Origin of the sequence: Pseudomonas sp. CFBP 13602, assembly GCF_014842725.1 — a bacterium.
GTDB lineage: Bacteria > Pseudomonadota > Gammaproteobacteria > Pseudomonadales > Pseudomonadaceae > Aquipseudomonas > Aquipseudomonas baltica.
On record NZ_JACYVT010000006.1, the window covers coordinates 56490 to 113115 of the forward strand.

At 63.6% G+C, this 56626-nt stretch carries 50 protein-coding genes (1 of these 50 running past the window's edge); 15 read left to right on the forward strand and 35 right to left on the reverse strand.

Annotated elements, in window-relative coordinates:
* On the forward strand, positions 1–233 hold the final stretch of the coding sequence (poxB, locus tag IFU31_RS13630) for a ubiquinone-dependent pyruvate dehydrogenase (RefSeq protein ID WP_185793029.1). Its footprint begins 1486 nt before the window's first position; the window shows 233 of its 1719 coding nt (coding positions 1487–1719); its start codon lies beyond the left edge, outside the window; its stop codon occupies positions 231–233.
* Between the two features lie 168 nt (positions 234–401).
* Complete coding sequence (gene hpxO, locus IFU31_RS13635; protein ID WP_192103260.1) at positions 402–1559, forward strand: FAD-dependent urate hydroxylase HpxO; 1158 nt, start codon at positions 402–404, stop codon at positions 1557–1559.
* A gap of 16 nt (positions 1560–1575) precedes the next feature.
* Here the strand turns inward: hpxO and IFU31_RS13640 are convergent, their stop codons facing one another.
* Complete coding sequence (locus tag IFU31_RS13640; RefSeq protein WP_192059865.1) at positions 1576–2583, reverse strand: sensor histidine kinase; 1008 nt, start codon at positions 2581–2583, stop codon at positions 1576–1578.
* Positions 2576–3016 (reverse strand): response regulator, encoded by a 441-nt coding sequence (locus IFU31_RS13645; RefSeq protein ID WP_122477343.1) that lies wholly within the window; start codon positions 3014–3016, stop codon positions 2576–2578. Before IFU31_RS13645 ends, IFU31_RS13640 begins: the two co-directional genes overlap by 8 nt.
* A gap of 227 nt (positions 3017–3243) precedes the next feature.
* Between IFU31_RS13645 and glgX the strand changes: the two genes are divergently transcribed.
* Complete coding sequence (gene glgX / locus IFU31_RS13650) at positions 3244–5418, forward strand: glycogen debranching protein GlgX (protein WP_244657677.1); 2175 nt, start codon at positions 3244–3246, stop codon at positions 5416–5418.
* A gap of 260 nt (positions 5419–5678) precedes the next feature.
* Complete coding sequence (locus IFU31_RS13655; RefSeq protein ID WP_192103262.1) at positions 5679–7259, forward strand: GGDEF domain-containing protein; 1581 nt, start codon at positions 5679–5681, stop codon at positions 7257–7259.
* 99 nt (positions 7260–7358) lie between these two features.
* On the opposite strand, the gene IFU31_RS21900 is transcribed toward IFU31_RS13655, so the two are convergent.
* The 4 genes from IFU31_RS21900 to IFU31_RS13670 form a co-directional block, all read right to left on the reverse strand.
* Positions 7359–7457, reverse strand: coding sequence for a hypothetical protein (locus IFU31_RS21900; protein WP_446730936.1), 99 nt, complete (start codon positions 7455–7457; stop codon positions 7359–7361).
* A gap of 128 nt (positions 7458–7585) precedes the next feature.
* Positions 7586–8812 (reverse strand): zinc-dependent alcohol dehydrogenase, encoded by a 1227-nt coding sequence (locus IFU31_RS13660; RefSeq protein ID WP_122477348.1) that lies wholly within the window; start codon positions 8810–8812, stop codon positions 7586–7588.
* 231 nt (positions 8813–9043) lie between these two features.
* Complete coding sequence (locus IFU31_RS13665; RefSeq protein WP_122477350.1) at positions 9044–9310, reverse strand: DUF6555 family protein; 267 nt, start codon at positions 9308–9310, stop codon at positions 9044–9046.
* Between the two features lie 106 nt (positions 9311–9416).
* A complete protein-coding gene (locus tag IFU31_RS13670) occupies positions 9417–9677 on the reverse strand; it encodes a hypothetical protein (RefSeq protein ID WP_163007545.1) in 261 nt (86 codons plus the stop codon).
* 248 nt (positions 9678–9925) lie between these two features.
* Here IFU31_RS13670 and IFU31_RS13675 point away from each other — a divergent pair, with 248 nt between their 5' ends.
* From IFU31_RS13675 to IFU31_RS13685, 3 genes are all read left to right on the forward strand, one after another.
* Positions 9926–10135, forward strand: coding sequence for a hypothetical protein (locus tag IFU31_RS13675; protein ID WP_122477353.1), 210 nt, complete (start codon positions 9926–9928; stop codon positions 10133–10135).
* A gap of 142 nt (positions 10136–10277) precedes the next feature.
* Positions 10278–12473 carry a TonB-dependent receptor family protein gene (locus IFU31_RS13680; protein ID WP_192103264.1) on the forward strand — a complete coding sequence of 732 codons (2196 nt, stop codon included), beginning with the start codon at positions 10278–10280 and terminating at the stop codon, positions 12471–12473.
* 77 nt (positions 12474–12550) lie between these two features.
* Positions 12551–13087 carry a sterol desaturase family protein gene (locus IFU31_RS13685; RefSeq protein ID WP_122477356.1) on the forward strand — a complete coding sequence of 179 codons (537 nt, stop codon included), beginning with the start codon at positions 12551–12553 and terminating at the stop codon, positions 13085–13087.
* On the opposite strand, the gene IFU31_RS13690 is transcribed toward IFU31_RS13685, so the two are convergent.
* From IFU31_RS13690 to fni, 5 genes are read right to left on the reverse strand one after another with little or no spacing between them, the layout of a single operon-like run.
* On the reverse strand, positions 12969–13967 hold the full coding sequence (locus IFU31_RS13690) for a phytoene/squalene synthase family protein (RefSeq protein ID WP_192103265.1): 999 nt from the start codon (positions 13965–13967) through the stop codon (positions 12969–12971). The two genes, IFU31_RS13685 and IFU31_RS13690, sit on opposite strands and share 119 nt — an antisense overlap.
* Positions 13964–15454: a phytoene desaturase gene (locus tag IFU31_RS13695; protein WP_192103267.1), complete on the reverse strand. Its 1491-nt coding sequence runs from the start codon at positions 15452–15454 to the stop codon at positions 13964–13966. The genes IFU31_RS13690 and IFU31_RS13695 overlap by 4 nt, the downstream gene beginning before the upstream one ends.
* Positions 15441–16616, reverse strand: a complete 1176-nt coding sequence (gene crtY, locus IFU31_RS13700; protein WP_192103269.1) for a lycopene beta-cyclase CrtY — start codon at positions 16614–16616, stop codon at positions 15441–15443. Before crtY ends, IFU31_RS13695 begins: the two co-directional genes overlap by 14 nt.
* Positions 16613–17887: a glycosyltransferase gene (locus IFU31_RS13705; RefSeq protein WP_192103272.1), complete on the reverse strand. Its 1275-nt coding sequence runs from the start codon at positions 17885–17887 to the stop codon at positions 16613–16615. The genes crtY and IFU31_RS13705 overlap by 4 nt, the downstream gene beginning before the upstream one ends.
* Positions 17884–18930 (reverse strand): type 2 isopentenyl-diphosphate Delta-isomerase, encoded by a 1047-nt coding sequence (gene fni / locus IFU31_RS13710; RefSeq protein WP_192103274.1) that lies wholly within the window; start codon positions 18928–18930, stop codon positions 17884–17886. The genes IFU31_RS13705 and fni overlap by 4 nt, the downstream gene beginning before the upstream one ends.
* A gap of 223 nt (positions 18931–19153) precedes the next feature.
* Between fni and IFU31_RS13715 the strand changes: the two genes are divergently transcribed.
* Positions 19154–20059, forward strand: coding sequence for a polyprenyl synthetase family protein (locus IFU31_RS13715; protein ID WP_185793039.1), 906 nt, complete (start codon positions 19154–19156; stop codon positions 20057–20059).
* Between the two features lie 115 nt (positions 20060–20174).
* Here the strand turns inward: IFU31_RS13715 and IFU31_RS13720 are convergent, their stop codons facing one another.
* The gene (locus IFU31_RS13720; RefSeq protein WP_122477368.1) at positions 20175–20447 is read right to left on the reverse strand and encodes a hypothetical protein; all 273 of its coding nucleotides are present in this window, start codon (positions 20445–20447) and stop codon (positions 20175–20177) included.
* Between the two features lie 226 nt (positions 20448–20673).
* Here IFU31_RS13720 and IFU31_RS13725 point away from each other — a divergent pair, with 226 nt between their 5' ends.
* Entirely contained in the window at positions 20674–21531 is an 858-nt protein-coding gene (locus IFU31_RS13725; protein WP_122477369.1) for an SDR family oxidoreductase, read from the forward strand.
* A gap of 158 nt (positions 21532–21689) precedes the next feature.
* Here IFU31_RS13725 and IFU31_RS13730 read toward each other — a convergent pair whose 3' ends face one another.
* The 4 genes from IFU31_RS13730 to IFU31_RS13745 form a co-directional block, all read right to left on the reverse strand.
* Positions 21690–22403 (reverse strand): ABC transporter ATP-binding protein, encoded by a 714-nt coding sequence (locus tag IFU31_RS13730; RefSeq protein ID WP_192103276.1) that lies wholly within the window; start codon positions 22401–22403, stop codon positions 21690–21692.
* Complete coding sequence (locus IFU31_RS13735) at positions 22400–23239, reverse strand: ABC transporter permease (RefSeq protein ID WP_192103278.1); 840 nt, start codon at positions 23237–23239, stop codon at positions 22400–22402. The genes IFU31_RS13730 and IFU31_RS13735 overlap by 4 nt, the downstream gene beginning before the upstream one ends.
* Positions 23240–23243: 4 nt before the next feature.
* Complete coding sequence (locus IFU31_RS13740; protein ID WP_192103280.1) at positions 23244–24221, reverse strand: aliphatic sulfonate ABC transporter substrate-binding protein; 978 nt, start codon at positions 24219–24221, stop codon at positions 23244–23246.
* Positions 24222–24355: 134 nt separating this feature from the next.
* Positions 24356–25651: an MFS transporter gene (locus IFU31_RS13745; RefSeq protein ID WP_122477376.1), complete on the reverse strand. Its 1296-nt coding sequence runs from the start codon at positions 25649–25651 to the stop codon at positions 24356–24358.
* A gap of 577 nt (positions 25652–26228) precedes the next feature.
* On the opposite strand from IFU31_RS13745, the gene phnN reads away from it, so the two are divergent.
* Both phnN and IFU31_RS13755 read left to right on the forward strand, forming a co-directional pair.
* Positions 26229–28022, forward strand: a complete 1794-nt coding sequence (gene phnN, locus IFU31_RS13750; protein WP_192103282.1) for a phosphonate metabolism protein/1,5-bisphosphokinase (PRPP-forming) PhnN — start codon at positions 26229–26231, stop codon at positions 28020–28022.
* A 163-nt stretch (positions 28023–28185) separates the two neighbouring features.
* Positions 28186–28602, forward strand: a complete 417-nt coding sequence (locus IFU31_RS13755; protein WP_122477379.1) for a response regulator — start codon at positions 28186–28188, stop codon at positions 28600–28602.
* Here the strand turns inward: IFU31_RS13755 and IFU31_RS13760 are convergent.
* Genes IFU31_RS13760 through IFU31_RS13775 form a run of 4 tightly spaced genes read right to left on the reverse strand, consistent with a single transcriptional unit; the run spans position 28595 to position 32091 of the window.
* Positions 28595–29197 carry a PqiC family protein gene (locus tag IFU31_RS13760; protein ID WP_185793046.1) on the reverse strand — a complete coding sequence of 201 codons (603 nt, stop codon included), beginning with the start codon at positions 29195–29197 and terminating at the stop codon, positions 28595–28597. The two genes, IFU31_RS13755 and IFU31_RS13760, sit on opposite strands and share 8 nt — an antisense overlap.
* Positions 29194–30876, reverse strand: a complete 1683-nt coding sequence (locus tag IFU31_RS13765) for a PqiB family protein (protein WP_192103284.1) — start codon at positions 30874–30876, stop codon at positions 29194–29196. Before IFU31_RS13765 ends, IFU31_RS13760 begins: the two co-directional genes overlap by 4 nt.
* Positions 30869–31483 (reverse strand): paraquat-inducible protein A, encoded by a 615-nt coding sequence (locus IFU31_RS13770; protein ID WP_122477384.1) that lies wholly within the window; start codon positions 31481–31483, stop codon positions 30869–30871. The genes IFU31_RS13765 and IFU31_RS13770 overlap by 8 nt, the downstream gene beginning before the upstream one ends.
* The gene (locus IFU31_RS13775) at positions 31480–32091 is read right to left on the reverse strand and encodes a paraquat-inducible protein A (protein WP_192059840.1); all 612 of its coding nucleotides are present in this window, start codon (positions 32089–32091) and stop codon (positions 31480–31482) included. Before IFU31_RS13775 ends, IFU31_RS13770 begins: the two co-directional genes overlap by 4 nt.
* A gap of 282 nt (positions 32092–32373) precedes the next feature.
* Here IFU31_RS13775 and IFU31_RS13780 point away from each other — a divergent pair, with 282 nt between their 5' ends.
* Complete coding sequence (locus IFU31_RS13780) at positions 32374–33570, forward strand: aminotransferase-like domain-containing protein (RefSeq protein WP_185793048.1); 1197 nt, start codon at positions 32374–32376, stop codon at positions 33568–33570.
* Between the two features lie 110 nt (positions 33571–33680).
* Here IFU31_RS13780 and IFU31_RS13785 read toward each other — a convergent pair whose 3' ends face one another.
* From IFU31_RS13785 to puuE, 4 genes are all read right to left on the reverse strand, one after another.
* Positions 33681–34184, reverse strand: a complete 504-nt coding sequence (locus tag IFU31_RS13785) for an ureidoglycolate lyase (protein WP_192103286.1) — start codon at positions 34182–34184, stop codon at positions 33681–33683.
* A gap of 73 nt (positions 34185–34257) precedes the next feature.
* Positions 34258–35253, reverse strand: a complete 996-nt coding sequence (alc, locus tag IFU31_RS13790) for an allantoicase (RefSeq protein ID WP_192103288.1) — start codon at positions 35251–35253, stop codon at positions 34258–34260.
* Between the two features lie 69 nt (positions 35254–35322).
* Positions 35323–35838: a 2-oxo-4-hydroxy-4-carboxy-5-ureidoimidazoline decarboxylase gene (gene uraD / locus IFU31_RS13795; RefSeq protein ID WP_192103290.1), complete on the reverse strand. Its 516-nt coding sequence runs from the start codon at positions 35836–35838 to the stop codon at positions 35323–35325.
* Complete coding sequence (gene puuE, locus IFU31_RS13800; RefSeq protein WP_192055561.1) at positions 35835–36764, reverse strand: allantoinase PuuE; 930 nt, start codon at positions 36762–36764, stop codon at positions 35835–35837. The genes uraD and puuE overlap by 4 nt, the downstream gene beginning before the upstream one ends.
* A gap of 328 nt (positions 36765–37092) precedes the next feature.
* On the opposite strand from puuE, the gene uraH reads away from it, so the two are divergent.
* The gene (gene uraH / locus IFU31_RS13805; RefSeq protein ID WP_122477396.1) at positions 37093–37446 is read left to right on the forward strand and encodes a hydroxyisourate hydrolase; all 354 of its coding nucleotides are present in this window, start codon (positions 37093–37095) and stop codon (positions 37444–37446) included.
* A 28-nt stretch (positions 37447–37474) separates the two neighbouring features.
* Here uraH and ligD read toward each other — a convergent pair whose 3' ends face one another.
* On the reverse strand, positions 37475–40063 hold the full coding sequence (ligD, locus tag IFU31_RS13810) for a DNA ligase D (RefSeq protein ID WP_192103292.1): 2589 nt from the start codon (positions 40061–40063) through the stop codon (positions 37475–37477).
* 33 nt (positions 40064–40096) lie between these two features.
* Positions 40097–42244, reverse strand: coding sequence for an ergothioneine biosynthesis protein EgtB (gene egtB / locus IFU31_RS13815; RefSeq protein ID WP_192103294.1), 2148 nt, complete (start codon positions 42242–42244; stop codon positions 40097–40099).
* Positions 42245–42773: 529 nt separating this feature from the next.
* On the opposite strand from egtB, the gene IFU31_RS13820 reads away from it, so the two are divergent.
* Positions 42774–43658 carry a LysR family transcriptional regulator gene (locus IFU31_RS13820; protein ID WP_192103297.1) on the forward strand — a complete coding sequence of 295 codons (885 nt, stop codon included), beginning with the start codon at positions 42774–42776 and terminating at the stop codon, positions 43656–43658.
* Positions 43659–43864: 206 nt separating this feature from the next.
* Here the strand turns inward: IFU31_RS13820 and IFU31_RS13825 are convergent, their stop codons facing one another.
* The 4 genes from IFU31_RS13825 to mexE all read right to left on the reverse strand — a co-directional run bounded on the left by IFU31_RS13825 (position 43865) and on the right by mexE (position 50411).
* Positions 43865–44434, reverse strand: coding sequence for a GNAT family N-acetyltransferase (locus tag IFU31_RS13825; protein ID WP_192103299.1), 570 nt, complete (start codon positions 44432–44434; stop codon positions 43865–43867).
* 146 nt (positions 44435–44580) lie between these two features.
* Entirely contained in the window at positions 44581–45993 is a 1413-nt protein-coding gene (locus tag IFU31_RS13830; protein WP_122477405.1) for an efflux transporter outer membrane subunit, read from the reverse strand.
* Complete coding sequence (locus tag IFU31_RS13835) at positions 45990–49169, reverse strand: efflux RND transporter permease subunit (protein WP_122477407.1); 3180 nt, start codon at positions 49167–49169, stop codon at positions 45990–45992. Before IFU31_RS13835 ends, IFU31_RS13830 begins: the two co-directional genes overlap by 4 nt.
* A gap of 12 nt (positions 49170–49181) precedes the next feature.
* Positions 49182–50411, reverse strand: coding sequence for a multidrug efflux RND transporter periplasmic adaptor subunit MexE (gene mexE / locus IFU31_RS13840; protein ID WP_122478236.1), 1230 nt, complete (start codon positions 50409–50411; stop codon positions 49182–49184).
* A gap of 371 nt (positions 50412–50782) precedes the next feature.
* Here mexE and IFU31_RS13845 point away from each other — a divergent pair, with 371 nt between their 5' ends.
* Positions 50783–52339: a TerC family protein gene (locus IFU31_RS13845; protein WP_122477408.1), complete on the forward strand. Its 1557-nt coding sequence runs from the start codon at positions 50783–50785 to the stop codon at positions 52337–52339.
* 15 nt (positions 52340–52354) lie between these two features.
* On the opposite strand, the gene rarD is transcribed toward IFU31_RS13845, so the two are convergent.
* From rarD to IFU31_RS13870, 5 genes are all read right to left on the reverse strand, one after another.
* A complete protein-coding gene (gene rarD, locus IFU31_RS13850) occupies positions 52355–53239 on the reverse strand; it encodes an EamA family transporter RarD (protein ID WP_122478238.1) in 885 nt (294 codons plus the stop codon).
* A 76-nt stretch (positions 53240–53315) separates the two neighbouring features.
* The gene (locus tag IFU31_RS13855; protein WP_192103301.1) at positions 53316–54851 is read right to left on the reverse strand and encodes an EAL domain-containing protein; all 1536 of its coding nucleotides are present in this window, start codon (positions 54849–54851) and stop codon (positions 53316–53318) included.
* 87 nt (positions 54852–54938) lie between these two features.
* Complete coding sequence (locus tag IFU31_RS13860; protein ID WP_163007546.1) at positions 54939–55091, reverse strand: hypothetical protein; 153 nt, start codon at positions 55089–55091, stop codon at positions 54939–54941.
* A 102-nt stretch (positions 55092–55193) separates the two neighbouring features.
* Positions 55194–56309 (reverse strand): 3-deoxy-7-phosphoheptulonate synthase, encoded by a 1116-nt coding sequence (locus IFU31_RS13865; RefSeq protein WP_192103302.1) that lies wholly within the window; start codon positions 56307–56309, stop codon positions 55194–55196.
* 50 nt (positions 56310–56359) lie between these two features.
* A complete protein-coding gene (locus IFU31_RS13870; RefSeq protein WP_185793061.1) occupies positions 56360–56509 on the reverse strand; it encodes a hypothetical protein in 150 nt (49 codons plus the stop codon).
* Positions 56510–56626 lie beyond the last annotated feature (117 nt).

Genomic DNA, 56626 nt, shown 5'->3' on the forward strand with positions numbered 1-56626 from the left:
TCAAGGGCATCCGTGTGGAGAAACCGCAGGATCTGCGTGCCGCCCTGATCGAGGCGTTCGAGCATGATGGGCCGGTTTTAGTGGATGTGGTCAGCGAGCGTCAGGAATTGATCATGCCGCCGGAAATCACGGCAGCCAACGTCAAGGGCTTCGGCTTGTTCATGATGCGTGCGGTACTCGACGGGCGAGCCAAGGAACTGGTCAGTCTGGCCAAGAACAACCTCCTGCGCTGAGTCCCGACGCTGCAAACCGGTGCGCACGCGGCAGCGACGCACCGGTTTGACGCCAGCCCTCACTGGGCACACCTGGCTAGTCGGCGTAATCTCGGCTGATAGCGGTTCCTGATCACTTGGACAGCTTTTTGCACGGTCTCGGATCGAACCGATCTCAGTGGAGAAGCCATGAAAGCCTTGAATATCGTCATTGCCGGTGCCGGCATGGGTGGCCTCAGCGCCGCCGTGGCCCTGCGTCAGGCTGGCCACCGGGTGCACGTCTATGAACGTGCGGCAGAGCTGGCCCCGGTCGGCGCAGCCATTTCCATCTGGCCGAATGGTGTGCGGGTGATGGACGCGCTGGGCCTGGGTGGGTCCATCGAGCAAGCGGGCGGCCATATGCAGACCATGAGTTACAGCGACCACCAAGGCCGCCTGCTCACCCGTTTCGATCTGCAACCCTTGTACAGCCACGCCCGGCGTCGAGCCTTTCCAATCGCCCGTGCGCGTCTGCAGAGCATTCTGCTCGAGGCGGTGGAGATGCAGAATGTGAGCCTTGGAGTTGCTTGCCTGGACTATGAGGCAAGCGAGAAGCATGTACAGGTCATGTTGTCGACGGGTGAAACGGTGACAGCCGACCTGCTGATAGCGGCAAACGGCACCCACTCGCTGTTGCGCGACAAGATTGCCGGCCGACCGATTCCGCGGCGCTATTGCGGCTACGTCAATTGGAATGGTCGCATCCAGTCGGCACCCGACCTGGCACCCGCCGATGAATGGGTGCAGTACGTGGGTGACCACAAGCGGGTGTCGTTGATGCCCATGGGGAACGGTGAGTTGTATTTCTTCTTCGACGTACCGTTGCCGGCAGGAACGGCCAACGTCCGTGAAGGCTATCGCGCCGAACTCGAGCAGCAATTCGCCGGCTGGCCCGACCCGGTGCAGCGTCTTCTGCAACGGCTGGATCCGGCCAGCGTTGCGCGAGTGGAAATCCATGACACCGAGCGAGTCCCCCATTTGGTCGGCACGAGGGTTGCGCTGCTGGGCGACGCGGCCCATGCAATGACCCCCAACATAGGGCAGGGCGGTTGCCAGGCCATGGAGGATGCCTGGGTGCTGGCCCGCTGCATCGAACGCGAGCTGACTCCGGCAGCCGCGTTGGCGGCCTATGAGGCTGCACGCGCGGAGCGGGTCGCCGGTCTGGTAGTGAAGGCGCGCCAGCGGGCGGCGATCATCCACGGCGAAGTGCCGGAAGAAACCCGGCAATGGTACGCAACGCTGGCAGGCAGCGATGGCAGCGACATTCTGGGTGGCTTGATCAAGACCGACGAGGGCAGCCCGCTGTAGCGCGCAACTGCACTGTCTAGGGGTGCGGCAAGGTCAAGGTAACCACGGCGCCCTCTGCGTTGCTGCGGTTGAGAACCGCACCGCAACGCTTGGCCAGCGCGCCGATCAACCCCTGGCCACTGAGCTTGGACCCCGACGTGCCTGCATTCGACAATTGCGCCGGGGAGAAGCCTGGTCCGCGATCGCTCACCGTCAACTGCAGGTCACCTGTACCGAGACGCTTGAGTGCAAAGTGGATATGGGTGGTGCGCTGGTTGCCGTGATGGATGGCGTTGGCCACCAGCTCGTTGACGATCAAGCCCAGGTCCGAAGCCAGCTTGAACGGGGCGTGGGCAGTTTCGGTATCGACGGTCAGGTGAATGCTGTCGTCGCGCTCGGCCTGGATCGATGCCCGTACCAGGTGAGGAAGGTAATGCGCCAGATCCACGGTGCCCGACGCACTGCGATACAGCTCGGCCTGGACCGTACCCACGCCCTGGATACGCGCGATGGCCGATTCGAGCAGTTGCCGCGCTTCGTCGCCCTGGGCGCGCAGCTTGGACATCTGCAGGAAAGCGATGATCAGCTGCAGGTTGTTCTTGACCCGATGATTGAGCTCGGAAACCAGAACGTCCTGATGCGCCTCGAGCTCTTTCTGTGCGGTAATATCGGTGCAGCTGCCGAAGTAGCCGGCGAACACCCCCTGGCGATAGAACGGCGCGCCGTGGTCGAGAAACCATCGGTAGCTGCCGTCGTGGCGACGCAGGCGATACGGGGTAGTGAAGGACTCGCGGGCGTCGAAGGCCTGTTCGTAATTGCGCGTGCACATCTCCAGGTCATCGGGGTGCACGTCGTCGCCCCAGCCATAGCCGCAGAGCTGGTCCTGAGTCTTGCCGGTGAAATCGAGCCAAGGCTTGTTGAACCAATCGCACTGTTTGTCGGTACCCGCGCGCCAGATCAATACCGGCGCGTTGTCAGCCAACTCGCGAAACTCGGTTTCACCAAGTCCTGGTCCCATGCCCGGGAGATCTGTGGGTTCACTCATGCTTCTTTCCATATAGGCCGCGCGATTCTGTGAAAAGCTTCAAGGGCACTGGCAGCGGTCGATTCAAGGGTAGTTCACCTTTGACCAGCGAATGCACGATGTGTGCGCTGCGCGACAGGTCATTGGGGCTGTAGGGCTTGGACAGCAAACCCAACGCGTAGCCGCTGTTGGCCTTGGCCACATCAATCTGGCCACTGACGAACAGCGAGTGGATTTTGAATTGCTCGTAGAGCGTCTGCGCCAGGCCTACGCCTTCGTCGTGTCCATCCAGATTGATGTCGACGAATGCAACGTCGATGACATGCTCGTGCGCCAGTGACAGCGCTCCGGCGACGTCATACGCAGGACCGATGATCTCATGGCCATCTTCCTCCAGAGCTATCTCGGCCAGTAGCGCCAGGATTGGATCGTCTTCTATCAGCAGGATACGCATTGAGTTAACTCATTCTCTTCAAGGGCGCTTGCGCTCTTCTTGCAAAGCTTGTTTTAAGAGCGTCAATAAACCAGTGCGTTCAATCTCGCGTTGTCGGCTGCTAACCACATCTTGATTCCACGCTGAAAAATATCCTGAACTGTTCGGCTGCGCGCGCTTCTATCAGTAGACCGTTTTGGTCGTCTACCTCAGAGCTCAGGCTCAACCTATTTCCGGAGTGTTTGATCATGTCTGATCAATCAATGAATGACAGTGCGTCAAGCCAGGAACGTCCCGCCAGCCGTGTCAGCGAGGGCTTGCCGTACCCATTGGGCGCGACCTGGGATGGGTCGGGCGTCAATTTTGCAATCTTTTCCGCCAACGCCACCAAGGTTGAGTTGTGCCTGTTCGATGCCGACGGCGTCGAAGAGATCGAACGCATCGCCTTGCCTGAATTCACCAACGAGATCTGGCACGGTTACCTGCCCGATGCGCGCCCGGGCACATTGTACGGTTACCGCGTGCACGGTCCATACGACCCTGCCAACGGCCACCGTTTCAACGCCAACAAACTGTTGATCGACCCCTACGCCAAGCAGATCTCGGGCGAATTGAAGTGGGACGACGCGCTGTTCGGCTACACCGTGGGCCATGAAGACGGCGACCTGTCGTTCGACGAGCGTGACAGTGCACCGTTCATGCCACGCTGCCGTGTGATCGATCCGGCCTTCACCTGGGGCAACACAGCCAAGCCGAACGTGCCGTGGGAAAAGACCATTTTCTACGAAACCCACGTGCGCGGCTTCACCATGCGCCACCCTTCGGTGCGTGAGTCCGAGCGCGGTACCTTCGCCGCCTTCCACGAGAACGACGTGGTCGAATACATCCGTTCGCTCGGCGTCACGTCGGTAGAGCTGATGCCGGTTCACTATTTCCTTGATGACAATCATCTGCTGGAAAAAGGCCTGCACAACTTCTGGGGCTACAACACCCTGGGCTTCTTCGCGCCGCATGCCCGCTTCATGGCCGGCTCGTCGATCGCCGAATTCAAGGTCATGGTTTCGCGCTTCCACAAGGCCGGCCTGGAAGTGATTCTCGACGTGGTCTACAACCACACTGCCGAAGGCAACGAGATGGGCCCGACCCTGTCGCTCAAGGGTATCGACAACGCCAACTACTACCGTCTGATGCCAGACGATGCGCGTTACTACATCAATGACACCGGCACCGGCAACACCCTGAACATGAGCCACCCCTGCGTATTGCAGATGGTCACCGACTCCCTGCGTTACTGGAGTTCGGAAATGGGCGTGGACGGCTTCCGCTTCGACCTCGCGACCATTCTGGGTCGTGAAGCCCATGGCTTCAGCGAAGGCGGTGGTTTCCTCGACGCCTGCCGCCAGGATCCGGTGCTGGCCAAGGTCAAGCTGGTCGCCGAGCCGTGGGACTGCGGCCCGGGCGGCTATCAGGTGGGCAACTTCCCGCCGGGCTGGATGGAATGGAACGACAAGTTCCGCGACATCTCCCGTGCGTTCTGGAAGGGCGACGACGAGATGCTCGGCGATTTCGCGAAAATCTTCCTGGGCTCGGGCGACCAGTTCAACCGTCGTGGTCGCAAGCCGGCGTCTTCGGTCAACTTCATCACCGCGCACGATGGCTTCACCTTGAACGACCTGGTGTCGTACAACGAGAAGCACAACGAAGCCAACGGTGAAGACAACCGCGACGGCCACTCCGACAACCGCTCGTGGAACTGCGGCGTCGAAGGTCCGACCGACGATCCGGAAATCGTCGCGCTGCGCTACCGGCAGATGCGCAACCTGCTGGCGACGCTGTTTTTTGCCCAGGGCACGCCGATGCTGCTGGCGGGCGATGAGTTCGCTCGTACCCAGGGCGGCAGCAACAACGCCTACTGCCAGGACAGCGAAATCGGCTGGGTTGACTGGAACATCAGCGAGCAGAGCAGCGAGCTGCAGGACTTCGTCAAGTACCTGATCGAGCTGCGCAATCGCTACCCGCTGCTGCGCCGCAATCGCTTCTTCACCGGTGCCTACGACGAAAGCCTGGGCATCAAGGATGTCAGCTGGATCCAGCCCAACGGCAGCGAGATGGGCGTCGAGCAGTGGCAGGACGGCAGCAACCGCTGCATGGGCATCCTGCTCGATGGCCGCACCCAGTCCAGTGGTATCCGCCGCGCCGGGGTCGACCATTCGTTGTTGATCGTGGTCAACGCGCACCATGACGTGGTTGGCTTCACCTTGCCGGAAGTGCCGGAAGGCAAGCGCTGGATCCTGCAACTGGACACCAACCAGACCGACTTCGAAGCCGGTGAGTCGTTCGACTTCGGCACCGAGTACGCCGTCACCGGACGTTCGGTACTGATGTTCGAACTGGCCAAGCCAGTGAGCAAGAAGCGTCGCTGATACCGCTGTAACTCGATGCCCCACGTTGGCCAGTCCTGGCCAACGTGGGGCATCTGTCCTTCCACGATAGCGACGAGACGCTGTAGACGCTGAGATGGCAATTTGCTAGCTTGCTCTGCAGGCGCCGGTCAACCCCGTGACTGGCGGCCATGTGTACCGTCGAACTCATCCTTTGCTGCCCTTACGCAGCCACACATGACGACCTTCGACGACCCCGAAACTTGCTGCCCGTGCACGCCCGTGCGTTGGATATTGCCACGATGTTGATCAGACGCCGCCCATCGCTCGCAGGTTTTATCGGCCTGGCGCTCGGCTTGATCGTGTTTTCGGCGTTCTCGCTGTTGCGGTCCGAAATCCAGCGGCAGGAAACCCGCTTCTCCGAGTATGTACAGAGCATCGCCGGCACCGTACGCAATCAGCTCGACACCAACGATGCCGTACTGGCAGGTTTTGCGGCATTCCTGCAGGCGGTCAAGCAGAGCGATACCGATGCGGCAGCCCGCTACGGCGCGGCCGTGCTGGCGGCGTACCCGCACATCTACATGCTGGAAGTGGCGCGCAGCGTCCCGGTGGACGAGCAATTCGATTTCACGGCATTGCTGCGGCGCACCTGGCTGCCCGATTTCGAGTTGAAGAATTTCGAGGTCAAAGACGCGCACATGAAGGGCGTAGCGCCAGCCGAGCCTGGGGTCGGCGGGTCGCGAGCCATGGCGGAAGCGACCTGGCCCATCCTGTTCATGTCGCCGCAGCTGCCGCAGGCCAGCGTCATCTATGGCGTGCGCCTGGAAACCGTGCCGTACCTGGCCAACGCCCTGGCGCGTATTCGTCAGAACCCGCTGCCAGTGGTGTCGCCGGTGTTCGCCCTGCACGAAGGCGGCAACGCCTACATTCTCATGAAGTCGGTGTCGCGCCCCGATGAGGATACCCAGCACACCTTGCCGAATTTCTTCGGCAGCACCATGGTGGCCATGCTGCTGATCAAGACCGATGCACTGCTCGGTGCCATCGTGCGCCACAACAGCGACTCGCGTGTGGCAGTGAGTGCTCAGTTGCACAGCCCTGACAGCCCCAGCCAGGTGGTCGCCATGGAGCCGGTGGCGGGGCGTTGGTGGGACGAACTTGCCTTGCCGCGGCTGACCGATAGTGTGTACGTGGACAGTCCTACGCAACCTGTTTCCCTCAGCTTTCAACGGCAACTACGCCTGATGGACGTGCTGGGTCCGGGAAATCTGTTGATTCTGGCAATCTTGATGGCGAGCCTGGTGGTGGTGCCGATGGTGCTGGTCAGGCATTTCTCGGCCATCGAGGCCGCCGAACTGGAGCATGAGCGCTCGGCATTCCTGGCCACCCACGACGTCCTGACCCAGTTGCCCAACCGTTACCTGCTGGCAGACCGCTTCACCCAGGCACTGCAGCAATGGACCGAGCAAGGCGTCCCATTCGCGGTCATGCTGATCGACCTCGACCATTTCAAGCAGATCAACGATGAGCACGGCCACGCGGTGGGCGACCAGGTGCTGCAGGCATTGGCCAAACGCATGCGCGAGACAGTGCGCCATTACGACACGGTCGCGCGTTACGGTGGCGATGAATTCGTCGCGCTGGTCTCCGATCTGACCAATCCGGACAGCGTGATCCTCAAGGCGCAGCAGCTGCTGGATGCGATCGAGTTGCCAATCGGCACCAGCGTCGGTGCGCTGTCACTGTCGGGCAGCGTCGGGATCTCGCTGTGCCCCGTACACGGTGAAGACCTGGACACCTTGCTCAAGGCGGCCGATCAGGCAATGTATCAGGTCAAGCTGGAAGGTCGGCAAGGGGTGGCGATGGCGGGCGCCGTTTGACAGGCAGTGGCGGGAAAGGCGGCTGACATTCTGGAGATAGCGGCGAGTGCACAGCGGCCCAGGCAGGGCAGGGGCACTCGATGAGTGCCCCGACAGGGTTCAGAAGACCAGCTTGAACAGGCCGATGACCACGACCAGGCCGATCAGGAAGATGATACCGACGGTACTGCCAAGAAACTTCAACATGGGATGACTCACATCAATGGGTGTTACTGCTCTAGACAGCGGCCCTCGGCGCTCGTTTCATCCCATGTCGATCGGTTATCCCGGTCCGTTGCTTTGCAGTGGCCAAGGCCGGGCACTGCCCAGCCTTGTTGTGGGGTACCTCAAAGCGCCGGAATGACGCCTGCGGTAGGCTCGACAACCGGGGCTTCGATGGTCGGCTCGCCAGGCGTGAGAATGACCTTGCGGCAGTCCTCCTGTTTCTTGTCGAAGATCTTGTAGCCTTCGGCAGCCTGTTCCAGCGACATGCGGTGGGTGATGATGGTTTCAGGCGTCAGGCGGCCTGCTTCGATGTGCTCGAGCAACTCCGGCAGATAGCGCTGCACGTGGGTCTGGCCCATGCGGAAGGTCAGGCCCTTGTCGAATGCATCGCCGAACAGGAAGCCGTGGATGAACCCTGCGTATACACCGGGCACGCTGACCACGCCCCCGCGACGCACGGCCGCGATGCACTGGCGCAGCGCCTTGCCGCTGCTGCCTTCCAGCTTCAATGCCGCCAGCACGGTTTCGGTGGTGCTGCCCTTGGCTTCGAAGCCCACCGCATCCACCACGCCGTCGACACCGCGCGAGCCCGGAGTCTGGCGAATGATGGTGTCGGCAGGGTCATCGTCTTCATCGAAGTTGATCGGAATCACGCCGTAGGCCTGTTGTGCATACGCCAGGCGGTAGGGGTGGTGATCGACCATGAAGATACGCTCGGCGCCGAGCATCCGCGCCACGGCGGCGCACAGCAGCCCGACGGGACCGGCGCCGTAGATGGCAATGCTTGAGCCCTGGCCGATCTCGGTGTTCTTCACCGCTTGGAAAGCGGTTGGCAGAATGTCGGAAAGAAACAGCACCTTCTCGTCGGCAAGTGTGCCTGGCACCTTGAACGGACCGGTGTTGGCTTTCGGCACCCGCACGTATTCGGCTTGCCCCCCGGGCACGCCGCCGTAGAGGTGGCTGAAACCGAACAATGCCGCCCCTGGTGGAATCGACTTCTTGTTCAGAATCGCCCCGCGGCCCGTATTGGTCGTCTCGCAGGCTGCGAACTGGTCGAGATTGCAGAAAAAACAGCTGCCACAGGCAATCACGAAAGGGATGACGACGCGGTCGCCGGGACTGACGGCGGTGACGCCGGTACCGACTTCCTCGACCACACCCATGAACTCGTGGCCGAAGATGTCGCCGTGTTCCACCGTGGGTATCTTGCCGCGGTACAGGTGCAGGTCGGAGCCGCAGATGGCGGTGGCCGTCACGCGCAGAATGATGTCGTCGGCATCCTGCAGCTGGGGGTCGGGAACGGTGTCGACCTTGACGTCGTGAGCGCCGTGGTAGGTAAGTGCTCTCATGTTCTTCAGCCTCTTGATCAGGGATGGTTATCAGCAGAGGGATACCAAAACCGGGAAGTTCAAGCGGATATGCTCAGCGGAATCAGGAATCATTCCGATGTTCGATGAGTGAGCGAGGGTGCGGCGAGGGGGATTGCGGATTGGCTGCGGGGGTTGCGTGGGCAACCCCCGGCATGGTCCTGCCACAGCGGATGATACCAAGGCGATGAAGCGAAGCGCAGATCGGACGGCTCAATGAGCCGTTTCGATTCCCAGTTCTTCACGTGCCTGCTGGCCGGACGGCCTCCAGCGCACATCGGTAATCCCATACTGCTCGGCCTTGGGCTTGCTGACTTTCTGCACCCGTTCGCGGCCGAACTTGGGGATGACACCGACCCCTGCATCACAACTTGCCCAATGCCAGGCATCGGCATTGTTCAGGGTCGGTAGACGGATGATGAACGACTTTTCCGCTCCATGGAGCCGGTAGTCAATGATGAACAGTGTTGGGTTCGGCATGGTGATCTCCTGCGTTGACTCATCATTGAGTTGTGATACGCAGGAAAGATTCAGAAAATGTGTGGCACAGCGACGAGTTGTCGCTTGCCTGGCGAGCCCTCTGCAATCAGGTGTGCGAGTCCCACTCGACGGCGGGCATCACTTCCAGTGGCGCATGGGAACCCTTGCCACGGATTTCGTTGACCGCATACAGCACCAGCAGGCGAAACGTGGTGCTGTCCTTGTATTCATGGGGCGACAGGCTGCGCATCACTTGCGCGGGGACATTGGGGTCGATCAGGGTCAGGTTGAGCAGCCCTTCTTCCATGTGGGTTTCATGTTTGAGGGGCGGGTCGAGCCCTGCTAGTACCGCTTCGATGGAAGCCATGGAGTCACCCTTGACGGTCGATGATGAGAAGGCAGGGGAATAAACCGGCTGAAATTGCCCGGGGCTGTAAAAGCTATAGCTGATGTTGGCCGAAACCGCCTCCCTGCTGCCATTGGTTTTTCCACGGCTCGGCCGCAGCCGCCACTTCCATGCTCGGGATCCTCCGGCATGCTTTTTCCTGTGCCCTGGTCGATGCTTTTGAGTAAGCTGGCGGCACGTGCAATGGATGCAACGGAGGCTGGCTAGCGATGACGGAAGACCAGGCTAACTACAAGCGGCTGCTGACGCTGATAGAGAGCGCCCAATGGCAGGCATTCGGCAGCGAGGACGGTTTCGCCCTGCGCGCGTTGCTGCTGGTCGGTTACGTGGTTACCACGGTCACCCCAGATAGCCGGACGCGGCTGGCCCTCACCGTGCGCGGCACCCGCTATCTCGAGGAACTGCGCAGCGAAGTCTGACCGCTGCGGGGCATTTCACCCACCAATGTGCTCATTGGGCCATCACGAGCGTCAATCCTCCCCAACGGGCCCGAGGCTGGGGCCGCGCCGCTTGCCAGACCCGGACCGTTCTCGGGTATACCGCTCTTCAAGGATCCGTTCCATGCCGCAACCCTCTGCGCCCCGTCTTCATGTCGGGGGCCGTCCCCACTGCCTGTCTTCGATTGCCCTGTCACGCTCGCCCCGATGGCCTGCCTTGGGCTTGGCTGCCGTGTTCGGCGCACCTTCGTGTGCCCTCGCGGCACAGGTCATGGAGTTGCCGGCTGTCGAGGTCAGCGAGGCCCGCGTGAGCGAGCTGGACGAGGCAGGTCTGGCATTGCACTCGGTCCCGGGCGGTACCAATCTGATCGACGCCGAAGCGAGTGAGCGCGGGCGGCTGGCGGGCAATGAAGACTTGTTCAGGAATCAGGCAGGCATCTATGCCCGCGCTGCCAACAACGAAGGTGCGAAAATCTCCATCCGTGGTTCGGGCATCAACCGCGGTCCCGGCGCGCATTCTTCGGGGCTGTACCAGATGTTCGACGGCCTGCCGCTGACCGGCCCTGGTGGCACGCCTTATGAGTTGCTCGAACCGCTGTGGCTGAGCCGTGTCGAGGTGCTGCGCGGAGCCAATGGCTTCGACCGTGGCGCGCTGGCCCTGGGCGGCGCCATCAACTATGTCACGCGTACCGGCTACGACGCCGCCAGATTGCAGCTGCGCTACGAAGTGGGCAGCCATGGCTACAGCAAGCGCCAGGTCAGTTCCGGCCAGGTGCTGGGAGATGCCGACTATTATTTCAGCGTGACCGATTCCAGCTACGACGGCTTCCAGGACCAGAGCGCCGGCGGCAGCCGTGGCGCTGCAGGCAACTTCGGCTATCGCTTCAGCCCGCAGTTGGAGACCCGGTTTTTCTTCCGCTATCGCGAGACCGACAACGACACGCCCGGCAGACTGACCCGCGGGCAGATCGCCCACGACCCTCGCGCGGCCAATGGCTTGAACCTGGCGCGCGACTCCAAGCGCATCCAGCCGGGCAGTACCTGGCTGGCCAACAAGACCACCTGGCACCTGGATGACGGTGCCCGCCTGGAAGCCGGGCTGGTCTATCACGACTACCCGATGGACCTGCGCGAAGGCACCAATCGGATGAAGGTGGCCTACACCGATGTCAGCGGCACGTTGAACTATGTGCGCCAGGACGACCTGCTCGGGCATGTCAGCAAGACCACAGTGGGGTGGCGCAGCACCAAGGCATTGCCCAATTCCGGAGTGTCGGAATTCGTCCGCGTGCCGGTCGGCAACACGGCTGGGTATGCACCTGGCACGCGCACCCGCGATTACAGCTACCAAGGCTCCGACCATACGCTGTACGTCAGCAACGAACTGGAGCTGCTGCCGGACCTCTGGCTGACCAGTGGACTGGCCGCCCTGTACACGCGCCGCGAGACGGAAGTCAGTTACCCGGTGACCAACGACCGCGTCAGCCTGCATGCCTGGGACTACGCGCCACGCCTGGGCCTGCGCTACGACTACAGCCCGCAGTTGCAGGTGTTCGGCAACCTCAGTCGTTCGGTGGAACCGCCGCACCCGTGGTCGATGATCTGGGGCTCCAACCGCTACTTCGCGGCGGGCAGCGGTGCGGCCACGGGTTTGCAGAGCAACGGCGTCGAACTCGACAACCAGAGCGCTACCACCCTGGAACTGGGCGGGCGAGGGGAGGCCTGGTTCGGCCAATGGGACCTGGCCTGGTATTACTCGCAGGTGCGTCACGAACTGCTCAGCGTCGAGACCCAGGCCGCCACGGCCACGCGCTCGCAAGTGATTGGCGAGGCCAATGCAAGCCCGACGGTGCATCAAGGTATCGAGCTGGCACTGGACAGCCCCTTGTGGGACGGCCACCAGGCCGGCCGCCTGGCACTGCGGCAAACCTATACCTACAGTGACTTCCACTACCGTGACGATGCGCGGTTCGGTGACAACCGTCTGCCCGGCCTGCCCGAGCATTACTATCAGGCCGAACTGCGCTACGACCACCCCAGCGGTGTGTACACCGGCCTCAACGTGCAACACGCCTCACGCATTGCCGTGGACTATGCCAATTCCTATTACGCGGCGCCGTATACCCTGTTCGGTGCCAGCCTGGGCTACGCCGCGCCGGACGACACCTGGCAGACCTGGCTGGACGTTCGCAACCTGACCAACAAACGCTATGCCAGCACCGTCACTCCGGGCTATGACGATCAGGGCCGTGACGTGGCGCGCTCGACCCCCGGCGACGGCCTGGGTGTCTATGCGGGCATTTCCTGGACCTTGCGCTGACCAGGCGATGAGCAGCCGGCCAGGGTCGCGCCGGTTGCGTTAAGATAGTGGCCTACCCGCTTTGGCAGAGAGCAGCAGTGATCCTCAACAGCCTGGTTTTTTTCATCACCTTGGCGGCCATGGAAGGCGTTGCCTACCTGGCCCACAAGTACCTCATGCATGGTTGGGGCTGGGGCTGGCATCGTTCCCATCACGAGCCCCGCACCGGCTGGTTCGAGAAGAACGACCTGTACGCGGTGGTGTTCGCAGGGCTGGCAATCGTGCTGATTGCCCTGGGGACCCAGGGGCTGCATCCGCTGGAGTGGATCGGCGCGGGCATGACTGCCTATGGCGCATTGTATTTCGTGGTTCACGATGGGCTGGTGCACCGGCGCTGGCCGTTTCACCTGGTGCCCCGACGTGGTTACCTCAAGCGCCTCTACCAGGCGCACTTGATGCACCACGCGGTAGAGGGCAAGGAGCGCTGCGTCTCCTTCGGCTTTCTGTTCGCGCCTTCTACGACGCGTTTGCGTGCTCAGCTTCGCGCACTGCACCAGGGGCCGCTGCGCAAGGCGGACGAGGCCGACTCCACAGCTGCGCAGGGCGCTGCGGCCACTGCCGCCAGCGAGCGCTGACGGCGCGCCATCCGCCCTGGCTCACGGCTGCCAGCTTTTCTGCCTTCGAGGTTGAAATGCGGGCATCCCAGGCATGGCTGCCCGCTGCAACCACCTTCACGCCGATCTGTCGGTACACCGCGGCGGCGGTCGCCACGGCCCAGGCCGAGCGCCAGGGCAGGGCAGCCAGGCCGGCCTGGGCGCTGGCGTAGTAGGGTTCGGCCAGGTTGACCAGGCGCTGGGCGAGCACTGCCACGGCCGGCCGGTGCTCAGGCGCGGCCAGTGCCTGCAGCGGAATGTTCAACTCATCCAACCACTGCGCGGGGAGGTAGCAGCGGCCGATACGCGCGTCTTCGACGATGTCTCGGGCAATATTGGTCAGCTGGAACGCCACCCCCAGGTCACAGGCCCGATCCAGGGTGCGTGGATCGTCAGTGCCCATGACCCGCGCCATCATCAGGCCGACCACCCCAGCCACGTGGTAGCAGTACTGCAGTGTGTCGTCCTGGGTGTGATAGCGGCGGTCCAGCACGTCCATTTCAAACCCGGCCAGGTGTTCCATTGCGTTGTGTTCGGGAATGCCGTGCTCGCGCACGACCTCGGCGAACGCGGCAAACGCTGGTTCGCCGGCAGGCTCCCCGGCGTACACCGCACGGGTTTGGGCCTGCAGCAGGGCCAGCCGCCGCTGCGCTTCCCCAGCGCTGATCGATACCGCGTCGTGGCCGGCCTGTTGTCCGTCGATCACGTCGTCGCAATGGCGGCACCAGGCATACAGCATCACCGCACTGCGCCGCGTGCGTTCGTCGAACAGCTTGGCGGCTGCAGCGAAGCTTTTCGAACCCACGGCGATGCTCTGCTCGGCATGTTCGCGCAGCGCCGGATCCGGCGCCGGCGTGCTCATGAATGCAGGTCCGCGATCATCAGCCCGGCAGTCGCCTTGGCCGAGCCGATCACACCCGGCACCCCGGCGCCTGGATGGGTACCGGCACCGACCAGATAGACGTTGTTCAACTGCGCATCGCGGTTGTGCGGGCGGAACCAGGCACTTTGCTGCAGCACCGGCTCGAGCGAAAACGCCGAGCCCAGGTGCGCGTTGAGTTCGGTCTGGAAATCATCCGGGGTGAAGATGCGGCAGGTGACCAGATCTTCGCGCAAGCCGGGAATGTAGTGCTCTTCCAGGTATTCGAAAATCCGGTCGCGGTACAGCGGGCCCTGCACCGACCAGTCGATGGCTGCATTGCCCAGGTGTGGAACCGGCGACAATACGTAGTGGCTCGAACAGCCCGGTGGCGCCAGGCTGGGGTCGGTGATGCAGGGCGCATGCAGGTACAGGGAGAAATCCGTCGCCAGTTCGGCGCCGTTGAAAATCTCGTGGATCAACGCCTGGTAGCGCGCACCGAAGCACACCGTGTGATGTTGCAACTGCGGTTGTGGGCGCTTCAGGCCGAAATGGATGACGAACAGCGAGTTGCTGAAGCGCTTGCCCTTGAGGCGCTTGCCCTCGCGTCGACCGCGCGGGTGCTCGCCCAGCAGGTCGGCGTAGGTATGCACCACGTCGGCGTTCGAGGCCAGGCAGTCGGCGCGCCAGCTGCGGCCGTCGCGCGCATGCACTGCCGTGGCCCGATCGTGCTCGACGTCGATCTTCGCCACTTCGGCATTCAACTCCACGGTACCGCCCAGGTCCTGAAATAGCTTGACCATGCCTTGCACCAGCGCGCCGGTGCCGCCCTTGGGAAACCACACGCCCCATTCGCGTTCCAGGGCATGGATCAGGGTGTAGATGGACGAGGTGGCGAACGGGTTGCCGCCCACCAGCAGCGAGTGGAACGAGAATGCCTGGCGCAACTGATCATGCTCGATGAAGCTTGAAACCATCGAGTAGACGCTGCGCCACGCCTGCAACCGAGCCAGTTGCGGACCCGCCTGGAGCATGTCGCGAAACGACAGGAAGGGCACCGCGCCAAGCTTGAGGTAGCCTTCCTTGAATACCGCCTGGGAGTAGGCCAGGAAGCGCTGGTAGCCGGCGACGTCCGGTGGGTTCAGGGCATGGATCTGGCGGTCCAGTTCGGCCTGGTCGTTGGCGTAGTCGAACTTCGTGCCGTCTTCCCAGCACAGCCGGTAGAACGGCTTGACCGGCAGCAGATCGACGTAGTCGGCCATGCGCTTGCCACTGAGGGTGAACAGCTCTTCGATGGCCGAAGGGTCGGTGATCACGGTCGGGCCGGCGTCGAAGGTGAAGCCCTGGTCGCGGTAGACATAGGCTCGGCCTCCGGGCTGGTCACGCTTTTCCAGCAAGGTGGTGTGGATGCCTGCGGCCTGCAGACGGATCGCCAGGGCCAGGCCGCCGAAGCCTGCGCCGATGACGATGGCGGTTTTAGCTGGATTCATGGGGGTTCTCGAACTGCCGGGGAGAAGATCTGAGGGCGGCGCGCACGGCCTCGTCGACGGGCACGGGAGGCTTGCCGACGAGAATCCGGGCGCGGTCACGCCAGTGGTTTTGGCCTGCATAGAATCGGCTGATCAGCGCGGGCGACAAGCGGTAGAAGCGTTGCATCACCCGCCAGCGATCCTGAGGCTTGCCGGCCAGGAACAACATGCGGTTGAGCAGGCGATAGAAACCCTGCGCCTGCCATTGCTGGCGTGCATGTTCGCGGATACCCGTGAACAGGCGGTCGGCGTCCAGGTCGGTCTGCTCCGCCAGCCACTGGGCCAGGCGCACAGCATGGGGCAGCGAATAGCCTGTGGTGCAGTGAAACAGGCCGGCGCGCAGGCCGGAAAGGGGTTGGCCGGCGGCTTGCTGCCAGAACGCATCGAAATCGCCGGCCAGGGTGATCGGCAGCACGCCCTGTTCTTCGCGCAGGCACTCGGCGATTGTCCAGCCCTGCCAGCGCACGTAATCGGCGATATGCTCGCGCAACTGATCGCAGCTCAAGGTGTGGCGATCCACGTAATGGGTGTCTTCGACCAGCACCGTATCAGCCGTGAATGGCAACACATAGACGAAGCGATAGCCTTCGCCCTGGCTGACCCGCGCGTCCATGATGATTGGCCCCAGCAGGCCGTGGGGCTGTTGCAGGCGCAGCAGCTGGCCGACGAATGCCTGCTGGCCCAGCACCAGGTGGCGGCTGGGCTGCACGCCGCGGCCGTCGATCACCGCTTGGGCCTGCAGCGTCTCGCCACTGGCCAGGCGCACGTGTCGCGGGCCCAGTTCGGCAATGGTTTCGCCCAGGCGCAGGCTCGAGCCCAGGGCCTGGGTGATGACCTCGGCAAAGCGCTCGCTGGTGATGCTGGCGTAGCCCCTGTCGAGTCGCCGCGAGACCTCGGCGAAATGTACCTGGTAGCAAGGCCAGCGCTTGACCACCAGGGGTTCGATCCAGTGGTGCTGCTCGGCGGTCAGGTCGCCATCGTGGAACGACCAGGTATGGTTGCCGCCCAGGCTCTGCTGCGAATCGATGCACAGTACCTTCAGCTCCGGGCGCACCTGGCGCAGTCGCCAGGCGATCAGGCCATTGGCCAGGCCGGCACCGGCGAGGATCAGGTCGTAGGTCATGACGGGGCTCCGGCCACTACGGGTTGCCGCGTGCGCACCGCGGTTTCGACGATAGCCGCCGCCTTGGCCGTGCCACCCGCGCTGGCCAGTTCTGCCTTCAAGCGGGCAAAGGCCGGTGTCGGCATGTCGAGTACCTCGCGCAGCACCTGGGCAATGCGCGAAGACCGCGCGCGGCGTTGCAAATGGCGGCCGAGGCCGTGATGGCGCACCCGCGCCGCCACGCCTGGCTGGTCGAAGGCGATGGGCATCACCAGCATGGGCGTCGAGCTGGCGATGGCATCCATGACCGTATTCAACCCGCCGTGGGTGATCACCGCATCGGCCTGCTCCAGGGCCCACTGCTGCGGGGCGAAATCGGTCACCCATGTTGCGCCCAAGCGGTGCAGGCGTTGCTCCGCAGCAGGGTCGAGCAGGCCGCAGTGAGCAATCAGCAATTGCCCGTCGAGTCGTCGACAGGCTTTGGCGATCTGCTCGAACATGGCCAGGCGCTGGCCTTGCAGGGTGCCCAGGCTGGCGAAGACGAACGGGCGTTGCGGGTCGATTGGCCAGTGCCCCTGGGCCTGAATGGCAGCGTTGCGCAGCGGGCCGACGGCGTGCAGGTGGGGCGGGGCGTGCTGGCGGGGAAAGTCGAAGCCGGCCAGGGTCTGGCTGATCTGCGCCAGTGGCGAAAGACATTCGTGCAACGCACTGCGTGGCGCCAGGCCGAGGGTTTTCGCAGCGCTCTGGATGGCGCGCGCATGGGGCTTCATCAACCAATCGTAGACCTGGGTGCTGCCGCGGTACATGTGCAGGCTGCGCTCGTCCGTGGCATAGGCGAAGGGCATCACCGGCAACGGCAGGCCCGGCTCACGGTTGACCGGCAGCGCGCAGGCGATCGAAACGAAGGGCAGCCCCAGGCTTTCCGCGACCAGGCCGCCGGCAGCCTCCATCTGGTCGCACAGCAGCGCGTCGACGCCGTGTTGCGCCAAGGCTGCCGGCAGCTCGTCGCAGAACATGCGGGTGGTCGCTGCCAATTGCTCGATGATCTGCCGCAGGCCCCACGGTGTGCCTGGGTTTGCCGCCAGACGCAGGCTGCGCTGCAGGCTGCCGGGCGGATGGCTGGCCTGGCCCAGCACTGCGAAGCCGATACCGGGAGCCGTGACCCAGCGCGCGGCGTCCGCCTGGTGGAAGAACGTGACACGGTGGCCTCGTCGCATCAATTCCTCGGCCAAAGCCTGCAGGGCGTGAAAATGACTGTAGTAGGCGGGCGCCACGACGCCGAAGTGGCTCATCGAGGCAGGGCCTGCGGACCCAGCAGGCGGGCATGGCGCAGGCCTGACAGATTGGCCGAGCCGGTACAGAAACAGGCCACGCGCAGTTGGCGGATGACCACCTCGAAGTGTTCGATCACCGCTTCGGTGGACAGCGTTGCGCCTGGCAGCACGGCAGCGGCCTGGCCAACAAGGTCCGCGCCCAGGCGAATGGCCTTGGCTGCATCGACGCCATCGCGAACGCCGCCCGAGGCAATCAAGCGTACCTGCGGCAAGGCCTGGCGCACGGTCTGGATGCAGGTCGCCGTGGGAATGCCCCAGCCGGCGAATGCCATGGCCACCGCGCGATCGGCCGCGCGGGTGGCGCGTTCACCTTCCACTGCGGCCCAGCTGGTACCGCCCGCGCCCGCTACATCGATGACCTGCACGCCGGCCTCGACCAAGGTCTGCGCGACGCTGGCCGAGAGCCCGGCGCCGACTTCCTTGATCACCACCGGTACTTTCAGAACGGTCACTGCACGGGCGATCTGCGCCAGCACGCCGCGCCAGTGCCGGTCGCCTTCGGGCTGCACCGCTTCCTGCAACGGGTTGAGATGAATGATCAGGCCGTTGGCTTCGAGGGTGTCGACCGCACGATGAGCGAGGTCCATGCCGTCTTTCTCGAGCAACTGCGCTGCACCGATGTTGGCCAGTAGCGGGATGTCCGGGGCGATGCGCCGCAGGTCGCGGGTGAGCCCCTGGTCGTTGCCGGTCTGCAGGCTGACCCGCTGCGAGCCGACACCCATGGCGATGCCCAGCGCCTGCGCCGCTTCGGCGAGGTGACGGTTGATCGCCACGGAGCGCAGGGCGCCACCGGTCATGGAACTGATCAGCAAGGGTGCGCGCAGGGCGATGTCGAGCAACGAGCTGCTCAGGTCGATGTCTGCCAGGTCCAGTTCGGGCAGCGCACAGTGTTCGAACTGGACCACGTCCCAGCCGGCGCCCGCCCGTGTACCGGCCCTGAGCGGGTCCAGAACGATGTCCAGGTGGTCATCCTTGCGTCGACTCAACTCGTCGTGCTTCATGTCAGCTCCATTGCTCAGGAATCATTTACGGCCGCCTGCGGTCTGTCCATGGTAGAGAGTTGTACGGCGCGCTCATATTCGCATAACGTATGTCCATCTTCACAGGCTCAGGCATCGGCGCTGCGCAGTCGTTCCTTGTTTAGGAGCGCAGCTGCCCGCGCCAGGCCATGCCGATACCTCGTCTCCGGCGGCCGCAGGACTCGAAACAAGAACAGAGGGAACGATGACAGCTGACACGTCTGCGACCAGCGATAGCGGTTTCACCGAGCACATGGCCTTGTTGCGCACGACCATCGAAGCGCGCCTGGACGCCTTGCTGCCCACGGCGAGCAATGAGCGCGACCTCGTGGCCACGGCGATGCGCGATGGTGCCCTGGCGCCGGGCAAGCGCATGCGTCCGATCCTGTTGATCCTGGCGTCGAACGGCTTGGGAGCCAGCGACCAGGCGGCCCTGGATCTGGGCTGCGCGGTGGAAATGGTCCACGCCGCATCGCTGGTGCTCGATGACATGCCCTGCATGGACGACGCCAGGCTGCGCCGGGGCCGTGTCACCACGCATCTGGCGTTTGGCGAAGACGTTGCCATTCTGGCTGCAGTGGCGCTGTTGTCGCGGGCCTTCGCCGTGGTGGCGGGCATCGACGGGCTGAAGCCTTCGATTCGAACCCAGTTGGTGGAAATACTGGCCAACGCCATCGGTGCTCAAGGTCTGGCCCGGGGTCAGCTGCAAGACCTGCGCGAAGGCCTGCACCCGCGCACCGCAGAGGAAATTGCCGCCACCAACAACCTTAAGACCGGCGTGCTGTTCAGCGCAATCATGGACATGGCCTACCTGATCAGCGATGCACCACCGCCTACACGCGCCGTGCTGCAGTGCTTTGCCCTGGAACTGGGGCAGGCCTTCCAACTGTACGACGATCTTCATGATCACAGCCCAGCCACGGCCAAGGACCAGGGCAAGGACGACGGCAAGTCGACCTTCATGGCGCTGTGCGGTGAGGATGAAGTAAAGCGGCGCCTGCAGGAACACCTGGACAAGGCTCGCGCCTGCCTGGCCGACGCCTATGCGCAGGATGATCACATCAGCCGCTTCCTGCAGCTGATATTCGTCAAGGCCGCTACCTGCGCGTGACCTTCACCTGTCAATACTCCTTTTCCCGAATTATGCCCCTTCACGACAAAGGGCATCGAGTACGCTCGATGCCCTTTGCTGTTCGATCAGGTTGAAGGTCTGCGCTACCTGATCGTCAGGCGTGCGGGTTGCTGCCTTTCTCCGCATCGTGTTTCTTCGCGGCGTCGACGCCTGCGCTGCTCAGTTTTATCGGGTATTCGAGCGCGGGTTCGTGGTCTTCGACCGTGACCGGCTTGCCCTGGATCAGGCCTTTTTCCTGCAGCGTCTTGATCATTCCGGCCACTGCCTTCTCGCCGCGGTAATTGTCGAGAATTTCCTTGCCCAGGCCGTGGGGATGCGCGTGCAGCAAACGGGTGAGTACTTCGTGCTCAAGTTCGACGTTGCTCATGAATGCCTCTCTGACTGCTGAATGAAAATGCATCGGTTACGCCATTGTGACTCGGTCAGGCGCGAGAGATTCCTTGCGTCTGCAATCACGCCTGCACAGGCGCCGCACAAAAAAAACAAACTTTTGCGCGGACAAGGAAGTCGACTTTGCACGCGTATCCATTTCGAGGGATGTTTTCGCAACGCATTTTTTGCGCACCTTTTTTTGCCAACCTATGGAGATACCCATGGCCAACTATCCAACTCCGCCGTTCGAGCCGCAGCAGCAATCGGTACCTGGCACGCAGTCGAAGATGAATCCCGTTCCCGACTGTGGCGAAACCAGCTACAAGGGCTCAGGACGGATGGCCAACAAGGTCGCCCTGATCACCGGTGGCGACAGCGGCATTGGCCGCGCTGTGGCGATTGCCTATGCCCGCGAAGGCGCTGACGTGGTGATTTCCTACCTCGATGAGCATGAGGACGCCAAGGACACCGCCCGTTACGTCGAGGAAGCCGGACGCCAGTGCCTGCTGCTGCCAGGCGATCTGGCCGAGAAAGAGCAGTGCCTGGCCATCGTGGCGAAGACTGTCGAGCGTTTCGGCCGTATCGACGTTCTGGTCAACAACGCCGCGTTCCAGATGAGCCACGAAACCCTGGACGAGATTCCTGACGAGGAGTGGGTGCGTACCTTCGATATCAACATCACGGCGATGTTTCGTATCTGCAAGGCAGCAGTGCCGCACATGCCGTCCGGCGGTTCGATTATCAACACCAGCTCGGTCAACTCGGACATGCCCAAGCCGACCCTGCTGCCCTACGCGACCACCAAGGGCGCGATTGCCAACTTCACCGCGGGCCTGGCGCAGTTGCTGGGCAAGAAAAACATTCGCGTGAACAGCGTGGCACCGGGCCCGATCTGGACGCCATTGATTCCGGCGACGATGCCGCCGGACGCAGTGAAGACCTTTGGCGAGGAAACCCCGCTGGGTCGCCCGGGGCAGCCGGTGGAGGTGTCGCCTATCTATGTGTTGCTCGGGTCTGATGAGAGCAGCTATATCTCTGGTTCGCGCTATGCGGTGACAGGGGGCAAGCCTATTCTGTAATGCTGCGCCCGGTTGGCGGTCCTTGTTTTGTCCGCTCGGGCCTCTTCGCGGGCAGAGGGCTCGCCGCCCGCCCCGCTCCCACATACTCCCAAGTCCACCCGGGATTCCTGTGGGAGCGGGCTCTGCCCGCGAATGGGCCCTCAAGCCATACACAAAGATCAAACCACATGCGCTGACTTCAGCTGAGTCAGGGCCTGTATTCTCAGCTCAGCCAACACCGGATCCCGCCGATCCCTCGGCTGCGCCAGATCCACATCGATCCCACCGCCTATCCCACTGGCCCGATGCCCCATCACCAACACCCGATCACTCAGATATAGCGCCTCATCCACGTCATGAGTCACCAGCAACAACGCGATGTCATGGCGCTCAGCCAAGTCCAGCAACAAATCCTGCAGCTTCATTCGGGTGAACGCATCCACGGCACTGAACGGCTCGTCCAGCAGCAACACCTTGGGCCTGGAATAAAGCCCGCGGGCAATCGCCACACGTTGCGCCATGCCACCAGACAGCGCTTTTGGCAGCGCCTCGGCGAAGCCGTCCAGGCCGACTTCGGTGATCAATTGCCGCACCCAGGCCGGATCGTAGCGGCCATCATCGTGAAAGCCGATGTTGCGCTCTACATTCAGCCAAGGCATCAGCCGCGGTTCCTGAAACACGAACGCCACCGAGTCGCCCGCGCTGTCGAGCTCACCGGTGTAGTCCCGATCGAGCCCTGCGGCGATGCGCAGCAGCGTACTTTTGCCGCAACCACTGGGCCCCAGCAGGCTGACCCGCTCACCGGGTTGCAACTGCAGTTCCAGGTCCTTGAGCACCACGGTGTCGCCGAATGCCTTGCGCCGGACGCGAAGGCTCAACAGGGCATCGTTCATGAGCGGCTCCCCGAGGCTTCGCCGGTGAATGCATCGCGCCAGCTGACGCAGCGTCGCTCGAGGGCCGCAAGCAGGCCATCGCTGAGCTTGCCGAGCACCGCCAGGGCGAGGATCGCCGCCAGCACGATGTCCGGCCGCGAGGTTTCGCGTCCGTCGCTGAGCAGGTAACCCAGGCCTTTGGTCGCGGCAATCAATTCGGCGGCGACCAGAAACATCCAGGCCATGCTCAGGCCGCTGCGCAGGCCGGTGAACAATCCCGGCATGGCCGCCGGCAACAGGATACGCACGGTCAGTCGGCGGGCGTTGAAACCATACATCTGGCCGACCTCGACCAGCTTGCGGTCGATGTTGCGAATGGCGGCAACGCCGTTGACGTACACCGGAAAAAACGCGCCGATGGCAATAAGCACGATCTTGGACGTCTCGTCGATGCCCAGCCACAGCAGCAACAGGGGCACCCAGGCCAGGCTCGGTATGGCGCGCAGACCCGCGAAGGTCGGCTCCAGATAGGCTTCGGCTTCTCGGCTCAGGCCCACCCACGCGGCAAATACCAGGGCCAGCGACGCACCGATGACGAAACCTGCCAGCACGCGGCCCACGCTGGCGAGAACGTGCTTGCCCAGCGCGCCCTGCGCCAGTTCGACCAGCGTCAGTGCCACATCGCTGGGCGCCGGCATCTGGTAGGCGGGAATCCAGCCGGCCCGCACCACGACTTCCAGCACTGCGACGATCATGCAGGGCAGCAGCCAGCCCTTGGCGCCGCGTCGCCAGGCCGTCGATACACGCCCAGGGGACGATGCGGCGACCCTGGGCAGGGCTTTTTCCGAAGTGCTCATGAATTCATGGCTTCCCGATGACTTGCGCGCTGAAGCGCGGCTCGATCAGGCGATCGACCACCTCGTTGACGTCCACGCCTTTGCGCACCAGGCCTTCGGCGGTCAGGATCGGTGCGGCAGCCTTCAGGGCTTCGACCTGCTTGGGGCCTGGCTGTGCATCGCTGAAGTCGGTACGCGACAGCTGCAGCTTGGCCACATCCAGCGGCAAGCCGGATTCCTTGGCCAGCAGCGCTGCCAGATCGTCGGGATGCTCCCGCGCCCAGGTACGTGCCTGCTCGTAGGCCTTGATGACCTGCTCGACGGTGTCGGCGTGTTCTGCCGCGAATGTTTCGGTGACGCTGATCACCCCGTAGCTGTTGAACTCGATGTTGCGATACAGCAACTGTGAGCCAGCCTGCAATTGGCTGGCCGCCAGCAACGGGTCGAGCCCGGCCCAGGCGTCGACATCGCCACGTTCCAGAGCAATGCGGCCGTCGGCATGCTGCAGGTGGACCAGCTCCACATCATCCTTGCTCAGCCCAGCCTGCTGCAGGCTGCGCAAGGTGAACAGAAAAGGGTCGGTGCCTTTGGTGGCGGCGATCTTCTTGCCCTTGAGATCGGCCACGCTCTTGATCGGCGAGTCCTTGCGCACGGCCAGGGCCGTCCATTCCGGGCGGCTGGCGATGTACACGGTCTTGATCGGGCTGCCATTGGCGCGGCTCAGCACCGCCGCAAGGCCGGCGGTCGAGGCGAAGTCGATACTGCCGCCGTTGAGGTATTCCAGGGAGCGATTGCTGCCTTGGCTGAGCACCCAGTCGACCTTGGTACCGGGCAGGGCTTTCTCCAGCCAGCCGAAATGTCGCAGCACCAGGCTGGTGGGCGAGTAGTAGGCGTAGTCCAGGCGAACCTCGGCGGGCGCTGCGGCCTGGGCGGTGCTGCCGAGGGCGGCCAGCAGCACGGCGGTAGCCAGCAGCGGTTTGGACAGGCGTGAGAACAGGGTCATGGTGATCATTCCTTGGCAGGGGAGAGCCGGCTGGCACGCCGGACCCCAAGCCTAAATGATCTAAAAAACCAACTGTAAATACCTTTTGGATCTTAGCTTAGACTGCTGGCAAGTCGCTCGCGGGTCACTCACCCTCAGCGATTGACGGTCTTGGCCGGCAGTGCCAGCACCAGCAGGCAACTGAGCAGCAGGCAGGCGGCGAAGATCCACAGGGCAATCTGCGGGCTGTGGAAACGGTCCATCACCACGCCCATCAGGGAATTGCTGACCAGACCGGCAATGTTGGCCAGCGAGCAGGCCAGGGCAAAACCGGTGGCCGCTGCGGTGCCCTTGAGAAAGGTCGCCGGCAGGCTGAAGAACACCGGCACTGCGCCAATGATGGCCAGCGAAGCCACCGAGAACAGCAGGACCGTGATTGCCACGTTCTGGGTGAAGAAGGTGCTGAGAAACATCGCTGCGGCGCCGACGATGAAAGGCACGATGATGTGCCAGCGCCGCTCGCGGTATCGGTCCGAACTGGCGCCGATGGCCAGCATGCCGATCAGCCCGGCAAGGCTGGGTATGGCCACCAGCAGGCCGATGTCGCCGGCATTCGCCACCCCGGCATTGCGAATGAACGTGGGCAGCCAGAACCCCATAGCGTAGGCGCTCAGCAGAATCGAGAAATCGATGCCGCCGAGCATCCACACCTTGATGTCGAAAAAGCCTGCACGAAACGAGTGGCCGCCGCGGTTTTCGCTCTCGTCCCTGGCCAGCACCGCCTGCAGTTGGTGTTTCTCGCGCTCGCTCAGCCATGTTGCATCGCCAATGCCATTGGGCAGGATGGCCAGGCAGAGCACGCCCAGTATCACAGTGGGAATGGCTTCGAGGAGGAACAGCCACTGCCAGTTATGCAGGCCGCCGACACCGTCGAAGCTGCCCATGATCCAGCCGGAAAGGGGGCCGCCGATCAGGCTCGACAACGGCAGGCCGATCATGAACAGGGCGATGATGCGGCTGCGTCGGTACGACGGGAACCATTGGCTCAGGTAGAACAGCACGCCCGGCAGAAACCCGGCTTCGGCGGCGCCCAGCAGAAACCGCAGAAGGTAGAAATGCCATTGGCTGGTGACGAACATGGTCAGCCCGGAGAGCACGCCCCAACTGATCATGATGCGCGCGATCCACAGGCGCGCGCCGACCTTCTGCAGCACCAGGTTGCTCGGCACCTCGAACAGGATGTAGCCGACGAAGAACAGGCCTGCGCCCAGTCCGTAGGCGGTTTCGCTCATGTGCAGGGTGTCGAGCATCTGCAGTTTGGCGAAGCCCACGTTGATGCGGTCGAGGTACGAGGCCAGGTAGCAGAAGCACAGGAACGGGATCAACCGCCAGACGATCTTGCGGTACGTTTCAGCGCTCGCGTGCTCGGGCAGGCCGGAGATGGATGACATGCAAGAACTCCTGAAGCATTGAGAAAGTCGGGATGTATCCCGTAGGAGCGGTCCATGGCCGCGAACGCCGCACTGCGGTCTGTCCGATACACCGCAGCGCCTGTTTCGCGGCCGATGACCGCTCCTACGGATGAACGCGGACCCTCGTAGGAGCGGTCCATGGCCGCGAACGCCGCACTGCGGTCTGTCCGATACACCGCAGCGCCTGTTTCGCGGCCGATGACCGCTCCTACGGATGAATGCGGACCCTCGTAGGAGCGGTCCGTGGCCGCGAATGCCGCGCCGCGGTCTGTCCGATACACCGCAGCGCCTGTTTCGCGGTCGATGACCGCTCCTACGGATGAACGGGGACCCTCGTAGGAGCGGTCCATGGCCGCGAACGCCGCACTGCTCGGTGCGTGGCGATGATAATCGTTGCGCTCGATGCATGCAGCACGGGTGCCAGCCTGGGGCGCAAATAATCGCGTAGACTGCCGGCGTCGGCGAGCAGGTTCGCGCCGCGTCGCTTTCATCCACACGCTCGATCCGGCCATACGCCGGACGGCATCGGTCCGGGCAAGGCGGAGCATCTTCTTCTATGGCGCAGGGCATTTTTTTCTTTGTAGTCGGCCCAAGCGGAGCGGGGAAGGACTCGCTCATCGAAGGCGCCCGCGCCCGACTGGGCGGCAGCGGTCGATACCTGTTCGCCCGGCGCACCATCACCCGCCCAAGCGGCGCGCCCGGCGAAGACCACACGGGGGTGACTGCCGAGCAGTTCCAGGCCAGCGTCGCGGCCGGCGAGTTCCTGCTCAGCTGGCATGCCCACGGCCTGAGCTATGGCTTGTCTGCCGATCTGTTGCAGGTGTTGGAGGCGGGTGGCCACGTCATCGCCAACGGCTCGCGCAGGATGATCCGCGAGGCCGCGGCGCGTGTGCCGCATCTGGTGGTGATCGAGGTCACTGCCGCGCCAGAGGTGCTTGCCGCGCGCATTCTGGGACGCGGGCGGGAGACCGCCGAGCAGGCCAGTGCGCGGGTGCTGCGTCAGGTGGACACGCTGCCGGCGGACATCGAAACCCTGCGCGTCGACAACGACGGCACACTGGCCGCTGGCATCGAAGGTTTCATCGATGCCGTGCAGAGCGTCGCCCGACGTCACGCCGGTCTGCCGACCAGCCATCCACTGCTGGCGCGCAAGGTCCAGGGTCACGCGCTGGACGAAACGCAGTACGAATCGTTGTTGCGCGACATCATCGAGGGTCGCTATACGGACAGCGAGATCGGCGCCTTCCTGGTGAGTGCCAGCCAGCACCTGTCGGATGCCGAGGTGATGGCCTTGGCCAGGGTGCGCACGCGATTTTCACCGATCATGCGCTGGGACCGGCCCATGGTGGTCGACAAGCACTCGATGGGTGGCGTCCCCGGTAGCCGGATTACCCTGATCGTGGTGCCGATCGTTGCGGCACATGGGCTGGCCATGCCCAAGACCTCGTCGCGGGCGATCACTTCGGCGGCCGGCACGGCCGACGCCATGGAAGTCCTCGCCGAAGTGGAGCTGACGCCTGCGCAAGTGCGTCAGTGCGTGGCCGACACCGGCGCCTGCATTGCCTGGAACGGTCGCCTCAACCATTCACATCTCGATGAGGTGATGAATACCATCACACGCCCGCTGCGCATCGACTCCACACGTTGGGCCGTGGCCTCCATTCTGTCCAAGAAACTGACTGCCGGTTCGACCCATGTCATCGTCGATCTGCCGTTCGGCCCGCGTACCAAGCTTGCAAGCCGCGAGCAAGCGCAGGCACTGGGCGAGCTGTTCGAGCAGGTCGGTGCGTTGCTGGGCCTGACCGTGGTGGCGCTCGTCACCGATGGGTCGCGGCCGGTGGGGCGCGGTATCGGGCCGGCGCTCGAAGTGCGCGATGTACGCTGGGTGCTTGAAGGCGCTGTGCAGGCACCGGCCGACCTGCGCGAGAAAGCCTTGGTGTTTGCCGCGCAGATTCTGGCCTGGGACCCGCAGGTCGGCAGCGTCGCCGCGGGTCGGCGACGCGCCGAGCAGCTGTTGGACGAAGGCTGCGCCCTTGCTGCGTTCGAGCGCATGATCGACGCCCAGGGGCGCAGGGTGCCGGTGATGCCCAGCGCGCTGACCTGCGCCGTCCGTGCACCCTGCGAAGGCCACGTGGCCCGGTTCGACGGCTGGCGCCTGGCGGAAATCGCACGGTGCGCCGGGGCGCCCCGGCACAAGGGCGCCGGCATCGACCTGAAGGTAGACAAGGGCACACCAGTGGCGCCGGGCGATGTGCTCTACGTTATCCATGGCGCGAGCACTGACCGTCTGGAATGTGCGGCTCGGCTTGCCCATGCCTGCAGCGGAATCGAACTTGCGACCCCGCGCTGATCGCCGTTGCGGCGGCCGCGCCAGGCGGGCGGGTTACCGTTCGTCGGCGCAACCTCGACAAATGGAATTCGCAGGCTTTTCCGCTCTCCTAACCTGAGTGTGGGAGTCGCCATCGCGGCGGTTACTTTCCTCAATCAATTCAAGTACACAGAAGGATTTGGCAATGACTGATTCGCCGCGCATCGACGGCGCTTCCAAGGGAGCGAACCTGGTTCTGGTGGTGGAAGACGAAGCCGTGATTCGCGAATTCGTCTGCGAGCTGCTGACCGACGAGGGTTGGAAGACCGAGGGTGTCGAATCTGCGGATCATGCCCTCGCGTTTCTGAACCAGCATTCCAACGAAGTGGGTTTGTTGCTGACGGATATCCTGATGCCGGGCAGCATGAACGGCGCAGGCCTGGCCAACTATTCGGCACAGACCTGGCCCGAGATTCCGATCATGATCATGTCGGGGCACGAAACACCGGAAAGCTCCGGCGTGACCATTCCCGTCAGCTTCGTGCGCAAGCCTTGGACCCTGGGGCAGTTGCTCGACGGTGTCGAGAAAGCCCTGGCCACCGTGCCGCGCGCTGTCAGCTAGGGCAAGCGCCGCTGCCCTGCACCCACTGGCGAGCAGTCGTCGCGATCTGCTTCGCCAATTGATCGATCACGCGCTGGTGTGCCACCACCAGGCTGCTCAATTCCACTCCCGCCGTTTCGCGGATCTGACTCGCACAGGTCAAGCTACGGCGCGGCTGCGCACCCCCGCGCAGGCCCAGGCTCCACACCACGTCGACCAGTGCATATTGCCCCGGCAGCGAGTCGAAGCGCCGCACGTCGGTCTGCAACGACAGCACCGGGCGCTGCGCGTCCTTGGGTAGCCCGGCCAGGTCTCGCGTGCCCAGTTGGCGTTCGAGGCGATCGGTCAGGGCATCGTGAAACTCATCGGCCAACGGCGCGCTCCAACGATCGTTTTCCAGAATGGCGAGGTTGCCCTGGTTCTGCCGCACCACCAGTTGTGGCTGATCGACCTGCACCGGCATCCGCACGCCCAGCATCTCGAATTGGAACGACGGCGCGGCCAGGCGGGCCGGGGTGCTTGGCGCGGTGTCCTGCAATGTGTAGTAGTGGGTGACCGGCGAGCTGCAGGCACTCAGGCCCAGGCTTGCGGCCAGCATCAGGGTGCGTTTGATCATGGTTGAGCTTCCGGTTGGATTTCACGTGAAGTATTGCTCGGGCTGCGGAAGGCGTCCGGCTCGCCCTGTTTGGTGCGGCCACGGATCAGCGCTTCCGGGTTGCGGCTGAGGAAGTCGGTCAGTACGCGCACCGAGCGCGCGGTGCGCTGAACTTCATCCATGGCCTGGCTCAGCTGCTGGCGCTCCGGCGAGTCGTCGGCAAACGTCGAATTCGCCGCGGCGAGCGTCTTTTGCGTCTGTTGCAGGGTGCCGCGCATCTGCGGCAGCACCTCGGCATTGACCTGACGCAGGGTCTTCTGCATCTCGCTCAGGCTGCCATTGAGGTTGGTGGCGATCTCGTCGAGTGGCAGCTTGCTGATCTTGTCGACTACACCCTGCAGTTGTTCCTGAACCTTGTCCAGGCTGCCCGGCACCGTTGGAATGCGCAGCGGGCGAGCGGCCATGTCGAAGGCCACGGGCGTGGCATTGGGTATGAAGCTCAGCGAGATATACAACTGGCCGGTGATCAGGTTGGCGCTGCGAGCCTGGGCGCGCAGGCCCTGCTTGACGAAGGCCGACATCAGCTGGGCCGAACGTTCGTCGTCCTCGGTGCCCATCTGCTTGAGCAGCTTTTCGTGCGCCTTGCCCAGGCGATCCGGGTAGATCACCGCGCCGACCACGCTGGGAAAACTCTTGGTCTTGGCATCGTAGTCCAGGTTGACCGAGACCACCCGACCGATGTTGACGCCCATGAACTCCACCGGCGCGTTGACCGTGAGGCCGCGCAGCGACTGGTTGAAGTTCATGCTGATGTAGCGTGGATCACCGTCGGGCGGCGCCAGTGCGGTTTCCTGATCCCCGAACAGGTCGAAGCGCGAGCGTTCGGTGGCCGGCGTCGCGTTGGGGCTGTACTTGGGCTCGACGAAAGCGACACCGCCGGCAAGGATGGTCGACAGCGATTCGGTGTTCACCTTCAGGCCGCTGGCACCCACGGTCAGGTCGATGCCGCTAGCGTTCCAGAAGCGCGTGTCGGTGGTAACGAATTTGTCGTTGGGCGCATGCACGAAGATCTCCACGTCGACACCCTTGCCGTCCTCGGCCAGTTGGTACGACACCACCTGGCCGACTTCGATGCGGCGATAGTAGACCGGCGAGCCGATGTCCAGCGAACCCAGGTCCTCGGTGTGCAGGGTGAACCGCTTGCCTTGCTCGCCATAGGTGATCGGCGGTGGTGTTTCCTTGCCGACGAACTGCTTCTTGCGCTCCTCGGCGCTGCCCGCGTCGGCGCCGATGAAGGCACCGGAGAGCAGGGTGTCGACGCCGGAAATGCCATTGGCACCGATGCGCGGGCGCACCACCCAGAACACCGAGTCTTCGGCGGTGAAGCCTTCGGCGGACTTGTTCAGGTCAACCTTGGCCACCACATGGCTGCGATCGTCGCTGAGCGCGATGGCGGTCACCTGGCCGATCACCACGTTCTTGTATTTGACCTGGGTCTTGTTGGCCTCCAGGCCCATGGCGGTCTGAAAGCTGATCTCGATCTGCGGCCCGGCATTGAGGCCGTTGCTGATCAGCATCGAGGCGCCCACCACGGCGGCGATGATCGGCACGATCCACACCAGCGAGACATTGAAACGACGCGTCTTGACCGCCGGCGCAGCGGCAGGGGACGAGGGGGTGGAACCTGGACGATCAGACATCTTCAACCTCTACATCCCAGATGAGCCGGGGATCGAAACTCATGGCGGCAAGCATGGTGAGTACCACCACCAGACCGAAAAACACGATACCCAGCAATGGGTCGATGGAACTCAGCGAACGGAACTGCACCAGCGCGGCCACCAGCGCCACCACCAGCACGTCGAGCATCGACCAATAGCCGATCAACTCGATGAAGCGATACAGCCGGGCCCGCTCGCGCATGGCCCAGTGGCTCTTGCGCTGACAGGTTATCAGCAGCGTGCCCAGGATCATGAACTTCATGCAGGGCACCACCACGCTGGCGAAGAAGATCAGCACGGCGATGTCCCACGAGCCGCCGTGCCAGAACTCGATGACACCACTCATGATGGTGTTTTCGCTGGCATTGCCGAACATGTTGGTGCGCATCACCGGCAGCAGGTTGGCGGGGATGTACAGGATCAGGGCCGCGATCAGCAGCGCCCAGGTACGGGCAATGCTGTCGGGCTTGCGTGCGTGGACTGTGGAGTGGCAGCGCGGGCAGTGATGTTCACCTGTCTGGCAGATATGCCCACAGGTGTGGCACAGCACCAGGCCCAGTTGTCGGGCGTAGACCGGCTCGCTCATCGCAGCTGTCCTTCCAGGTCATCCCAGAGCCGGCGGATGCCCTTGCCCGAAATCAGGATCAGCAGCACCGTGACCATGCCCAGCGCCCACAGGCCGACGCCAGGATGCACGTCGAGCATGCCGGCCAGCTTGATGATGGCGACCAGAATGCCCAACAGGCAGACTTCGAGCATGCTCCATGGGCGCAGGTGTTCCAGGGCTCGCATGCAGGTGCGAAAGCCGGGCGCGGCGCGCCCTGCAGTGGCGAACCCGAGCAGCCAGCACAGCAGGCAGATCTGCAACAGCGGGGCGAGGATGATGGTCAGCCCGGTGACGGCGGCCATGGGCGTGATGCGCCCTTGGGCCAACGCCTCGACCGAAGCGAGCAGGGTGGCCTGGTTGCTCAGGCCTTCCATGCTGATACTGATCACCGGGAAGGCATTGGCCAGCAGGAACAGCATGGCTGCGGTCAGCGCGAGGGCGAACAACGCCTGGATGCTCAGGCGATGGCCGCGTTCGAGCACCGCGCCACAGCGCGTGCATTCGGCTTTTTGACCATGGGCCAGCGTCACCGATTCGAACAGTGAATCGCAGTGTTCACAGATGATGCGGCGCGAAGACGTATTCATTCGACAATGGGCATGGGTGAAGGCCTGCGGACAAGGGCGCGCATTTCCCCAGATTCGACGCGACATGTCTAGTCCAGTGGCGCGGTGCCATGAGTATCTGAGTCATGATAGTGGTGTGCGTTCCGTCTGGCGATAGCCATGCGCGGCGGACCAGGGGCGAGCCGTGTTTTTCTCGCCTGCGCGTTGTCAGCACCAAATGGCATGACATCTGGAAATATCCTCGCTTGTGACGAGTATTCGCCCGCCTCGATACTTTCGGCACATCCGTCGTCGAGCATTGTCATGGCCCTGGACTACCGTTTCACCCCAGCCTTCGAAAACCCCACAGGCTCGGCCATACGCGAGCTGTTCAAGTACCTGTCGCTGCCGGGCATGATTTCCTTCGCCGGCGGCTATCCGGCCTCGACGTTCTTCGACCAGTCCGGCCTGCGTGACGCCGCAGAGCAGGCCATGCGCGAAACGCCCCTGGACTGCCTGCAATACGCCGCCACCGAAGGCCTGCCCGCTCTGCTCGAACAGCTGGCGGAGCTGATGCAGCGACGCGGCGCCGCGGTGAAGACCGAGGACATGGTGGTGACGACCGGCTCGCAGCAAGGCTTCGACTTGTTGCTCAAGGTGCTTCTGGTACCCGGCGCCACGGTGCTGGTGGAATGCCCGACCTATCCAGCAGCGCTGCAGGCGTTGCGCCTGGCCGGGGCGCAGGTGCTCAGCGCGGCGACCGATGCCGACGGCTTGGACACCGACGCGTTGGCGCAACAACTCGCCCAGCGTACGCCCGGCGATGTGGCCATGCTGTATTGCGTACCGACCTTCGCCAACCCTACCGGGGCCTGCCTGCCGTTGGCGCGACGCCTGGCACTATTGAAGTTGGCGGTCGCGCACGATTTTCTGCTGGTCGAAGACGATCCCTACGGTGCGTTGCGTTTCGCCGGTGAGGACGTGCCGTCGCTGCTGGCACTGAGTCGCCAGGTCGAGGGCGCCGAGGGCCGGGTGATCCATCTGTCCAGTCTGTCCAAGGTGCTGGCGCCAGGGCTGCGCGTGGGCTGGATGGTAGCACCTGCGGCGATCCGCCAGCGCTGCCTGGTGGCCAAGCAGACCGTGGACCTCTGCACCTCGCCCTGGGCGCAGCGAATCGCGGCCAACTACCTTGCGGCGGGGGCATTGGAGCGGGCTTTGCCGGGCCTGGCCGAGGGCTACCGGAAGAAATGCGAGCGGATGCTGGCAGGGCTGCAGCCGATGGCCGAATACCTGGAGGTCAGCCCGCCTGCTGGGGGAATGTTCGTCTGGGGTCGCTGCCGCCACGGGCTGGACGCCAAGGCGCTGCTGCCGCGCGCGATCGAGCAGAAGGTGCTGTTCGTGCCGGGCAGCGCGTTCTATGCCCACGACCCCGACCCAAGCAGCATTCGCCTGTCGTTCGCCGCGCCGGGGCTTGCCGACATCGACGAAGGCCTCGAGCGCCTGCGCCGCGCCTTCCTGTAGCAGCGGCGCAAGCCGCGTCACCGGCGCTGTGGTCTATCTGAAACAACACGTAGACGCCGGACGCGGCTCGCGCCGCTGCTACAGACATGCCGAGCCATGCGTGGCAAGAATTACCGTAAGGGATCCAGGGACAATGAATCGCGCTCCTCGAAGAAGAACTCGTCGCAGTTATTGCCAGGGCCTTTACGGTCCACCACCAGGAAGTCATCGCCATCGGCCAAGGCCAATATCGGGTGGTGCCAGACGCCCTGATGGTAGTTGATGCCCTGATGCCCGTCGCTACGAAAAGCTCGCACTGCTTCACTGTGCGGCACCTCACCGGCCGGGGCTACCACGATAAGAAACGCCTTGCCCTGCAACGGGATGAACGCCTGGCTGCCCAGCGGGTGGCGTTCCAGCATGCGCACGGTCAGCGGCATCGGCAGGGCCTGGGCGCGAAAGATGCTGATCACGGCCTGATCCTGCGCAGTGCCAAGCTGCACGTCGGCCAGGCGATCGAAGCGTTGCGTGGAGCCGTTGTTGATCAGGAAGTGCGCGCTGCCCTGGGTTTCGATGACGTCGCCGAAGAGGGCGAATGCGGCTTTGCTCAGGGGTTCGATGGTTAATGTACGCATGAAGGGCCTCGTCGTTGATTAACGCTGCCTGGGTGGTCGATCCACCTGGGCAGCCGAGCGGATGCCGAGCCGGCTACCTGGCCAGGGTACCCAGTACGCGCAGGCGGCTCACGCCTCCGTCGGGGAACACGTTCAGGCGGATATGGGTGATCGGCCCCAGCGCCTTGATCTGTTCGGCGAAGCTGTGTTCCTGGTGCATCTGCAGTTTCTGGCTGGGCAGCAGCTCGCGCCAGAACAGGCTCTGGGTCTCGATCTGGCTGTCGGTGCCACCTTTGACGAATGCGCCCTGGATCGAGCAGCTGTCGGGGTAGTTGCCTTTGAAGTGCAAGGTGTCGACCACCACCTGCGTCACCACCCCGGCGTGACCCAGGGCCACGATGACCCAGTCATTGCCCGGCGTGCGTCGGCGTGCGGTTTCCCAGCCATCACCCATGTTGACCCCGCGGCCGGGATTGAGCAGGTTGCTCATGCTGCCGTAGTGCTCGTCCGAACAGGCCAGCGCGCGTCCACCGTTGAGCGCGCTGGCAAGGTCCAATGGCTCTTCGTCGCTGACGCTCGACCAACTGCGAAAAGGGATGCCGTATACGCGCAGGCGCGCGACGCCGCCGTCCGGGTAGATGTTGAAGCGCAGATGGCTGAACGCGCTGTCGTTGTCGATGCTGTGGTAGTGATGGCTGTTGCCCTGCAGTTCCACCGCGCCAAGGATCTCGACCCACTGCGTCTGGTCATCGGGCTCGCCTTCGCTGATGAAGCACGCTTCCAGTGACGCCGAGGGAGGGAAGTTGCCGGTGAAGAACGAGGTGTCGATGTCCACACCCTTGATCGAGCCCGGCGCGCCCAGGCGGATCACCGCCGTGTCATGGCCTTCGAAGCGCTTGCGCCGCGATTCCCAGCCATCCATCCACTTGCCGTTGTCGTCGAACACGCCTTCCTTCCACACCGCCGGGGTGGGCTGGAACAGCCGGTTGACGTTGGCGAACCAATCATCGGTCACCGAAATGGCGCGGGTACCGAGGCGGGCATCCGCCAGGTTGACGTATTTCTGGAACGGTGCGGCGTAGGCTTTCATGAATGCGGGTCTGCCTTGAACGGTGGTGAGAGGAAAATCGCGGCGGGCGCGATGGCATGGCTGCAGCGGTTACAACGCTTGCAGACGAAACAGGGCGATCTTGTCGATTTCGCGCAATGCACAGCTGAATTCGTCTTCGGGAGAATGGCCGATACGCGTCTCGAAGGCCGCCAAGATCTGCTGCCGGTCGCTGCCCTTGACCGCCATGATGAACGGGAAGCCGAAGCGGGCACGATATGCATCGTTCAGCTCGGTGAAGCGCTGAAACTCCTCGGGGGTACATTGGCTGATGCCGGCACCGGCCTGCTCCTGGGTGCTGGCGGCGGTGAGCTGGCCCTGCACCGCAGCCTTGCCGGCCAGATCGGGGTGCGCATTGATCAATGCCATCAACCTGGCACGGTCGGCGTCGGCCACCACCTGGCTCATGCAGGCATGCACTGCCTCGATGTCGTCGCGGCGGTCCACCGGCAGGCGCTCGAAAGCCTGCTCGGCGATCCAGGGCGAGTGCTCGTAGATATCCCCGAACGCGGAGATGAAACCGGCGCGGCTTAGCCGTGAGGGTTGCAGGGTACGGAAGTGACTCATGGGCGAAGGCTGCCTGGGTAGGGGTGAACGGTCTGCCAGTGCCGGGCGATGTCCACGCGCCGTGCGCACCACACCTGCTCATGGCTTTGGACATAGTCAATGAAGCGCTTGAGCGATGCGAGGCGTCCGGGGCGGCCGATCAGGCGGCAGTGCAGGCCTACCGAGAGCATCTTCGGCGCGTCCGCGCCTTCGGCATACAGCACGTCGAAGGCGTCCTTGAGGTACTCGAAGAAGTCGTCGCCCTTGTTGAAACCCTGCACCTGGGTGAAACGCATGTCGTTGGTGTCCAGCGTGTAGGGGATCACCAGATGCCCATGGCGCGCATCGCTGCCCGGTTGCCAGTAGGGCAGGTCGTCGTCGTAGGCGTCGCTGTCGTAGAGAAAACCGCCTTCTTCCATGACCAGGCGCCGGGTATTGGGGCCGGTGCGACCGGTATACCAGCCCAGCGGTCGCTGGCCAGTGATATCGGTGAGGATGCGAATGGCTTCGCGCAGGTGCTCGCGCTCCTGCGCTTCATCGATGTTCTGGTAGTCGATCCAGCGATAGCCGTGGCTGCAGATTTCATGGCCATCGGCAACCATGGCCCGGATGGCCTCGGGGTGGCGCTGCGCCGCCATGGCCACGGCAAAGACCGTCAAGGGAATGCCGGCGTTGCGAAACAGCTTGAGCACGCGCCACACGCCGGCGCGGCTGCCGTACTCATAGAGCGATTCCATGCTCATGTTGCGCTGGCCCTGCAACGGCTGAGCCGCGACCATTTCCGACAGGAACGCCTCGGACTCGCTGTCGCCATGCAGCACGTTGCGTTCGCCGCCTTCTTCGTAGTTGAGCACGAACGACACTGCAAGGCGGGCGTGGCCCGGCCACTGCGGATGAGGGGGCGTGTCACCGTAGCCGATCAGGTCGCGGGGGTAGTCGGGGCTCACCGCAGGCTTCCTTCTGTGCGTGGCAGAACGGGCTCGACGACGCACCCGGGAAGGGCCCGCTTCGCGCTTGAATGGATTGTATACATCGGCATGGGCAATTTGTAAGCTCGCGTAACTGGCGGATAGATGGCTTCATCCTTGCAGAAGCACTTGCCCAGAGTCTTGCAAAAAACCTGCCCGGTCGGTCAGCAATAAGGATCTTCCGGCATTTTTGGTTCGGCTCCTTTGCAACGTGCCACGCGCCATGCCCCGTTTCGGCGCGAATAGTCCGTTCCCGCTCTACCACGGTGCGCGCTGAACGCACCCCTTCATCAGGTGAACATCGACCATGGGACGCTTGACCACACATGTATTGGACACCGCACATGGGTGCCCTGGTAACGCCATCCAAGTGCGCCTGTACCGGGTCGAGGGCGAGCAGCTGCAGCTGCTGGCAACGGCCGTGACCAATGCCGACGGGCGTTGCGACGTGCCGTTGCTCGAAGGCGAGCACTACCGTTCGGGCGTCTATCAGCTGCATTTTGCCGGCGGCGACTACTACCGTGCCCGTGGCACGCTCATGGCTGCGCCGGCTTTTCTCGACGAGATCGTGCTGCGCTTCGGCATCGACGCCACCCAGGCGCACTACCATGTGCCCCTGCTGCTTTCACCCTACAGCTACTCCACCTACCGCGGCAGCTGAGCGGCGTTGCTGCCGGGTGAGGGTGTGCTCAATCGAGCCCGAGCTTCTTGCGCATCGCAACGGTGATGCTCTGGCGGGTGGTGAAAAAATCCGCCCACGGATCGTCATCCATTTCTGCCAGGCGTTCGAGCACGCTGTCGATGTTCCAATGATCGCCACCCTTGATATGTGCCACTTCGTCACGGGTGACCGGAACCGAAACCGGCAAGCCGTCACGCGCCCGTGCGGCGTAGGCGCAGGCCGTGGTCGCGCCGAGGCCATTGCGCAGGTAGTCGATGAAGATCTTTCCGACACGATTTTTCGGGCCGGACACGGCGCTGAAGCGCTCCGGCATCAGCCTGGCCATGTGCTCGACCACGGCGCGGCTGAACGCCTTGACCTCGTCCCAACCCAGCTTGCGGGTGATCGGCACCACCACGTGCATGCCTTTGCCGCCGCTGGTCTTGAGAAACGATGCGAGGCCCAGTTCGTCGAGCAGGGTCTGGGTCAATTGGGTGGCTTCGACCATGCTTTTCCAGGGCAGGGCTGGATCGGGGTCCAGGTCGAGCACGAACCGGTCCGGATGGTCGAAATCCTTGGTGGTCGCGTTCCAGGTGTGCAGCTCCAGCGTGCCCATCTGCACCGCGCCGAGCAGCGCCTGGCCGTCGTTGATGACCATGGCGGCCTGGCCTGCCTCTTCCTTGTCGAAGGTGACGATGTGCGGGATCGCCAGGTGGCCTGCGTGCTTCTGGAAGAACAGTTCGCCGCCCACCCCGTCGGGCGCTCGTACCAGCGCCACCGGACGCTGCTTGAGGTGCGGCAGCAACCAGGGTGAAATGCGCCCGTAGTATTCGGCCAGTTGCATCTTGGTGGTACCGCTGGCGGCATCGATCACCCGTTCCGGGTGGGTGATGCGCACCTGACCGACCAAGTCTGCGTCGTCTGCCTTGGTAGCCGCCTTGCGAGGTGTCTTTTTCGGCTTCACGAGTCGAGGGGGGTCGCTGGCTTTCGCAGCCGGCTTGTCCGCAGTGATTTTCCTGGCGGGCTTGTCGCTGCGCAAACCATGGAAAACCGCATGGCGAACGGCACCGTCACGGGTCATTTCGGCATACGCCACTTCCGCCAGAAGCGTTGGCTGCAACCAGTGCACGCCACGCGCGTCGGCGCCTTTGGGCGGGTTGCCGAGCGCCGGCTCGTCGGTTTCCAGCGACTGCAGCTGCGCGTGCAGGCTTCGCAGCGTGGCTTCACTGAAGCCGGTGCCGACCTTGCCGGCAAAGCGCAACTCGCCGCTGTCGGCATCATGCAGGCCCAGCAGCAAGGCACCGAATGCGCTGCGGCTGCCCTTGGGCTCGGTGTAACCGACGATGACGAACTCCTGGCGCCGCTTGCACTTGAGCTTGATCCAGTCACTGCTGCGCCGCGAGACATAAGGGCTGCCGACACGCTTGCCGATCAGCCCCTCCATGTTCATCTGGCACGCGCTGGCGAGCAGGGATTCGGCCGAGTCGGCAAAGTCGTCCGAGAATTTCAGGGCATCGTCCTCGTTGGCTTCCAGTACCTTCGCCAAGGCACTGCGGCGCTGTTCGACAGGCACTTCGCGCAGGTCCATGCCGTTGAGGTAAGGCATGTCGAACAGGTAGAAGACGATGTCGCCGCTGTGTTGCTCTTCGAAGGCATTCTGCAGAGCCTGGAAATCCGGCACGCCTTGTTGGTTGGTCACGACCACTTCACCGTCCAGCCAGGCCGACTGCAAGCCCAGGGCCGCAAGTGCCTTGGCCTGGCGCGGCATCCTGGCGGTCCAGTCGTGGCCGTTGCGCGTGAACAGGCGGACCTCGGCGTCTTCGATGCGCGCAACGATACGGTAACCGTCGAACTTGATCTCGTAGCGCCAGTCACCGTCCGGGGCGGTGTCCACCAAGGTCGCCAGCTCGGGCTTGAGGCTGGCCGGCAACGCAGCGGCGCGTGCGCCTTGCAGCTGCACACCTTTGCCAGCGGCCCGGGGTTTGGCTGCCGGCTCGGCCACGGATTTGTCGGACGTCTTGGTCGATACTTTGCCTTTGCGCTTGCGCGGGACGAGGGTGCGCTCGCTGAGGACGCTGTCGGGCTGGGCCTCCAGCACATCGTATTCGGCCAAGGGACGCGCGGCCTCGTCCTTGGACTTTATCAGGAACCACTGCTCACGCTTGCCAGGCATGTGGGTCTTGACCAGGTTCCACGCGCCAGCCAGTTTCTCGCCCTGCAGCACGAACTTGAGCTTGCCCTTTTCATAGCCCTGGCGAGGGTCGCCCTCGGGGATCCAGGTGCCGCGGTCCCAGACGATCACGTCGCCGGCGCCGTAGTGCCCTTCGGGAATGTTGCCTTCGAAGCCGGCGTAAACCAGCGGGTGGTCTTCGACATGAACCGCCAGGCGTCGAGCCTTCGGGTCCAGCGACGGACCCTTGGGCACCGCCCAGCTTTTCAGAGTGCCATCGAGTTCCAGGCGAAAGTCATAATGCAAGTGGCTGGCGTCGTGCTTCTGGATGCAGAACTGCAGGGCCTGCGCGGCCTTGCCGCGCTTGCCGCTGCGTGCGCCGCCCGAAGGCTCCGGGGTGGCATCGAAGTCACGCTTGCGGTTGTACTCCTCCAATGCCTTGCTCATGGCGTTCCTCACTCATGATGCGCTGCAGCAGGATCAGCGCAGACAGAACAGCGCCACCTGCGGCGACTCACCGACCCATTGGTCGCTGACTTCCCAGCCGGCCGCGGCGGCCAGTTCGGTAAAGGATTGCACGGTGAACTTGTGCGAGTTCTCGGTGTGCAACCGTTCCCCCGCCTTGAAGGCGAACGTGCGTCCCGCCACACGAACCTGTTGCGCCTTGCGGCTGACCAGATGCATTTCGATCCGTTCGTAGTCGGGGTTCCATACCGCCAAATGGTCGAAGGCCTGTTCGTCGAAGTCGGCGTCGAGCTCGCGATTCATGCGCGTCAGCAGGTTTTTGTTGAAGCGTGCCGTAACCCCCGCAGCGTCATCGTAGGCAGCCTCCAGGGTGGCGATGTCCTTGACCATGTCGACCCCGATGACGAAACGCGCGTCGGGCCCCAGCAGCTCGCGGGCCGAACGCAGAAAACGCACGGCTTGCGGGCGAGTGAAGTTGCCCAGCGTCGAACCCGGGAAGAAGCCGACGCGCGGGTGGCCACGGGTTTCCTCCGGCAGGTGCAGGGCACGGGTGAAATCATCGACCAGCGGGGCAATGCGCAGGGCAGGGTAGCGCTGGCGCAGCTGGGCGCCGGCCCGTTCCAGCGCGTTGCTGCAGATATCGATCGGTACGTACAGGCCGATCTGCGGCACGGCATCCAGCAACAGACGTACCTTGTCGCAGGCACCGGCGCCGAATTCGACCAGCGCTGCATCTTCGGCGATCAGCGCAGCGAGCTGCGGCGCGATTTCGGTCAGCAGGGCAGTTTCCGCACGCGTTGGATAGTACTCGGGCAAGGTGCAGATGGCTTCGAACAGCTGCGAGCCTTGGGTATCGTAGAAATACTTGGGTGAAATCGACTTCTGTGGGGCTGACAGCCCGGTCACCGCATCGCGAGCGAACTCGTCGCTGCCATCGTTGCGGGCGCTGTACGGTGTCACGTCGCGCGCCAGGCGCAGGCTCGAGAACATCCAGCGGCAGGCCGGGCCGAAAAAGTTGCGATAGGTGGGGCGACTGTGGCCGACCGGGGTAATGCTTGCGCCGCCGCGCAGCACCATCTGGTTGATCATGAACTTGCCGTTGTATTCACCCACGGCGCTGACTGCCGGCTGAAAACCGGGGTAAGCGCTGTAGGCGCTCTGCGTCCATTGCCAGGCCACATCGTCGAGCTGCTGCAGCTGACCGGTGCCAGCGGCAATTTCCCATTCCGCTTCGGTGGGCAGGCGTGCGCCGGCCCATTGGGCGAAGGCTGCCGCCTCGTAGTAGCTGATGTGCACCACAGGGGCGTCGAGTTGCAGGGGTTGCAGTCCGCGCAGGCTCATCTCCTGCCAGTTGCCGGCGTTGTCCTGCTGCCAGTAGAACGGCGCATGCCAGCCTTCGCCCTGGACCGTCGCCCAGCCGTCCGCCAGCCACAGCCCCGCCTGGGTGTAGCCACCGGCTTCGACGAATTCCAGCCACTCGCCGTTGGTGACCAGGCGATCGGCGATTTCGAATGCCTGGGCGAATACCTTGTGCCGCGGGCCTTCGTTGTCGAAGGCGAAGCCATCGCCTGCGTGACCGATTTCCACCAATCCGCCGGCATGCCCGATGAACCGGCCACGCTGGCCGGTTGCGTCGACGGGCCATGCCGGGTCGTAGGCAGGTTTGAGCGCCGACAGGCTGAACAAGTGCAGGATGTCCATCAGCAACAGCTCTTGATGCTGTTGCTCGTGGGACAGGCCCAGTTCGATCAGTGCCTGAACTTCCGGCGCAAGGTCGCCGCTCAACAGGTCTTGCATGTGCTGGTCGACATGGGCGCGGTAGGCGCGTACCCGGTCGAGCCCCGGACGGGTCATCAGGCCACGTTGTGGACGCGGCTGGCGCGGTCCGACGGCTTCGTAGTAGGAGTTGAAGAGGTAGCAGAAATCGGGATCGAAGGGCGTGTAGTGCGGCAGTTGCTCGGCCAGCAGAAACGTTTCGAAAAACCAGGTGGTATGCGCCAGGTGCCATTTGGCCGGACTCGCGTCGGGCATCGATTGTGCGCCCATGTCTTCGGCGCTGAGCGGGCTGGCCAGGTGTTCGCTGTGGCGACGCACCTGGTTGAAGCGTTGCAGCAGGTCGTGCAGGGGGATGACGGGCACGGCGTGCTGGGAAAGACTATTCATCAAGAGGCTGCTCCGACGGCTCCGTCGATGGCGACGATAAGAAACGGGCGCGGGAGCGCTTTTCTATCGCTTTCCGCACGAGCGCCGTTGAGCTTCAACGACGGGCTAAAGGGTGTGACTGTGCAACCCCCGGCAGGTTCGCCCGCTCATCGAAAACCCTTGGCCTGACGCATTGCGGCGCCTGCCGACGCGGCTTGCGCCGCTGCTACAGATGCTCGGACCGGCTCTGTGCGGCGCCTGTCGACGCGGCTCGCGNGCGGCTCGCGCCGCTGCTACAGGTGCTCGGACCGGCTCTGTGCGGCGCCTGTCGACGCGGCTCGCGCCGCTGCTACAGATGCTCGGACCGGCTCTGTGCGGCGCCTGCCGACGCGGCTCGCGCCGCTGCTACAGATGCTCGGGCCGGCTCTGTGCGGTGTTCCCGGATGCAGCTTGCGATCTCTGTAGCAGCGGCGCGAGCCGCGTCCGGGGGCACTGCGGTTGTTCAGGCCGGAAGGCTGTTCCACAATGCATTGTCAACCAAGGAGTGACGATGAACGCTTTCGAAGACATGCGGCTTTTCGTTCAGGTGCTGGAATCACGCAGCTTCACCGCCGCTGCCGAGCAGTTGGGGATTTCCAAGCAGTACATCAGTCGGCGCTTGATGCAGCTGGAAAACCGTCTCGGCGCGCGCTTGCTCAATCGCTCCACCCGACGCCTCGACGTGACCGCCCTGGGCCAGAGCTACTACGACTCGGCCGTGCGCCTGCTGGCGGAAGTGGAACAGGTCGAGCAGGGCATAGCCGGGCAGGCTGCCGAACCCCGTGGCGTCTTGCGCGTGAGTGCGCCGCTGTCGTTCGCCATGGCGCAACTTAGCGCCCTGATGCCGCGATTCCTCCAGCGCTACCCCCAGGTGCAGGTCGAGATGGACCTCAGCGATCGCCCGGTCGACCTGCTCGGCGAGGGCTACGACCTCGTCCTGCGCATCGGCATGCTGGAAGACTCATCGCTGATCGCTCGGCGCATTGCCTCCATCGCACGCGTCTACTGTGCCAGCCCTGGCTACCTTGCTGAACGCGGCATCCCGGCCACCCCGCAAGACCTGGCGGCCCACGACTGCTTGCCTTACGGTCACGCGCGGCAAGTACAGTGGCGTTTCCAGGTGGACGGCAAACCGTTGGTAATCGGCGTGGGCGGGCGTCTGCGTGCCAACAACGGCGAACTGCTCTGCGAGGCTGCCGTGGCCGGCATGGGGATCGCCTACCTGCCTCGGTTCATCGTCCAGCAGGCAATCAGCTCGGGACAGTTGCAGACCGTACTCGATGACTTCGTCACCGAGCCCCTAGCCCTTTCGGCGGTATATCCGCAGCATCGACAGACATCGCGGCCGGTGCAGGTATTGATCGAGTTCCTGCGCGAGCATTTGGGCAATCTTTGAGGCCTGCGTCGCGCCCGTGCGCAAGATCAGACGTGGCTCAATGCGATACCGAATGAAACGACGATCATGCAGCACAGAGTCAGGTTGATATTCATCGGTACGAAATCCTTAGGGGTGGTCAGGGGCCTATAGTGCTGATCCCACGCCCTGAAGAAAAATTCCGTTTTTCGATAGCCATCATCGACTTCCGTGATGCCGGTAACGGTTCAGCGCGTGCGTCGCGGCCGCGACACCACCGACTCGATGTTCTTGCGGCCGATCAACCGGGTCTGCGGCGCAGATTCCTCGGCCAGCCACTTGTACATCACCAGGCAATCCACCAGCCCCTGTTGCGCATGCCGATAAGCCCGCGGCAGGCGCCCGACGGTTTCGAACCCCAGCTTGTGCCACAGGGCCACTGCCACTTCGTTACTGGCTACCACCGAGTTGAACTGCATGGCCAGGAAACCACTGTCGCGTGCCACCTGCTGCGAGTGCTCGCACATCATTCGCGCCACACCACGGCCGCGCGCCGCCTCGGTGACCATGTAGCCGCAGTTGCACACATGATTGCCGGGGCCTGCGGCATTGGCCTTGAGGTAGTAGCTGCCCAACAGCTGGCCTTGTTCATCCTCGGCAACGAAGGTATGCAGGGGCAGTTGCAGCCAGGTGTGCTCGGCGGCCTCGCGGGTCATGGCCGGATCGTAGGCGTAGGTCTGCTGGCCCTGGACCACCGCATTGAAGGTGGGCCAGAAACGTTCGAAATCGGAGGGGGTCATGGGGCGGATGCTGATCATGGGGCGCTCGCTGCGGATCGGGGTCGGCCCACTGCAGGCCGCTGCCAGGCAGACATGCCCGACAGCGGCCCCCGAGGTGCCTGGATGGCGCCTATCCTACCATCGGCCGTCGTCGTTTTTCCCGCGCGACAGCGGCCGTTCCCGGGCTACCGGCGTGCCAGCGTGTCCGGCTGCCAGCCACCGCCCAGTGCCTTGTAGATCGCCACGATGCCGCGATACAGCTCGGTTTCGCCCTGGGCCTGGGCGTCTTCGGCGCTCAAGCGCTCGCGCTCGGCATCGAGCAGCACCAGGTAATCGGCCGTGCCTTCGCGGTACTGGATCGACGCCAGCGCCGCCGCGGCGCGGCTGGAATCGCTCTGGCGCATCAAGGCCTGCAGACGCTGCTGGCGCTTGCCGTAGTCACTGAAGGCGTTTTCCGATTCCTCCAGCGCCAGCAACACATCCTGCTCGTAGCTGGCCAGCGCGCCCTCTGCATCGGCGTTGGCTGCGCGAATCTGCGCGCGCACGCTGCCCAGATCGAAAGCCGCCCAGGTGATGCTCGGCCCCAGGCCCCAGGCATTGGCTGCCGACGAACCGATCTGCGAACCACGCGCTGCGGTGAACCCAAGGAAACCAGTGAGGGTGACCCGTGGGAACAGATCGGCGGTGGCCACGCCGATCTGTGCGGTGGCGGCTGCCAGTCGGCGTTCGGCACTGCGAATGTCCGGACGACGGCGCAGCAACTGGGTCGGATCACCGATCGGCAGCGCCTTGGCAATGGCCGGCAGCTGCGCCGGGCTCAGATCGACGCTGAGTTGATCGGGGCGCTGGCCGAGCAGGGTGGCGATGCGGTTGCGTGCCCGCACCTGCTCGGCCTGCAGCTGCGGCACGGTCGCTTCGACCGCGGCCAGGCGTGCATCGGCACGCACCACGTCCAGTTGATTGCCGACGCCGGCTTCCTCCAGGCTGCGGGTGATGCCGCGCGAATCCTGCTGGTTCTTCAGGTTGGCCAGGGCGATCTTCTCGCGCAACTGAGCGCCGCGCAGTTGTCCGTAGGCATCCACCAGGTCCGCGATCAACGTGACCTGCAACTGCTGCAGGTTGGCCGCGGCTTCACCCTGCTGGGCGTCACTGACTTCCAACTGACGCTGGATGCGCCCGAACAAATCGACTTCCCAGGCCATGTCCAGGCCCAGGTCGTAGCGCTCGGTATTGACCCGGTCGTTGGTCTGGCCAGGTATCTGGCTCTTGCCGATCTCGCTGCTGGCGCGGCTGGTCACCACCGGGAAGCGATCGTTGGCCACGTCGTCGCGGATCGCCCGAGATGCCTTGAGGCGGGCGAAGGCCACGCGCAGCTCGCGGTTGCCCTGCAGCGATTCGTTGACCAGCCGATTGAGCGTCGGGTCGTCGAATTGCTGCCACCACACCGCATCGAACTGCTCGGCGCGGTAGTAACGAGCATCTTGCGCAGCCGCCACGGTCGCATCCAACGCCTGCGGCGCGCGGTAGTCAGGGCCCACCGCGCACGCGGCCAGGGCCATCACCAGCAGGCTGGGCAGAAGGGGTTTCAAGCGGTTCATGGTTGTACCTCAAGCTTGAGCGCGCGGTCCGCCTTGCGGGCCTGGCGACGCTCGACATGGCGACGGATCAGCACGAAGAACACCGGGGTCAGCAGCAGGCCGAAGAAAGTCACCCCCAGCATGCCGGAGAACACTGCCACGCCCATGGCATGGCGCATCTCGGCACCGGCGCCGGACGACAGCACCAGCGGCACCACGCCCATGATGAACGCGAACGAGGTCATCAGGATCGGCCGTAGCCGCAAGCGGCATGCCTCCAGCACGGCCGCCAGCGGGTCGAGGCCTTCCTCCTGCTTGTCCTTGGCGAATTCGACGATCAGGATCGCGTTCTTGCACGCCAGTCCGACCAGCACGATCAGGCCGATCTGGGTGAAGATATTGTTGTCGCTGCCCGCGATCATCACCCCGGCAATCGCCGAGAGCAGGGTCATCGGCACGATCAGGATCACCGCCAGCGGCAGGCTCCAGCTTTCGTACTGCGCCGCCAGCACCAGGAAGGCCAGCAGCACGCACAGCGGGAACACGAACAGGGCGGTGTTGCCTGCCAGAATCTGCTGGTAGGTCAGCTCGGTCCATTCGTAGGCCATGCCGTTGGGCAGTTCGTCCTTGAGCAGCTTCTCCACCGCCGCCTGGGCCTGGCCCGAACTGTAGCCGGGTGCAGCAGCGCCGTTGATTTCCGCCGTGACGAAGCCGTTGTAGTGCATCACGCGATCAGGCCCTGCGGTATCGCTGACCTTGATGAACGTGGCCAGCGGGATCATCTCGCCGCGATCGTTGCGCACCTTGAGCTGGCCGATCTGCTCGGCCTCCAGGCGGAACTGCTGCTCGGCCTGGACGTTGACTTGATAGGTGCGCCCGAAGCGGTTGAAGTCGTTGGCGTACAGCGAGCCCAGGTACACCTGCAGGGTGTCGAAGATATCGCTGATGGCCACGCCATGGGTCTTGGCCTTCTCCCGATCGATCGAGGCATCCACCTGCGGCACGTTCACTGTGTAGCTGGTGAACAGCCCGGCCAGTTCCGGCACGCTGCGGCTCTTGGCGATGATGTTCTGGGTCTGCTTGTACAACTCGTCATAGCCCAGGTTGCCGCGATCCTGAACCTGCAGGCGGAAACCACCGATGGTGCCCAGGCCCATCACCGGCGGTGGTGGGAAGATCGCCATGTAGGCGTCCTGGATACCGGCGAACTTGCCGTTGAGCTCGGCGGCGATGGCATTGGCCGACAGGCTGGCGTCCTTGCGCTGATCGAAGTCCTTGAGCGCGACGAACACGATGCCGTTGTTCGGGCTGTTGGTGAAGCCGTTGATCGACAGGCCGGGGAAGGCGATGGCGTTCTCTACGCCTGGCTGCTTCAAGGCGATGTCCGACATGCGCTTGATCACATCTTCGGTGCGGTCCAGGCTGGCGGCGTCCGGCAACTGCGCGAACGCCACCAGGTACTGCTTGTCCTGGGAAGGCACGAAACCGGTTGGGGTGTTGGCGAAACCGAACCAGGTCAGCACCATGAACCCTGCATACACCAGCATGGCGATACCGCTGCTGCGGATCACCCGCGCCACGGTGCCGACATAGCCATGGCTGGCCTTTTCGAAGAAGCGGTTGAACGGCCGGAACAGCCAGCCGCCGAGCAGTTTGTCGAGCAGCCGGGAGAAGCGGTCCTTGGGTGCGTCGTGTGCCCTTAGCAGCACGGCCGCCAGCGCCGGCGACAGGGTCAGCGAGTTGAACGCCGAAATGACCGTGGAAATGGCGATGGTCAGGGCGAACTGCTTGTAGAACTGCCCGGTGAGCCCGGAGATGAACGCCGCCGGCACGAACACCGCACACAGCACCAGCGCAGTGGCGATGATCGGCCCGGTCACTTCGCGCATGGCCCGCTCGGTGGCGGCCACCGGTTCCAGCCCCAGCTCGATGTTGCGCTCGACGTTCTCCACCACCACGATGGCGTCGTCCACGACGATACCGATGGCCAGCACCAGTCCAAACAGCGACAACGCGTTGAGCGAAAAGCCGAACATGTGCATGACGGCGAAGGTGCCGATCAGCGACACCGGCACGGCCACCAGCGGAATGATCGAGGCGCGCCAGGTCTGCAGGAACAGGATCACCACCAGCACGACCAGGATCAGCGCTTCGAACAAGGTGTGCACCACCGCCTCGATCGAGCCGCGCACGAAGATGGTCGGGTCGTAGACGATGCTGTAGTCCATGCCTTCAGGGAACGACTGCTTGAGTTCGGCCATTTTCGCCCGAACCTGATTGGACACGTCGATGGCGTTGGAACCGGGGCGCTGGAAGATCGGCAGGGCCACCGCCGGTTGGTTGTTCAGCAGCGAGCGCAACGCGTATTGGCTGGAACCCAGCTCCACGCGGGCAATGTCCTTGAGCCGGGTGATTTCGCCGTCGTCGGCGGCGCGCACGACGATGTTCTCGAATTCTTCCTCGGTGACCAGGCGGCCTTGGGTGTTGACCGACATCTGGAAACTGGTGGCGTTGGGCGCAGGCGGCGCGCCCAGCTGGCCAGCGGCAACCTGACGGTTCTGCTCGCGAATGGCGGTGACCACGTCGGTGGCCGTCAGGTTGCGCGAAGCGGTCTTGTTCGGGTCAAGCCAGACCCGCAGCGAGTAGTCGCCCATGCCGAACAACTGCACGTCGCCAATGCCATTGAGCCTGGCCAGTTCGTCCTTGATGTTCAAGGTCGCGTAGTTGGACAGGTAGAGCATGTCGTAGCGCTGGTCGGGGGAGGTCAGGTGGACCACCATGGTCAAGTCCGGTGAGGCCTTGTCCACGGTAATGCCGATCCGCGTGACTTCTTCGGGCAGCTTGGGTTGGGTGCGCGTCACTCGGTTCTGCACCTGCACCTGGGCATTGTCCAGGTCGGTGCCCAACGCGAAGGTCAGGGTCAGGGTCAGCTTGCCGTCGGCGGTAGACTGCGAGGACATGTACAGCATGTTCTCCACGCCGGTGATGGCTTGCTCGAGCGGCGCGGCCACGGTTTCACCGATGACCTTGGGGTTGGCGCCGGGGAAGCTGGCACGCACCACCACGGTCGGCGGGACCACTTCGGGGTACTCGCTGATCGGCAGCTGGAACAGCGAGATGGCGCCGGCGATCAGGATGATCAGCGACAGCACGGCGGCGAAGATCGGCCGCTTGATGAAGAATTGAGAGAAGTTCATCGCAGTGATCTCTTAACCGCGTGGAGTCGAAACGCTGGCAACCTTGACCGCAGCAGCGGGCGTGTTGCTGGCTTCCAGGGCATGGCGCTGTTCGGCCAGGGCGGCGAGGGTGGCAGGGCTGGCCATCTGGGCGACTTCGGGATCGACCTGGGAACCGGGACGAACCCGCTGCAGGCCATTGATGACGATGCGCTCATCCTTGTTCAGGCCACTGCGCACGATGCGCAGGCCCTCCAGCTTGGGGCCCAGCTCGATGCTGCGGTAGGCGGCCTTGTTGTCCTGGTCCATCACCAGCACGAACTTCTTGCCCAGGTCGGTGCCCACCGCTTCGTCCTTGATCAGCACTGCCGAATAGGTGGCGCTGCCCACCAGTTTCAGCCGTGCGTACAGGCCGGGGGTGAAGCTGCCGTCCTTGTTGTCGAACACGGCGCGACCGCGGATGGTGCCGGTCTTGGGATTGACCTGGTTGTCGACGAAATTCATGTGCCCCAGGTGCGGGTTGCCGGCCTCGTTGGACAGCCCCAGGTACACCGGGGTGGTCTGGCCGCGCTGGCCCTGGCGGGCGAGCTGGGTGTACTTGAGGTACACGCGCTCGTCGGCATCGAAGTAGGCATACACCTTGTCGGTAGAGACCACGCTGGTCAGCGGCGTCACGTCGGCGCTGACGATGTTGCCTGCGGTTATTTCAGCACGGCTGACGCGCCCGGAAATCGGCGCCGTGACGCGGGTGAAGCTCAGGTTCAGCCGGGCCAGGTCAAGCTGTGCCTGAATGCCGGCGAGCGCGGCGCGCGACTCTTGCGCCGCGGTGGCACGGGTCTCGGCCAGCTCGGCGGAAATGGCGTTGCTCGCCTGCAGGCGCTGTCCACGCTGCGCTTCGTTGTCGCTGCGTGCGGAGCTGGCACGGGCCTGTTGAAGTTGCGCTTCCAGGCGCCGCACTTCGGCCTGGAAAGGCCGCGGATCAATCTGGAACAGCAGGTCGCCCTTGTTCACCAGGGCGCCCTCGGTGAAGGCTACCTGGTCAATCTGGCCCGACACGCGTGGGCGAATCTCGACGGTTTCCGGTGCTTCCAGGCGCCCGGTGAACTCGTCCCATTCATTGACCGGCTGTTCCAGCACCTGGGCCACGGTAACCTTGGGTGCAGCAGGCGCCTGAGCGACATCGGGTGTTTTTCCGCAAGCGGCGATGACCATCAGCGCAAGGGCCGCCAACGGAAAACGCAACGGAGTGAGTGACTGGTGCATGTGCAGATCCGCCAAGTGAAGTAAGGGAGCATCAACGATGGGCGGATCATGAGGCGCAGACGGGACAATCGACGAATCGAATGGTTCGAAGGTAACTATCATTGCGAATGATGAACATCACTGGAAGTGCTTGATTTTCCGAAAAAATACAAAGCTAGCTAACGATTTCTCCAGGCCAGCACCTGACGGCAGGACAGAGCCCCAAGGCACAGTCGTACAAGCCTTGAAATACTTTCCCGCTGTAGGAATCAGTACGCCGGGCGGTAGGATCAGACTCCGAAACTACTCAAGACCTCTATGAATCCCGTCACGGAACCTCCCAGTCCCGCGCTTCATGCAACATCCTCCTTCTGCCTGATGAGTACCCTTCCATGGAATGGCTAGCCGACCCCACGGCCTGGCTAGGCCTGGCGACCCTGATCGTCCTGGAACTGGTACTGGGCATCGACAACCTGGTATTCATCGCGATTCTCGCCGACAAGCTGCCCCCGCATCAGCGTGACCGCGCGCGGGTGATCGGCCTGTCGCTGGCGTTGATCATGCGCCTGGGCCTGCTGGCCAGCATTTCCTGGATGGTGACGCTGACCGAGCCGCTGTTCGAGGTGTTCGGCAAATCGTTCTCCGGGCGCGACCTGATCATGCTGTTCGGCGGTATCTTCCTGCTGTTCAAGGCGACCATGGAGTTGCATGAAAGGCTCGAAGGCCATGTCGCGCAGCGGGCTGGCGTCAAGACCTACGCCCTGTTCTGGCCAATCGTCGCGCAGATCGTCGTGCTGGACGCTGTGTTCTCCCTGGATGCGGTGATCACCGCCGTGGGCATGGTGGACGAATTGTCGATCATGATGATCGCGGTGATCTTCTCCATCGGCCTGATGATCATCGCCAGCAAGCCGTTGACGCGCTTCGTCAACGGCCACCCGACCGTGATCATGCTGTGCCTGGGCTTCTTGATGATGATCGGCTTCGCCCTGACCGCCGAAGGTCTGGGCTTCCACATCCCCAAGGGTTATCTCTACGCCGCGATCGGTTTCTCGATCCTCATCGAGGTGTTCAACCAGATCGCGCGCGCACGGCGCAAGCACAAGCATCAGGATCGGCCGATGCGCGAACGTACCGCCCACGCCGTACTGCGCCTGCTGGGCGGTCGTCGTCCGGCCAGCGAAGCCATGGACGAGGAGATCGAAGACCTGGTGGGCCAGGAGCAGAGCGAAGCGCTGTTCGATCGGCGTGAGCGGGTGATGATCAGCGGGGTGTTGAACCTGGCCGAAAAACCCATCCGCAGCATCATGACCGTGCGTGCCCAGGTCGATTGCCTGGACCTGGGTGCGTCGCGCGAAGTCACCGAGCAGACCTTGATGCAGTCGTCCTACTCACGCCTGCCATTGATCGCACAAGGCCAGGTGGACGAGCCTCTGGGTTTCGTGCACAAGAAGGAGTTGCTCAAGCAACTGCTGGCGGGCGACGCACCGGATCTGGCCAGCCTGGCGCGCCAGCCGATCAACCTGCTCGAAACCTTCAGCATTCTCAACGCCCTGGAGCAGATGCGTGCGCAGTCCACGCACATTGCCTTCGTGGTCAACGAGTTCGGTGGCTTCATCGGCATTCTGACCATGACCGACATTCTCGAGTCGATTGCCGGCGAGTTGCCCGACGCCAGCGAAGTGCAGGCCCCCGATATCGTCGAGCAGGAGGAGGGCTATCGCGTGAGTGCAGCGTTGGACCTCAAGCAGCTGCAGACGCGCATCGGCTTCGATGCGGCGCCCACCAATGACTATCAGACCCTGGCGGGCATGGTCATGAGCCTGCTCGATCGTTTGCCCAAGCAAGGCGACACGCTGCAATGGGAACAGTGGAGCCTGACCGTGCTGACGGTGGAGGAGCGCCGGGTCAAGCAAGTCCTCCTGCGCAAGCAAGCCCTGCAGGTGTAGCGAAACCGCGCGCAATCACACTGCGCGACGCGAGCGCGCCAGATGCTTGGCGCCCTCGAACATCAGCACCAGCACTGCCAGCCAGATCGGCAAGTAGGTCAGCCACTGGTCTGGCGCGATGCTCTCGCCCAGCAACAAGGCCACACCCACCAACAGCACCGGCTCGACGTAGCTGAGCAGCCCGAACAGGCTGAACGGCAGCAGGCGGCTGGCCATTACGTAGCAGATCAATGCCGATGCACTGATGACGCCAAGAATCGGTATCAGTGCGTACAGCAGCGGTCGCGCCTCCATGTCTGCCGGCGACAGCTGGCCTTGCACGATGAACAGCAGCGCGGCCGGCAGCATCAGGCACATGTCCGTCCACAAACCGCCCAGGTGATCATTGCCGCACGCGCGACGCAACACGAAATACACCGGATAGCCGGCAGCCACGAGCAACGTTTCCCAGGCGAAGCTGCCGTGCTGGAACAGCTCGTGGCCTACACCGCAGGCGGCGCAGAGCACCGCCAGCTTCTGCAGGTGCGAGAGCTGTTCGCCGTACACCAGCCGTCCGGTCAGGACCATGGTCAGCGGCAGCAGGAAATAGCCCATCGACACTTCCAGGCTGCGCCCGTGCAGCGGCGCCCAAAGGAACAGCCACAGCTGCACACCCATCAGCGCCGAGGTGCCCATCGAGCCGAGCAGCAGCATCGGACGCTGGGCAATGTTGCGCCACACCCTGGCGACCAGATGCAGATCCGTACTGAACCACATGAACAGGGTCACGCATGGCAAGGTCAGCAGCATGCGCCAGCCAAACATCTCTTCGCCGCTCAGAGGGGCCAGCAGCGAAGTATAGAAATACATCACGGCGAACAGAATGGACGCTGTGACGGACGTGATGATGCCTTTGGACACGGGAGCCTCGAAGCGCGAAAAACCTGACTGAGCCGACAATGATCTCAGCCAGACGGACAAGCTACAACCACTGCTTTCAGAGACGGCGCAAGGCGTGCGCGAAATCCGCCAGCGGCATTGGCTTGGCAAACAGATAACCCTGCAGATATTTCACGTGGCGTGCGACGAGGTAAGCGCGTTGTTCGTCGGTTTCCACGCCTTCGGCAACCACTTGCAGTTCGAGTTTGGCCGACAGCTCGATGATGCTGTCCAGCACATGCCGCGAAAGCGTATTGACGCCGATCATGGCCACGAAGCTCTGGTCGATCTTGAGGAAGTCGACCTGGAACTGCTGCAGGTAGCTCAGGCTGGACTGCCCGGTGCCGAAGTCGTCGATGGCGATGCTCACGCCCAACCCGCGCAGCCGTTCGAATAGCGTATGAATCTGCGCGCAGGGTTGGATCAGCTCGCGTTCGGTCAATTCCAGGGTCAAGGCGATCCGGTCTTTCGGAAACGCGTCGAGGAACGCCTTGCAGTCATCGAACAACGCTGAATCCAGGCAATGCTGGGCGGTGATATTGATGCCGACATGAAAGCCGTGCGGCAGCTGATCCAGGCAGCTCCCCAGTTGCTGTGCGGTGCGCTTCATCAGCAACCGGGTCATCGGTACGATCAGCCCGCAGTCCTCGGCGTAGGGAATGAACAGGTCGGGGCGGACCAGGCCTTCGCGAGGATGTTGCCAGCGCATGAGCACTTCGGCGCCCGCCCAGCGGCCGTCCTCGCTGAACACCACCGGCTGGAAGAAGGGCACGAACTCCTCGGCGTCCAATGCACGCTGCAGCTCCTGATAGCGCGAGCCGGAACGACTCATCACCCACCGGCAGAGCAGGCCGACCACCGCCGAGATGAGCAACAGCAGGCCGAACATGCCGGCGTACTGCTCGCGTATCAACGTCCAGCGCGCACCTTGCGGGATGCCGCTGACCACGCTGAACGGGTAGCGCGCGGACTGCAGTCGAGTTTGCCCGCCTGCGGCAGGCAGCGGCGCGCCCTGATGAACCTCGCCGCTGGCTTCGATCCAGCTGCGCCCGACGTGCAGGGTGATCGAGTAGGTCGAGCCCATCATGCGCAAGGCGTTGGCCAGGTGATAACCGTCGACGGTGCTGAGCGCGCTGGCCTGGCCACGGACGGCGCGGTAGATCAACAAGCCGCGGTCGGGCGTCACCGAATTGCCGGGCAGCAGCCACAGCTGCCCATCGACGTAATCGAGCGGATTCGCGTTTTCGCTCACTGCGCCCGACAGGGAGCTGCAGTAAAGAGTGTCGCCCTGGATCAGATTCACCGAGCGCACGAAGGGCCGCCGGGTCACCTGGTCCAGCAGCGCCGGTTGTACCTGCGCGCAGGGTTGTCCGGACAGGGGCACAACGGCATCCGCCGCTGCCGCGACGTTATCGAGGATGAGTTCGAATTGCTCGACCGCCAACTGGCTGGTGCGCGCCGCTGCCAGATGCAGCGAACGACCGGCTTCCCAGGTCAGCATGACCGCACCACTGGCCAGTGGTATTGCGGCCGCCAGCCAGGGCAACAGCAGGCGTGAAAATTTGCGTTTGGAGGCGGCAAGTGTCAGCGGCATACTGGCGACAGTCCTTGTGCGCAGGAGATGCGAGCGGGAAAGCCGCCATCATTTCATGAAAGCGCCTGCGGGGGCAGGCGCCGGGGCTTATTTATCCTTGGACTGATCGGGCTTCTGCATCTGTACCGAGGAAGGAGTGCCGTCGTTGTTGCCTTTGGTGGTGCTCTTGTCGGCGCTGTCGAAGCAGCCTTGCAGCAGTGCCAGACACAGCACCAGACCGGCGCACGGGATGAGTTTCATGATGATCTCCGATGTTCAGAACGTGCAGCTTGGACTCGACCCTGTCCAATTGGTTGCCTGCGCCGACCCGGATCCGGATCGGCGCACGGGCGCGTGGGGGAATCAAACCTCGGCAGCGCCGCGCAGGCGCTCGGCACCTCGGCGCAGCAGTCGCTCGGTGGCGGCCCAGCCCAGGCAACCGTCGGTCACCGACACGCCGTAGCGCATGTGCCCGCTGATCGGCTGGCTGCCTTCCTGCAGGTGGCTTTCCAGCATGACCGCCACCAATGACCGGTCACCGTCCAGGCGCTGCTGCAGCACGTCGTCGAACACCGCTGGCTGGCGCAATGGGTCCTTGCCACTGTTGGCATGGCTGCAGTCGACCATGATGCGCGCCTTCACACCCGCTTTGGCCAGATCGTTGTGCACCTGGGCAATGCTCTGCCGGTCATGGTTGGGCCCCCGGTGCCCCCCGCGCAACACCAGGTGAGTGTCGGGATTGCCAGTGGTGTCGATCATGGCCGGGTGCCCCTGCGGATCGATGCCGAAATGGCGATGGGCATGGGCCGCACTGCGCATGGCATCACACGCGACGGCAACGCCGCCATCGGTACCATTCTTGAAGCCGACCGGGATCCCCAGGCCGCTGGCCAGTTCGCGGTGGATCTGCGATTCCGTGGTGCGTGCACCGATCGCCACCCAGCTCAACAGGTCGTCGAAGTACCCTGAGGCCATGGGTTGCAACACTTCGCTCGCCAGTGGCAGGCCCAGGCGCAGCATTTCGCGCATCAGGTCGCGGCACAGGGTCAGGCCGCCCGCCATGTCGTCGGTGCCGTCCAGGTAAGGATCGTATGCCAGGCCTTTCCAGCCCACGGTAGTGCGTGGTTTCTCCACGTAGGCGCGCATCACCAGCAGCATCTCGCCCTCTAACTCCTGCGCCAACTGGCTCAGGTTGCGTGCGTACTCCAGCGCGGACTTCGGATCGTGCAAGGAGCAGGGGCCCACTACGACCAGCAGGCGTGGGTCACGGCCTTCGAGAATGGCGCGGATGGCTTGGCGATGGGCTTGGACCTGGGTGCCCAGGTGATCGGCGAGGAGCAGCTGCTGCTTGAGCGCGAAATGCGTAGGCAGACGGTGAGTTGCCGGCGTGTTGGCGGCGTCTTTTGCCGCGGATGAAGCTGCGGCTGTGCGAGTCTGGACAGCAGGGGTGTGGTGCAGAGTGGTCAGGCTGTTGTTCATGGTCTGGGTCCTGGACAGCGGCGGGGGGATTGCCCGCATGCGCTGCCCTGTCAAGGTGTTCGACAAAGTGCCGGGGAGTCTGGACTGCGGGTCATGCCACCCATCAACGACCGGTCGGAGGCGGCAGGCTGGCCCGAACGGAGGTTGCTAAATCGCCAGAGGTTGCGGATGTCGAAACGGTAATAAGTGAAGTTGTTCATGAAGCGTTCCTCGATTTCGTGGCGAAAGTGCCGAAAAAAACATGAAGCCCTGAAAAGCAAAAACCCCCAGTCGGGAGGCCGACTGGGGGTTGAGAATTCTCTGTCGGCGACCCCTGT

What these genes read in the sequence shown, in the direction of transcription:
- hpxO (WP_192103260.1), top strand. Translation starts at nt 402, where the DNA reads ATGAAAGCCTTGAATATCGTCATTGCCGGTGCCGGCATGGGTGGCCTC.
- IFU31_RS13640 (WP_192059865.1), bottom strand. Translation starts at nt 2,583, where the DNA reads ATGAGTGAACCCACAGATCTCCCGGGCATGGGACCAGGACTTGGTGAA.
- IFU31_RS13645 (WP_122477343.1), bottom strand. Translation starts at nt 3,016, where the DNA reads ATGCGTATCCTGCTGATAGAAGACGATCCAATCCTGGCGCTACTGGCC.
- glgX (WP_244657677.1), top strand. Translation starts at nt 3,244, where the DNA reads ATGTCTGATCAATCAATGAATGACAGTGCGTCAAGCCAGGAACGTCCC.
- IFU31_RS13655 (WP_192103262.1), top strand. Translation starts at nt 5,679, where the DNA reads ATGTTGATCAGACGCCGCCCATCGCTCGCAGGTTTTATCGGCCTGGCG.
- IFU31_RS13660 (WP_122477348.1), bottom strand. Translation starts at nt 8,812, where the DNA reads ATGAGAGCACTTACCTACCACGGCGCTCACGACGTCAAGGTCGACACC.
- IFU31_RS13665 (WP_122477350.1), bottom strand. Translation starts at nt 9,310, where the DNA reads ATGCCGAACCCAACACTGTTCATCATTGACTACCGGCTCCATGGAGCG.
- IFU31_RS13670 (WP_163007545.1), bottom strand. Translation starts at nt 9,677, where the DNA reads ATGGCTTCCATCGAAGCGGTACTAGCAGGGCTCGACCCGCCCCTCAAA.
- IFU31_RS13675 (WP_122477353.1), top strand. Translation starts at nt 9,926, where the DNA reads ATGACGGAAGACCAGGCTAACTACAAGCGGCTGCTGACGCTGATAGAG.
- IFU31_RS13680 (WP_192103264.1), top strand. Translation starts at nt 10,278, where the DNA reads ATGCCGCAACCCTCTGCGCCCCGTCTTCATGTCGGGGGCCGTCCCCAC.
- IFU31_RS13690 (WP_192103265.1), bottom strand. Translation starts at nt 13,967, where the DNA reads ATGAGCACGCCGGCGCCGGATCCGGCGCTGCGCGAACATGCCGAGCAG.
- IFU31_RS13695 (WP_192103267.1), bottom strand. Translation starts at nt 15,454, where the DNA reads ATGAATCCAGCTAAAACCGCCATCGTCATCGGCGCAGGCTTCGGCGGC.
- crtY (WP_192103269.1), bottom strand. Translation starts at nt 16,616, where the DNA reads ATGACCTACGACCTGATCCTCGCCGGTGCCGGCCTGGCCAATGGCCTG.
- IFU31_RS13705 (WP_192103272.1), bottom strand. Translation starts at nt 17,887, where the DNA reads ATGAGCCACTTCGGCGTCGTGGCGCCCGCCTACTACAGTCATTTTCAC.
- fni (WP_192103274.1), bottom strand. Translation starts at nt 18,930, where the DNA reads ATGAAGCACGACGAGTTGAGTCGACGCAAGGATGACCACCTGGACATC.
- IFU31_RS13715 (WP_185793039.1), top strand. Translation starts at nt 19,154, where the DNA reads ATGACAGCTGACACGTCTGCGACCAGCGATAGCGGTTTCACCGAGCAC.
- IFU31_RS13720 (WP_122477368.1), bottom strand. Translation starts at nt 20,447, where the DNA reads ATGAGCAACGTCGAACTTGAGCACGAAGTACTCACCCGTTTGCTGCAC.
- IFU31_RS13725 (WP_122477369.1), top strand. Translation starts at nt 20,674, where the DNA reads ATGGCCAACTATCCAACTCCGCCGTTCGAGCCGCAGCAGCAATCGGTA.
- IFU31_RS13730 (WP_192103276.1), bottom strand. Translation starts at nt 22,403, where the DNA reads ATGAACGATGCCCTGTTGAGCCTTCGCGTCCGGCGCAAGGCATTCGGC.
- IFU31_RS13735 (WP_192103278.1), bottom strand. Translation starts at nt 23,239, where the DNA reads ATGAGCACTTCGGAAAAAGCCCTGCCCAGGGTCGCCGCATCGTCCCCT.
- IFU31_RS13740 (WP_192103280.1), bottom strand. Translation starts at nt 24,221, where the DNA reads ATGACCCTGTTCTCACGCCTGTCCAAACCGCTGCTGGCTACCGCCGTG.
- IFU31_RS13745 (WP_122477376.1), bottom strand. Translation starts at nt 25,651, where the DNA reads ATGTCATCCATCTCCGGCCTGCCCGAGCACGCGAGCGCTGAAACGTAC.
- phnN (WP_192103282.1), top strand. Translation starts at nt 26,229, where the DNA reads ATGGCGCAGGGCATTTTTTTCTTTGTAGTCGGCCCAAGCGGAGCGGGG.
- IFU31_RS13755 (WP_122477379.1), top strand. Translation starts at nt 28,186, where the DNA reads ATGACTGATTCGCCGCGCATCGACGGCGCTTCCAAGGGAGCGAACCTG.
- IFU31_RS13760 (WP_185793046.1), bottom strand. Translation starts at nt 29,197, where the DNA reads ATGATCAAACGCACCCTGATGCTGGCCGCAAGCCTGGGCCTGAGTGCC.
- IFU31_RS13765 (WP_192103284.1), bottom strand. Translation starts at nt 30,876, where the DNA reads ATGTCTGATCGTCCAGGTTCCACCCCCTCGTCCCCTGCCGCTGCGCCG.
- IFU31_RS13770 (WP_122477384.1), bottom strand. Translation starts at nt 31,483, where the DNA reads ATGAGCGAGCCGGTCTACGCCCGACAACTGGGCCTGGTGCTGTGCCAC.
- IFU31_RS13775 (WP_192059840.1), bottom strand. Translation starts at nt 32,091, where the DNA reads ATGAATACGTCTTCGCGCCGCATCATCTGTGAACACTGCGATTCACTG.
- IFU31_RS13780 (WP_185793048.1), top strand. Translation starts at nt 32,374, where the DNA reads ATGGCCCTGGACTACCGTTTCACCCCAGCCTTCGAAAACCCCACAGGC.
- IFU31_RS13785 (WP_192103286.1), bottom strand. Translation starts at nt 34,184, where the DNA reads ATGCGTACATTAACCATCGAACCCCTGAGCAAAGCCGCATTCGCCCTC.
- alc (WP_192103288.1), bottom strand. Translation starts at nt 35,253, where the DNA reads ATGAAAGCCTACGCCGCACCGTTCCAGAAATACGTCAACCTGGCGGAT.
- uraD (WP_192103290.1), bottom strand. Translation starts at nt 35,838, where the DNA reads ATGAGTCACTTCCGTACCCTGCAACCCTCACGGCTAAGCCGCGCCGGT.
- uraH (WP_122477396.1), top strand. Translation starts at nt 37,093, where the DNA reads ATGGGACGCTTGACCACACATGTATTGGACACCGCACATGGGTGCCCT.
- ligD (WP_192103292.1), bottom strand. Translation starts at nt 40,063, where the DNA reads ATGAGCAAGGCATTGGAGGAGTACAACCGCAAGCGTGACTTCGATGCC.
- egtB (WP_192103294.1), bottom strand. Translation starts at nt 42,244, where the DNA reads ATGAATAGTCTTTCCCAGCACGCCGTGCCCGTCATCCCCCTGCACGAC.
- IFU31_RS13820 (WP_192103297.1), top strand. Translation starts at nt 42,774, where the DNA reads ATGAACGCTTTCGAAGACATGCGGCTTTTCGTTCAGGTGCTGGAATCA.
- IFU31_RS13825 (WP_192103299.1), bottom strand. Translation starts at nt 44,434, where the DNA reads ATGATCAGCATCCGCCCCATGACCCCCTCCGATTTCGAACGTTTCTGG.
- IFU31_RS13830 (WP_122477405.1), bottom strand. Translation starts at nt 45,993, where the DNA reads ATGAACCGCTTGAAACCCCTTCTGCCCAGCCTGCTGGTGATGGCCCTG.
- IFU31_RS13835 (WP_122477407.1), bottom strand. Translation starts at nt 49,169, where the DNA reads ATGAACTTCTCTCAATTCTTCATCAAGCGGCCGATCTTCGCCGCCGTG.
- mexE (WP_122478236.1), bottom strand. Translation starts at nt 50,411, where the DNA reads ATGCACCAGTCACTCACTCCGTTGCGTTTTCCGTTGGCGGCCCTTGCG.
- IFU31_RS13845 (WP_122477408.1), top strand. Translation starts at nt 50,783, where the DNA reads ATGGAATGGCTAGCCGACCCCACGGCCTGGCTAGGCCTGGCGACCCTG.
- IFU31_RS13855 (WP_192103301.1), bottom strand. Translation starts at nt 54,851, where the DNA reads ATGCCGCTGACACTTGCCGCCTCCAAACGCAAATTTTCACGCCTGCTG.
- IFU31_RS13860 (WP_163007546.1), bottom strand. Translation starts at nt 55,091, where the DNA reads ATGAAACTCATCCCGTGCGCCGGTCTGGTGCTGTGTCTGGCACTGCTG.
- IFU31_RS13865 (WP_192103302.1), bottom strand. Translation starts at nt 56,309, where the DNA reads ATGAACAACAGCCTGACCACTCTGCACCACACCCCTGCTGTCCAGACT.
- IFU31_RS13870 (WP_185793061.1), bottom strand. Translation starts at nt 56,509, where the DNA reads ATGAACAACTTCACTTATTACCGTTTCGACATCCGCAACCTCTGGCGA.